This is a genomic window from Trinickia sp. EG282A (genome assembly GCF_040965455.1).
Taxonomy (GTDB): domain Bacteria; phylum Pseudomonadota; class Gammaproteobacteria; order Burkholderiales; family Burkholderiaceae; genus Trinickia; species Trinickia symbiotica.
The window spans coordinates 629736-687406 of the sequence record NZ_JBFRCC010000004.1 but is presented as its reverse complement, the minus strand read 5'-3'; the positions used below and the strand labels follow the sequence as shown (position 1 = coordinate 687406).

The 57671-nt window shown below is 64.2% G+C and carries 50 protein-coding genes and 2 pseudogenes (2 of these 52 cut by a window edge); 35 read left to right on the top strand and 17 right to left on the bottom strand.

The window, feature by feature from the left end; genetic code table 11:
* From AB4Y31_RS22325 to AB4Y31_RS22270, 12 genes are all read left to right on the top strand, one after another.
* On the top strand, positions 1-1135 hold the 3' portion of the coding sequence (locus tag AB4Y31_RS22325; protein ID WP_368675818.1) for an MFS transporter. Its footprint begins 95 nt before the window's first position; 1135 of the gene's 1230 nt are visible here — the last part of the coding sequence; the start codon falls outside the window, past its left edge; the stop codon is at positions 1133-1135.
* Entirely contained in the window at positions 1128-1487 is a 360-nt protein-coding gene (gene speD, locus AB4Y31_RS22320) for an adenosylmethionine decarboxylase (protein WP_368675817.1), read from the top strand. Before AB4Y31_RS22325 ends, speD begins: the two co-directional genes overlap by 8 nt.
* A gap of 1 nt (position 1488) precedes the next feature.
* The gene (locus AB4Y31_RS22315; protein ID WP_368675816.1) at positions 1489-2811 is read left to right on the top strand and encodes a tryptophan--tRNA ligase; all 1323 of its coding nucleotides are present in this window, start codon (positions 1489-1491) and stop codon (positions 2809-2811) included.
* Positions 2812-2952: 141 nt separating this feature from the next.
* Positions 2953-3105 carry a hypothetical protein gene (locus tag AB4Y31_RS22310; protein ID WP_018443994.1) on the top strand — a complete coding sequence of 51 codons (153 nt, stop codon included), beginning with the start codon at positions 2953-2955 and terminating at the stop codon, positions 3103-3105.
* 183 nt (positions 3106-3288) lie between these two features.
* Complete coding sequence (locus tag AB4Y31_RS22305) at positions 3289-4830, top strand: methyl-accepting chemotaxis protein (protein WP_368675955.1); 1542 nt, start codon at positions 3289-3291, stop codon at positions 4828-4830.
* 101 nt (positions 4831-4931) lie between these two features.
* Positions 4932-6668, top strand: a complete 1737-nt coding sequence (locus tag AB4Y31_RS22300) for a peptidoglycan D,D-transpeptidase FtsI family protein (RefSeq protein ID WP_368675815.1) — start codon at positions 4932-4934, stop codon at positions 6666-6668.
* Positions 6669-6922: 254 nt separating this feature from the next.
* The gene (pdhA, locus tag AB4Y31_RS22295) at positions 6923-8014 is read left to right on the top strand and encodes a pyruvate dehydrogenase (acetyl-transferring) E1 component subunit alpha (protein ID WP_368675814.1); all 1092 of its coding nucleotides are present in this window, start codon (positions 6923-6925) and stop codon (positions 8012-8014) included.
* Entirely contained in the window at positions 8007-8990 is a 984-nt protein-coding gene (locus tag AB4Y31_RS22290) for an alpha-ketoacid dehydrogenase subunit beta (RefSeq protein WP_368675813.1), read from the top strand. Before pdhA ends, AB4Y31_RS22290 begins: the two co-directional genes overlap by 8 nt.
* Positions 8987-10126 (top strand): dihydrolipoamide acetyltransferase family protein, encoded by a 1140-nt coding sequence (locus tag AB4Y31_RS22285; protein ID WP_368675812.1) that lies wholly within the window; start codon positions 8987-8989, stop codon positions 10124-10126. Before AB4Y31_RS22290 ends, AB4Y31_RS22285 begins: the two co-directional genes overlap by 4 nt.
* A 121-nt stretch (positions 10127-10247) precedes the next feature.
* A complete protein-coding gene (locus AB4Y31_RS22280; RefSeq protein ID WP_368675811.1) occupies positions 10248-10403 on the top strand; it encodes a DUF3309 family protein in 156 nt (51 codons plus the stop codon).
* Between the two features lie 131 nt (positions 10404-10534).
* Positions 10535-11620 carry a glycosyltransferase family 4 protein gene (locus tag AB4Y31_RS22275; protein WP_368675810.1) on the top strand — a complete coding sequence of 362 codons (1086 nt, stop codon included), beginning with the start codon at positions 10535-10537 and terminating at the stop codon, positions 11618-11620.
* Positions 11621-11630: 10 nt separating this feature from the next.
* A complete protein-coding gene (locus AB4Y31_RS22270) occupies positions 11631-13391 on the top strand; it encodes an HAD-IIB family hydrolase (RefSeq protein ID WP_368675809.1) in 1761 nt (586 codons plus the stop codon).
* Between the two features lie 55 nt (positions 13392-13446).
* On the opposite strand, the gene AB4Y31_RS22265 is transcribed toward AB4Y31_RS22270, so the two are convergent.
* From AB4Y31_RS22265 to AB4Y31_RS22255, 3 genes are all read right to left on the bottom strand, one after another.
* A complete protein-coding gene (locus tag AB4Y31_RS22265; protein WP_368675954.1) occupies positions 13447-14202 on the bottom strand; it encodes a Fic family protein in 756 nt (251 codons plus the stop codon).
* Positions 14203-14386: 184 nt separating this feature from the next.
* The gene (locus tag AB4Y31_RS22260; RefSeq protein WP_368675808.1) at positions 14387-15097 is read right to left on the bottom strand and encodes an MgtC/SapB family protein; all 711 of its coding nucleotides are present in this window, start codon (positions 15095-15097) and stop codon (positions 14387-14389) included.
* 180 nt (positions 15098-15277) lie between these two features.
* The gene (locus AB4Y31_RS22255) at positions 15278-16588 is read right to left on the bottom strand and encodes a UDP-N-acetylglucosamine 1-carboxyvinyltransferase (RefSeq protein ID WP_368675953.1); all 1311 of its coding nucleotides are present in this window, start codon (positions 16586-16588) and stop codon (positions 15278-15280) included.
* Between the two features lie 318 nt (positions 16589-16906).
* Between AB4Y31_RS22255 and AB4Y31_RS22250 the strand changes: the two are divergent.
* The 3 genes and pseudogenes from AB4Y31_RS22250 to AB4Y31_RS22240 form a co-directional block, all read left to right on the top strand.
* Positions 16907-17512, top strand: a pseudogene (locus AB4Y31_RS22250) (HipA domain-containing protein); the annotation flags it as partial.
* A 297-nt stretch (positions 17513-17809) separates the two neighbouring features.
* A complete protein-coding gene (locus tag AB4Y31_RS22245; protein WP_368675807.1) occupies positions 17810-19645 on the top strand; it encodes an assimilatory sulfite reductase (NADPH) flavoprotein subunit in 1836 nt (611 codons plus the stop codon).
* Between the two features lie 101 nt (positions 19646-19746).
* Positions 19747-21486 carry an NADPH-dependent assimilatory sulfite reductase hemoprotein subunit gene (locus AB4Y31_RS22240; protein ID WP_368675806.1) on the top strand — a complete coding sequence of 580 codons (1740 nt, stop codon included), beginning with the start codon at positions 19747-19749 and terminating at the stop codon, positions 21484-21486.
* A gap of 19 nt (positions 21487-21505) precedes the next feature.
* Here AB4Y31_RS22240 and AB4Y31_RS22235 read toward each other — a convergent pair whose 3' ends face one another.
* The 3 genes and pseudogenes from AB4Y31_RS22235 to AB4Y31_RS22225 all read right to left on the bottom strand — a co-directional run.
* The gene (locus tag AB4Y31_RS22235; RefSeq protein WP_368675805.1) at positions 21506-21793 is read right to left on the bottom strand and encodes a helix-turn-helix domain-containing protein; all 288 of its coding nucleotides are present in this window, start codon (positions 21791-21793) and stop codon (positions 21506-21508) included.
* Entirely contained in the window at positions 21780-22079 is a 300-nt protein-coding gene (locus AB4Y31_RS22230; RefSeq protein WP_368675804.1) for a type II toxin-antitoxin system RelE/ParE family toxin, read from the bottom strand. Before AB4Y31_RS22230 ends, AB4Y31_RS22235 begins: the two co-directional genes overlap by 14 nt.
* 453 nt (positions 22080-22532) lie before the next feature.
* Positions 22533-23507, bottom strand: a pseudogene (locus tag AB4Y31_RS22225) (pyridoxamine 5'-phosphate oxidase family protein); the annotation flags it as partial.
* 176 nt (positions 23508-23683) lie between these two features.
* On the opposite strand from AB4Y31_RS22225, the gene AB4Y31_RS22220 reads away from it, so the two are divergent.
* The 3 genes from AB4Y31_RS22220 to AB4Y31_RS22210 all read left to right on the top strand — a co-directional run bounded on the left by AB4Y31_RS22220 (position 23684) and on the right by AB4Y31_RS22210 (position 25601).
* Positions 23684-24586 (top strand): LysR substrate-binding domain-containing protein, encoded by a 903-nt coding sequence (locus tag AB4Y31_RS22220; RefSeq protein WP_368675803.1) that lies wholly within the window; start codon positions 23684-23686, stop codon positions 24584-24586.
* A complete protein-coding gene (locus AB4Y31_RS22215; RefSeq protein ID WP_368675802.1) occupies positions 24583-25176 on the top strand; it encodes a YigZ family protein in 594 nt (197 codons plus the stop codon). Before AB4Y31_RS22220 ends, AB4Y31_RS22215 begins: the two co-directional genes overlap by 4 nt.
* Before the next feature lie 107 nt (positions 25177-25283).
* Entirely contained in the window at positions 25284-25601 is a 318-nt protein-coding gene (locus tag AB4Y31_RS22210; protein WP_368675801.1) for a hypothetical protein, read from the top strand.
* Between the two features lie 27 nt (positions 25602-25628).
* Here the strand turns inward: AB4Y31_RS22210 and egtD are convergent, their stop codons facing one another.
* From egtD to ggt, 6 genes are all read right to left on the bottom strand, one after another.
* Positions 25629-26630, bottom strand: coding sequence for an L-histidine N(alpha)-methyltransferase (egtD, locus tag AB4Y31_RS22205; protein WP_368675952.1), 1002 nt, complete (start codon positions 26628-26630; stop codon positions 25629-25631).
* A 10-nt stretch (positions 26631-26640) separates the two neighbouring features.
* Positions 26641-27882, bottom strand: a complete 1242-nt coding sequence (egtB, locus tag AB4Y31_RS22200; RefSeq protein WP_368675951.1) for an ergothioneine biosynthesis protein EgtB — start codon at positions 27880-27882, stop codon at positions 26641-26643.
* 5 nt (positions 27883-27887) lie between these two features.
* Entirely contained in the window at positions 27888-28775 is an 888-nt protein-coding gene (locus tag AB4Y31_RS22195) for a DUF72 domain-containing protein (RefSeq protein ID WP_368675800.1), read from the bottom strand.
* Positions 28776-28873: 98 nt separating this feature from the next.
* Complete coding sequence (locus tag AB4Y31_RS22190; protein ID WP_107149231.1) at positions 28874-29194, bottom strand: type II toxin-antitoxin system PemK/MazF family toxin; 321 nt, start codon at positions 29192-29194, stop codon at positions 28874-28876.
* On the bottom strand, positions 29188-29436 hold the full coding sequence (locus AB4Y31_RS22185; protein WP_018443969.1) for an antitoxin: 249 nt from the start codon (positions 29434-29436) through the stop codon (positions 29188-29190). The genes AB4Y31_RS22190 and AB4Y31_RS22185 overlap by 7 nt, the downstream gene beginning before the upstream one ends.
* A 262-nt stretch (positions 29437-29698) precedes the next feature.
* Entirely contained in the window at positions 29699-31429 is a 1731-nt protein-coding gene (ggt, locus tag AB4Y31_RS22180) for a gamma-glutamyltransferase (protein ID WP_368675799.1), read from the bottom strand.
* A 159-nt stretch (positions 31430-31588) separates the two neighbouring features.
* Here ggt and AB4Y31_RS22175 point away from each other — a divergent pair, with 159 nt between their 5' ends.
* The 4 genes from AB4Y31_RS22175 to AB4Y31_RS22160 all read left to right on the top strand — a co-directional run bounded on the left by AB4Y31_RS22175 (position 31589) and on the right by AB4Y31_RS22160 (position 39008).
* Positions 31589-32278, top strand: a complete 690-nt coding sequence (locus AB4Y31_RS22175) for a BPSS1780 family membrane protein (RefSeq protein ID WP_368675798.1) — start codon at positions 31589-31591, stop codon at positions 32276-32278.
* A gap of 58 nt (positions 32279-32336) precedes the next feature.
* Complete coding sequence (locus AB4Y31_RS22170; RefSeq protein WP_368675797.1) at positions 32337-36818, top strand: DEAD/DEAH box helicase; 4482 nt, start codon at positions 32337-32339, stop codon at positions 36816-36818.
* Positions 36819-37210: 392 nt separating this feature from the next.
* Positions 37211-38170 carry a chemotaxis protein CheV gene (locus AB4Y31_RS22165; RefSeq protein WP_368675796.1) on the top strand — a complete coding sequence of 320 codons (960 nt, stop codon included), beginning with the start codon at positions 37211-37213 and terminating at the stop codon, positions 38168-38170.
* A 118-nt stretch (positions 38171-38288) separates the two neighbouring features.
* Positions 38289-39008, top strand: coding sequence for a PIG-L deacetylase family protein (locus AB4Y31_RS22160; RefSeq protein ID WP_368675795.1), 720 nt, complete (start codon positions 38289-38291; stop codon positions 39006-39008).
* Here the strand turns inward: AB4Y31_RS22160 and AB4Y31_RS22155 are convergent.
* Entirely contained in the window at positions 38951-39889 is a 939-nt protein-coding gene (locus AB4Y31_RS22155; RefSeq protein ID WP_368675794.1) for a glycosyltransferase family 2 protein, read from the bottom strand. The two genes, AB4Y31_RS22160 and AB4Y31_RS22155, sit on opposite strands and share 58 nt — an antisense overlap.
* Before the next feature lie 326 nt (positions 39890-40215).
* Between AB4Y31_RS22155 and AB4Y31_RS22150 the strand changes: the two genes are divergently transcribed.
* The 8 genes from AB4Y31_RS22150 to AB4Y31_RS22115 all read left to right on the top strand — a co-directional run bounded on the left by AB4Y31_RS22150 (position 40216) and on the right by AB4Y31_RS22115 (position 49384).
* Positions 40216-41520, top strand: coding sequence for a glycosyltransferase family 4 protein (locus tag AB4Y31_RS22150; RefSeq protein ID WP_368675793.1), 1305 nt, complete (start codon positions 40216-40218; stop codon positions 41518-41520).
* An 18-nt stretch (positions 41521-41538) separates the two neighbouring features.
* Complete coding sequence (locus tag AB4Y31_RS22145; protein ID WP_368675792.1) at positions 41539-42168, top strand: D-glycero-alpha-D-manno-heptose-1,7-bisphosphate 7-phosphatase; 630 nt, start codon at positions 41539-41541, stop codon at positions 42166-42168.
* Positions 42165-43379: a glycosyltransferase family 9 protein gene (locus AB4Y31_RS22140; protein WP_368675791.1), complete on the top strand. Its 1215-nt coding sequence runs from the start codon at positions 42165-42167 to the stop codon at positions 43377-43379. Before AB4Y31_RS22145 ends, AB4Y31_RS22140 begins: the two co-directional genes overlap by 4 nt.
* Positions 43380-43398: 19 nt before the next feature.
* Positions 43399-45147, top strand: coding sequence for a carbamoyltransferase (locus tag AB4Y31_RS22135; protein ID WP_368675790.1), 1749 nt, complete (start codon positions 43399-43401; stop codon positions 45145-45147).
* Positions 45148-45272: 125 nt separating this feature from the next.
* On the top strand, positions 45273-46253 hold the full coding sequence (locus AB4Y31_RS22130; RefSeq protein WP_368675950.1) for a glycosyltransferase family 2 protein: 981 nt from the start codon (positions 45273-45275) through the stop codon (positions 46251-46253).
* A gap of 77 nt (positions 46254-46330) precedes the next feature.
* On the top strand, positions 46331-47389 hold the full coding sequence (locus AB4Y31_RS22125) for a glycosyltransferase family 9 protein (protein ID WP_368675949.1): 1059 nt from the start codon (positions 46331-46333) through the stop codon (positions 47387-47389).
* Entirely contained in the window at positions 47379-48332 is a 954-nt protein-coding gene (locus AB4Y31_RS22120; RefSeq protein ID WP_368675789.1) for a glycosyltransferase, read from the top strand. Before AB4Y31_RS22125 ends, AB4Y31_RS22120 begins: the two co-directional genes overlap by 11 nt.
* A 14-nt stretch (positions 48333-48346) precedes the next feature.
* A complete protein-coding gene (locus AB4Y31_RS22115) occupies positions 48347-49384 on the top strand; it encodes a UDP-glucuronic acid decarboxylase family protein (protein ID WP_051090142.1) in 1038 nt (345 codons plus the stop codon).
* Here AB4Y31_RS22115 and AB4Y31_RS22110 read toward each other — a convergent pair.
* Entirely contained in the window at positions 49327-50541 is a 1215-nt protein-coding gene (locus AB4Y31_RS22110) for a zinc-dependent alcohol dehydrogenase (protein ID WP_368675788.1), read from the bottom strand. The two genes, AB4Y31_RS22115 and AB4Y31_RS22110, sit on opposite strands and share 58 nt — an antisense overlap.
* A gap of 164 nt (positions 50542-50705) precedes the next feature.
* On the opposite strand from AB4Y31_RS22110, the gene AB4Y31_RS22105 reads away from it, so the two are divergent.
* From AB4Y31_RS22105 to AB4Y31_RS22095, 3 genes are all read left to right on the top strand, one after another.
* The gene (locus tag AB4Y31_RS22105; protein WP_368675787.1) at positions 50706-51413 is read left to right on the top strand and encodes a succinate dehydrogenase/fumarate reductase iron-sulfur subunit; all 708 of its coding nucleotides are present in this window, start codon (positions 50706-50708) and stop codon (positions 51411-51413) included.
* A 159-nt stretch (positions 51414-51572) separates the two neighbouring features.
* The gene (locus AB4Y31_RS22100) at positions 51573-51827 is read left to right on the top strand and encodes a type II toxin-antitoxin system HicA family toxin (protein WP_368675786.1); all 255 of its coding nucleotides are present in this window, start codon (positions 51573-51575) and stop codon (positions 51825-51827) included.
* Positions 51824-52180 (top strand): type II toxin-antitoxin system HicB family antitoxin, encoded by a 357-nt coding sequence (locus tag AB4Y31_RS22095; protein ID WP_107148855.1) that lies wholly within the window; start codon positions 51824-51826, stop codon positions 52178-52180. Before AB4Y31_RS22100 ends, AB4Y31_RS22095 begins: the two co-directional genes overlap by 4 nt.
* A 15-nt stretch (positions 52181-52195) precedes the next feature.
* Here AB4Y31_RS22095 and AB4Y31_RS22090 read toward each other — a convergent pair whose 3' ends face one another.
* The gene (locus AB4Y31_RS22090) at positions 52196-54880 is read right to left on the bottom strand and encodes an ATP-binding cassette domain-containing protein (RefSeq protein WP_368675785.1); all 2685 of its coding nucleotides are present in this window, start codon (positions 54878-54880) and stop codon (positions 52196-52198) included.
* 26 nt (positions 54881-54906) lie between these two features.
* Positions 54907-55299, bottom strand: coding sequence for a DUF3022 domain-containing protein (locus AB4Y31_RS22085; protein ID WP_368675784.1), 393 nt, complete (start codon positions 55297-55299; stop codon positions 54907-54909).
* A 202-nt stretch (positions 55300-55501) separates the two neighbouring features.
* On the opposite strand from AB4Y31_RS22085, the gene AB4Y31_RS22080 reads away from it, so the two are divergent.
* Both AB4Y31_RS22080 and AB4Y31_RS22075 read left to right on the top strand, forming a co-directional pair.
* Positions 55502-55903: a hypothetical protein gene (locus AB4Y31_RS22080; protein ID WP_368675783.1), complete on the top strand. Its 402-nt coding sequence runs from the start codon at positions 55502-55504 to the stop codon at positions 55901-55903.
* A 70-nt stretch (positions 55904-55973) separates the two neighbouring features.
* A complete protein-coding gene (locus AB4Y31_RS22075; protein ID WP_368675782.1) occupies positions 55974-56399 on the top strand; it encodes a CBS domain-containing protein in 426 nt (141 codons plus the stop codon).
* Between the two features lie 97 nt (positions 56400-56496).
* Here the strand turns inward: AB4Y31_RS22075 and tkt are convergent, their stop codons facing one another.
* On the bottom strand, positions 56497-57671 hold the 3' portion of the coding sequence (gene tkt, locus AB4Y31_RS22070; protein WP_368675781.1) for a transketolase. 919 nt of this gene lie beyond the right edge of the window; only the last 1175 of its 2094 coding nucleotides appear in the window; its start codon lies off the right edge, out of view — the gene reads right to left on this strand; it ends in the stop codon at positions 56497-56499.

The following is a 57671-nucleotide window of genomic DNA, read 5'->3' as shown; positions in this document are numbered from 1 at the left end:
CATTGTGGCCGTCCTCGAAGCGGCGAATAACGACGTCACGCTCGCCGGCCTCGTCTATTTCTTCCGATTCATCCCCTATCTCGTCCTCGGGCCGCTCGGCGGCGCATTGTCGGATCGTGTTTCGCGGCGCGCGCTCATGCTCGGTGCGGACCTCGCGCGCATGTCGATTACGGCCTGTTTTTGCGTCCTGCTGGCGAACGACCGCGCCGGGCTCGCATCGCTCGCCGCCATCGGTATGTCGATGACGTCGTTCAGAACGCTTTTCCAGCCCGCATTCCAAGGGACGATACGGTCGTTAGTGCGCACGGAGCATCTGCCTGCCGCGAACGGCGCCACGCAGTTGGCTGCGGAAATCGGCAGCCTCGTCGGGCCAGCGCTCGGCGGCTTAGCGCTGTCTGCGATAGGCAACGCGGGCTTCGTCCTGGCGCTCGACGCGGCCACTTACCTGCTATCGGCGGCTTGCATTCTGCTAGCCGCGGCAAAACCGGCAAAAACCGACCCCGAAACTCCGTCAGTAGACCTAACCGTTCGCGGCCTCTATGGCGACTTCCTCGGGAATCTGAGAGAAGTCATGATCGCGCGCGATCTGCTCATCACGATCGCCGGCTCGGCGCTATGCATTCTTTTCGTCGGCGCCGCGTTGCGAATATTGCTTCCTTCGATGCTGAAGGGCGCCAGCTACAGCGAGAGCGCGATCGGCTACGCGATGAGCGCCATCGCGTTCGGCGCGATCGTGGGCGCCGCGCTTTGCAGCAAGATTGTCAGCGACTTCAGCACCCGGACGCTGATGCTTTGCTGGTGCGCTTACGGTTTCGCCCTGGCACTGCTGCCCGCGGGCATATCGAGCGCGTCCGTCATCTTCTGCGGGTGCTTCATCCTCGGCAGCTTCGGTGCATTCGTCGACGTGATCTTGCCCACGAATATTCAAAAGCTCTCCACGGGCGGGAACCTCGGCAAGAACTTCAGCCTGTTCTCGACGCTGGCGAACACCGGCGAGGCGTTGTCGGGCGGCTTCGCCGGCGCTTTGACCTCGCATGCTTCGACGAGCTTCAGCATTACGATTATCGGAATCATGGTCGCGTCGATCGCCTATGCGGGCAAACTGACAGCGAAGTCGATGGCAACCCATGTCTGACGGCAGCTACCTCGCATACGGGCGTCATGTCATCGTCGACATCGCGGAAACCCCGGCCGCTATCCTCGACGACATGGACCGGCTCGAGCAGGCGCTCGTCAGCGCCGCCGTCGCCGAAGGCGTCACGGTGCTCGGCACGCTCAAGCATGCGTTCAACCCAAGCGGCGTCACGATTTTGCTTTTGCTCGCCGAATCGCACGTCTCCCTCCATACCTACCCCGAGGAAGGCAAAGCCTTCTTCGATGCATTCACCTGTGGCGCTCGACATGAGCCGCTCAGACTCTTTCGAAGATTCGCGGCGATGACTGCGGTGCGTGGATATAAAATACTGCGCTGCGAACGAGGGGGTTGATATGCAACAAAGAATTCTTACTGGCATCACCACAACGGGCATTCCGCATCTTGGCAACTATGTGGGCGCAATTCGCCCTGCCATTGCGGCAAGCTCGGCTTCGGGCGTCGAATCGTTTTTCTTTCTGGCCGACTATCACGGTCTCATCAAGTGCGACGATCCCGTGCGCCTCTCACGTTCGCGCGTCGAGATCGCCGCGGCATGGCTCGCGTCGGGCCTCGACCCCGAGCGAACCTACTTCTATCGGCAAAGCGACGTCCCCGAAACGCTCGAGCTCTATTGGCTGCTGAGCTGTGTCACCGCCAAGGGGCTCATGAATCGCGCGCACGCCTATAAGGCGGCGACGGACAGCAACGAAGCGGAAGGCGAGGACATCGATGCCGGCGTGACGATGGGTTTGTTTTGCTACCCGATTCTGATGGCCGCCGACATCCTGCTCTTCAACGCGCACAAAGTCCCCGTTGGCCGCGATCAGCTTCAGCACCTGGAAATGACGCGCGATATCGCGCAGCGCTTCAATCAACTGTTCGGCAACGGCAAGGAATTGCTGACGCTGCCCGAGGCCGTCGTCGGCGAACAGGCGGTTCTGCCTGGTCTCGACGGGCGAAAAATGAGCAAGAGCTATGGCAATACGATCCCGCTCTTCGCCGGCGGACGCGATGGGCTCTCGGCCGGCGTCATGAAGATCGTCACCGATTCGAAGCTGCCGGGCGAGCCGAAGGACCCCGATGCGAATCCCATCCTCACGCTCTATTCGGCGTTCGCCGGCGCCGACGAATCCGCGGCATTCCGGGCCGAGCTCGCGAGCGGTCTCGGTTGGGGCGAAGCCAAATCGCGGCTCGTCCAATGCATCGAGCGTGAACTGGCCCCGATGCGCGAACGTTACGACTCGTTGATGGCGGCACCGGCCAAAGTGGAAGAGATTTTGCTGGCCGGGGCGGACAAGGCGCGCGCGCTCGCACGCCCGTTGATGGAAGAACTGCGCGACGCGGTGGGGTTGCGCGGATTTTCGTCGATTGGCGCCGCCGCTCACCCGGCGGCACCGAAGGCGGTCGCAGCGGCATCGTCGAAACCGCCGACGATGCGGCAGTACCGGGAGTCGGACGGCAGCTTTCACTTCAAGCTCGTCTCCAGCGGCGGAACCGTGCTCCTTCACGGTGGTCCCTTCGAGAGCGGAGCGGAAGCCGGCCGCACGATCCGGGCGCTGCGCGAGACGCACGGCCAGTCCGATGAGTTGCCGATGCACGTCCGAATCAACGCGGAATTGGCGGGCGATGAAGTCGAAGCCGGTCTGCAGGCCTGGGTCGACTCATCTGGTGACTGAGCATCGACGGGACGGCGACGGCCGCTCGAGCGACAAGCGCTCAGCGGCTCAGAGCCGTCTCGTTTCCTACCAAGGAATGCCCTATAACTGAGCCAAAGGAGCCCGGTTTCCCGCCAAGCCCTCTATGCCGACGAGGCCGTCATGGACTACTACATGCATACCACGCCCATCCCCGAACCGCTCGCGGACCCGACGCGAGACCCGGAAGGCGAGCCCTTCGTTCCGCCGCCCCCCGGCCATCACAACGACGAGCCACAGCGTCCCGAAGGCCCGCCGGACAAGGACCCGGTCTGATGCGCGGCAAGCCCTAATCCTATACGCATCGCTCCCTCAATCAGGGTTTCCCCCGCTGCGTCGCCAGGCGCGAGGTGTCGATAAGCCGGTCGGGTGCGAGTCGTTTCTCGCATTCTCGACCCAGCCGTCCGGGTCACGAATTGTCAGACGGATCGACTACTCAATGGAAGGCGCATGCAAAAAATGACTTTGAACCAGAAGCTCGGCTCGATGATCGCCGTGCTCTGGATCGGGCTGATTCTCATTGCCGTGGCCGGCGTCTGGCAATACCGCGCGTCGATGCTGAAAGATCGCCGCGAGCAGCTGATGTCGGTGGTGCAATCGGCCATGAGCATCGTCAAGCGCGACTACGAGCTTTCGCAGCAGCATGCGATGAGCGAGGACGATGCGAAGAAGAAGGCGCTCGAAGCAGTGGCCGCCATCCGCTACGGGCAGGACGGCTATCTTTCGATCAACGACTCGAAGCCCGTGATGCTGATGCACCCGATCAAGCCGCAATTGATCGGAAAGGACCTGGCGAACTTCACGGATCCCGCCGGCAACCATCTCTTCATCGATCTCGTGCGCGCGGGAAGCCAGGAAGGCGGCGGCTTCGTCGACTATCTCTGGTCCAAGCCCGGCAGCGAAACGCCCGTTCAAAAGAAATCGTATTCACTGCGCTTCGCGCCGTGGGACTGGGTGCTCGTCACCGGCATGTATATGGACGACGTCAATGCGGAATTCGTCAACGCGATCATCCGCTGGTCTATCGTCACGGGCGTGCTCGGCGTCCTTGCCACTGTGGCGATGGTGCTCGTGCTGCGCAGCGTGCGGCGCGGCCTCGGCGGCGATCTCGAGGTTGCGATCTCCACGGCGCAACGGATTGCCGAGGGCGATCTGACCGCGCATGTGCCCGTCTCGTCCGACGATCACGGCAGTCTCATGCACGCGCTTGCGCAGATGCGCTCGGGTCTCGCCGATGCCGTGTCGCGCGTTCGCATGGGCGCCGAAAACATCAACGTCGGGGCGAGCGAAATCGCCGCCGGCAACATCGACCTGTCGCAACGCACCGAGCAGCAAGCGGCGGCACTCGTCGAGACCGCGTCGAGCATGGACCAAATGACGGCCAATGTGAAGCTGAACGCCGATAGCGCCTCGCAAGCGGCCCATCTCGCCGAGCAAGCGGCCGACGTCGCGACTCGCGGCAGCAGTGTCGTCGACGACGTCGTGCGGACGATGAGCGAGATCACATCGAGTTCGCAGAAGATCGGCGACATCATCGGCGTCATCGACGGCATTGCATTCCAGACCAACATCCTCGCCCTCAATGCAGCCGTCGAAGCGGCGCGCGCCGGCGAGCAAGGCCGCGGGTTCGCCGTAGTCGCCTCGGAAGTGCGCAGCCTCGCGCAACGTTCGGCGACGGCGGCCAAAGAGATCAAGGCACTGATCGAATCGTCGACGAGCACGGTCGATCAAGGGGCGGCGCTCGTTGCCAACGCCGGATCGACGATGGGCGAAATCGTGCAATCGGTGCGACGCGTCAACGAGATTCTCGAAGAAATCAGCCATGCGTCGCGCGAGCAGAGCGCAGGCATCGAGCAGGTCAATCGCGCGGTCGGGGAAATGGACAAAGTGACGCAGCAGAACGCCGCGCTCGTCGAGCAAGCGGCGGCGGCCGCGCAATCGCTGAAAGATCAGGCAGGCGTGCTGCGCGAGGCAATCTCGGGATTCAGATTGCCCGCCTGAATTACAAATTCATTACAATACACCGTCAAACCGACGGTGGCGCGCCATCGTCGAAAGCGCTCATTGCCGCGCCGGGTCTCCCGGTCCAATTCCGCTCCTCGATGCTGGTCAAGAAACGAACGCCACGCCCTTTTGCAGGGCCCGCTAAAAATCCCATCCTCGCGCCACGCATCCCGGCTTGGCGCTCCACGCTCGTCATGGCGGTCATGGGGCTCGCGTTCGGCGTGCTCGCTGCGCGCGCACTATGGGTGCAGATCGTTGCGCACGATTTCCACGTCGCGCAAGGGCAAAAACGTCATCGGAAAACGGTCGAGCTCGATGCGATGCGCGGCCCGATCGTGGACAGACACGGCGCGCTGTTGGCCGTCAGCCTGACAACCTACGAAATCTGGGCCGAACCCAGGCGCATCGAACGTTCGGCTCATGCAGCGCTCGCGCGAGCGCTTGCGCTTCCCGTGCCCGAGCTCGAACGGCGCCTCGCTACCGAGCGTGCGTTCGTCCTGCTCGAGCGCCACGTCGACATGCAGACCGCGAACTCGATCGCCCGCCTCGGACTGGCCGGCGTTACGCACGTCGCTGCGTCGAAGCGCTTTTATCCCGAAGCGGAATCGGTTGCGCACGTCACCGGGTTCACGGATATCGACGATGACGGGCAGGAAGGGATCGAACTCGCCGCGAATGCGATGTTGGGCGGACAGGCGGGAGCACGCGATGTCATTCGCGACCGGCTCGGTCGCATCGTCTCGGAGCTCGCTCCGCCCGTTCCCGCGCGCAATGGCCAAACGGTCCGGCTGACGATCGATCGTCGCGTTCAGCAACTCGCGTACGCACAGCTGCAAGCCGCGCTCGCCCGGCACGGCGCCCAGGCGGGCAGTGCGATCGTCCTCGACGCCCGCAACGGGGAGATCCTGGCTCTCGCCAACGCGCCGAGCTTCGATCCCAACAATCAGGCGAGCCGCAAAGGTCATGCATTGCGCAATCGCGCGCTGACGGATACGGTCGAGCCCGGCTCGACGATCAAGCCGCTCGCGGTGGCGCTCGCACTCGATGCAGGCCTCGTGAAGCCGACGACGCTCGTGGAGACGGCGCCTGGTCATTACACGATCGGCCCAAATACGATTCACGACACGTCGAATCACGGAACGATCACGATCGCGGAGGCGGTGGCGAAGTCGAGCAACGTGGCAATGGCCAAGCTCGCGTTAAATCTGCCGGCCGAGCGGATTTGGAGCAAGTATCGGGAATATGGCATCGGGCAGGCACCTCAATTGCCGTTTCCCGGCCTCGCCGCGGGCAGCATGCGACCGTGGCAGCGCTGGCGGCCGATCGAGCAGGCGACGATGGCATACGGATATGGCCTGTCGATGTCGCTGCTGCAAATCGCCGAAGCGTACACGGCGTTCGCCGGCGACGGCACGCTGCGGCGTGCAAGGCTCATCATCGACGATCAAGACGCCACATCCGATTCCTCGTTCGATAGACAGCAGGCGCGCCCTGCTCCGCGCGTAACGGCGCCCGAAACAGCGGCGGCGATCCGCGAAATGCTCGAGGCGGCGGCCGCGCCCGGGGGAACCGCCGAGGGGGCGCGCATCGAGGGTTATCGCGTCGGCGGCAAAACCGGGACGGCTTGGAAGCACGTGGGCACAGGCTACGAGAAGGGCAAATATCGCTCGCTTTTTGTAGGACTGGCACCGATCGACGCGCCGCGCATCGTGGTTGCGGTCATGATCGACGAGCCTGCGGGCCGCACGTACTACGGCGGCAAGGTGGCCGCCCCCGTCTTCGCTTCGATTGCCGGCGGGACGTTGCAACTGCTCGGCATACCGCCCGACGTGTGACGGTCCGCCCGCCCGGCGCCGATGGTTCGCATCCAGCATCGATGTTTCGTATGCGGCGGCGGCGGCTTGGCTTTCTGCAATGCTCTCCCGCGCACCCTCCGGTTTTGCGCCAACTTGTTTTCACCGCCAAACGTACTAACGTTTTCAATGCGGCCATGAGCCGCACAAGAAGGCGAATGCGGATCGTGCAGCCACAACCCGGCTGACGCCGCGGCGCAAAATCGAAGAAAGACCCGGACCCTGGGACATCGATCATGACGACGGTCGCAACTTTTACGGTCGACCATACGAGCTATCTCGACGCGGCCGGCAACGCAAACAAACCGTTGCCCGAATTCGCGCAAGATGCCGCGACGCTCGTCGGCTTCTACCGCGCAATGGTGCTCACCCGCGCATTCGACACGAAAGCTATTTCGCTGCAGCGCACTGGCAAGCTTGGCACGTTTGCATCGGCACTCGGGCAAGAAGCCATCGGAGTAGGCGTCGCGGCGGCGATGCGGCCGGACGACGTTCTTTTCCCCTCGTATCGGGACCATGCCGCGCAATTGCTGCGGGGCGTCACGATGGGCGAAAGTCTCCTTTATTGGGGCGGCGACGAGCGCGGCAGCAATTTCAGCCGCGCCCGCTACGACTTTCCGAACTGCGTGCCGATCGGCACCCAGGTCTGCCACGCCGCCGGCGCGGCCTATGCGTTCCGGCTGCGCGGCGAGCCCCGCGTAGCGGTGACCATCTTCGGCGATGGCGGTACGTCGAAAGGGGATTTCTACGAAGCGATGAACATGGCGGGCGTCTGGCGCGCGCCGCTCGTCCTCGTCGTGAATAACAATCAATGGGCGATTTCGGTGCCGCGCGCCAAGCAAACCGCCGCGGCAACGCTCGCGCAAAAGGCCATCGCGGCGGGCGTCGAAGGGTGCCAAGTGGACGGCAATGACGTCGTTGCGGTGCACGATGCACTCCTTCGCGCCCTGGACAAGGCTCGCCGCGGCGACGGGCCGACGCTCGTCGAAGCGCTCAGCTATAGGCTCGGCGACCATACGACGGCTGATGACGCATCGCGCTACCGCGACCCCGAGATCGTCCAGCATCAATGGGAAAGCGAGCCCATCGCGCGCTTGCGCAAGTACCTGCTGAATATCGGGGCATGGGATAAGGCGCGGGAAGAAGCGCTGGCAAAGGTTGCGGGCGAGCAGGTCGAAGCCGCCGTTCAGGAGTACTTATCAGTTGCCTCGCCTGACGCGTCCGCGATGTTCGCGCATCTTTATGCGGCGCTGCCGCATGCACTCGAGGAGCAACTTGCAACGGCCGAGCATTTCGCACCCGAGAACGGGGAGCAGCGACATGGCTGATCTGAATCTCGTCGAAGCCGTCAATACTGCGCTCGCCTATGAGCTCGAGCACGACGATTCGGTCGTACTGCTAGGCGAAGATATCGGCACGAACGGCGGCGTCTTCCGCGCGACGGTCGGACTGCAGGCGCGTTTCGGCGAAGCGCGCGTCGTCGATACTCCGCTCGCCGAAACGGCGATCGCAGGCACCGCGGTCGGCATGGCGGCGATGGGCCTGCGCCCGATCGTCGAGATTCAGTTCGCGGGCTTCGTCTATCCGACGATCGATCATGTGCTCAATCACGCGTCGCGCTTGCGTCACCGAACACGCGGGCGCCTCGCGTGCCCGCTCGTTATCCGCACCCCTTGCGGTGCGGGTATCCACGCGCCGGAGCACCATTCTGAAAGCCCCGAAGCATTGTTCGCGCATATTCCCGGACTGCGCGTGGTCATGCCTTCGTCCCCCGAGCGCGCCTATGGCTTGCTGCTCGCGGCCATCCGCGATCCCGATCCCGTCATCTTCCTCGAACCGACGCGGCTCTATCGCCTTTTCAAGCAGTCGGTCGAAGACAACGGCGTCGCGTTGCCGCTCGATACATGCTTCGTCGCGCGCGAGGGAGATGACGTTACGCTCGTGAGCTGGGGCGCCATGCTTCAGGAAGTGCAAGAGGCCGCCGATGAGCTGGCCGCCGACGGCGTCTCGGCCGAAATCGTCGACGTGGCCACGTTGAAGCCGCTCGATATGGAGACGATCCTCGCCTCGGTCGCGAAAACGGGGCGCTGCGTCATCGTTCATGAAGCGCCGCGCACCTGTGGTGTCGGCGCGGAAATTGCCGCGACGCTCGCGGAACGAGGCCTGTATTCGCTGCTCGCGCCGATCGAACGCGTCACCGGCTACGACGTCGTCGTACCGCTTCCCCGGCTCGAACGGCAATACATGCCCAGCGTCGAGCGGATCTTGAACGCGGTCAGAAAAACGCTCGAGGCATCGTCATGAAGATGTTCAAGCTGCCCGATCTGGGCGAAGGCCTGCAAGAAGCCGAGATCATCGAATGGCACGTCGACGAAGGTGACGAAGTCAAAGCCGATCAGCCGTTGCTTTCAGTCGAAACGGCAAAGGCCATCGTCGAGATACCCTCTCCGCAAGCGGGACGCATCGCAAAGCGCTTTGGCAAGAAAGGCGACATCGTCCATCTCGGCGCCGCCCTCGTCGGCTTCGAAGGAGCCGATAGCGACGACGCGGGCACCGTTGTCGGCCGAATGCCCGAGGCACCGGGAACGGCGCGTGCCGCACGCGAGAGGCACGCACCGGCGCCTCGCGTCTACGGCGGGCTCTCGGGTGTGGGAACCGGCTCGACCTCGATCAAAGCGACGCCCGCGGTGCGCGCACTCGCGCGCAAACTCGACATCGATCTCGCCATGGTGACACCGTCCGGGATGGATGGCATCGTGACGTCGGCCGACGTTCAGCGCACGGCGAAGTTGCTCTCCGAGCTCGGACCGCCCGAAGAGCTGCGCGGCGTGCGACGTGCGATGGCGCAGAACATGGGCCGCGCGCAAAGCGAAGTGGCCGCTGCAACGGTCATCGATGACGCCGACATTCATGCCTGGAAGCCGAACACCGACGTGACGATCCGGTTGATCCGCGCACTCGTGGCGGGCTGCCGCGCGGAGCCGGGGCTCAATGCGTGGTTCGATGGGCGGGCAGCGCGGCGTCACGTGCTTTCGAAGATCGACGTCGGCATTGCCGTGGATTTGCCCGACGGCCTCTTCGTACCGGTGCTGCGCGATGTCGCGCATCGCGATGCCGCCGATCTGCGTGCGGGACTCGATCGGATGCGCGCGGACGTGAAGGCGCGCAAGATTCCACCGGAGGAGTTGCGCGGCGCCACCATCACCTTATCGAACTTCGGCATGATTGCCGGGAAGTACGCGGCGCCGATCGTCGTGCCGCCGACGGTAGCCATCCTCGGCGCGGGGCGCATGCACGACGAAGTTGTGGCCAGCGAAGGCGAGGCTGCCGTTCATCGCGTGCTGCCGCTCAGCTTGACGTTCGACCATCGCGTCGTGACGGGCGGAGAGGCCGCCCGATTTTTGGCGGCCGTCATCGTGGATTTACAGCAGGCACTGTAAAACGGGAGCACGAACCGCGCTGAATCCCCGGTCGGTAGATCGCCCGGCACATGAATTGCGGACGATGGGGGTGCGTCGCGGCTACCGCCGTGCCCCATTTCCTCATTCGTGAGAGGGCGATATGTTAGGAACCATTCTTATCATCGTGCTGATCCTTCTGCTGATCGGCGCCTTCCCAGCCTGGCCTTACAGCCGCGGGTGGGGCTACGGGCCGACCGGCGGGCTGGGCATCATCGTCATCATTGTCATTGTGCTAGTCCTTTTGGGGCGAATCTAGCCGGACATCACTACCGCTTTCGTCCGTGCCGCCGAGAGTCGATCTCGTTGCCGGCACGGACGTTGCACGTCGTTTCGCACATTACCCTGCCGTTCAGGCAAGGGATTCTCTGGATCAACACGGAATGCGAAATGCGAATCGCGCAAGTGGCAACGCTCTATGAAAGCGTCCCTCCACGCGCTTATGGGGGAATAGAACGCGTCGTTTCCTGGCTGACGGAGGCCCTCGTCGAACGCGGCCACGATGTCACGCTGTTCGCGAGCGGCGGCTCGACAACGCGCGCGCGTCTTGTCGAAGCGTGCCCGAGCGCGCTGCGTTTCGTCGAAGAAACGGCCGACCCGCAAGCCTTCCACTTTGCGATGCTCGAACGCGTAGTGCGAATGTCGAGCGAGTTCGATCTCGTCCATTTTCATACGGACTATCAGGGGTTTCCATTCGCGCGCCGATTGGCTTGCCCGCATCTCACGACGCTGCATTGGCGGCTCGACATACCAGGCCTCCCTGAGCTCTACCGCGAATTCTCCGACCTTCCGCTCGTCTCGATCTCGCACTCGCAGCGCGCGCCGCTGCCCTGGGTCAATTGGATCGGCACGGTCTGTCACGGCCTGCCCGACAGCCAAATGCCCTTTTCCGCGGAAGGCGGCGACTACCTTGCGTTTCTCGGCAGAATCGCGCCGACCAAGCGGCCCGATCTCGCCATCGAGATTGCCGAGCGCTCGGGCATACCGATCAAAATTGCGGCCAAGATCGACAACGGCGATCGCTGGTATTACGACGGCAGCATCGAGCCGCTCTTTCATGATCCGCTCGTCGAGTATCGAGGAGAGCTCGGCGACGATGAAAAGGGCGACTTTCTCGCGCACGCGCGCGCCCTGCTGTTTCCGGTCGACTGGCCCGAGCCTTTCGGGCTCGTGATGATCGAGGCGCTAGCCTGCGGCACGCCCGTCATTGCATTTCGGCGCGGCTCGGTGCCCGAAATCGTCGAGGACGGCTTGACCGGATTCGTCGTCGACGACGTCGAGGGCGCGGTACGCGCGATCGAACGTCTGGACGAGCTGAGCCGCGCGGCCTGTCGTGCCGCATTCGAGCGACGCTTTACCGTGTCTCGAATGACGGACGATTATCTGGCGCTCTACGGTGAGCTCTTACGGGAAGCCGGCAATCGCTCCGCCATGACGTCGCCGCGCGAAAGCGGGATGGCCACCGACGATCGATAAGGAGTCCGAAATGCGCTTCGTTGCGCTTGCAACCGACTACGACAACACGCTGGCATCGAATGGCCGGGTGGCTGAATCGACTTGGCCAGTGCTCGAGCGGCTGCGGCAATCCGGCCGTCAACTCGTGCTTGTGAGCGGCCGCGAACTCGGCGATCTGCGTACTATCTGTCCGCGCCTCGATCTATTCTCGCGTGTGGTGGCGGAAAACGGCGGCGTGCTTTATCGGCCCGATAGCGGCGAGAAACGCCTCCTCGCACCGCCTCCGCCCGACGCATTCATTCGTGCGCTGCACGAACGCGGCCTGCACGAGTTCAGCGTCAGCGAAACGCTCGTCGCCACGATGAAACCCTACGATCGCATCGCCTTGGATGCCATCCGCGAGCTGGGCCTGGATCTTCACGTCGTCTTCAACGGCGATGCCGTCATGGTGCTCGCGCCGGGCGTCACGAAGGCGAGCGGTCTCGCAGCAGCGCTCGACGAGCTCGGCCTCTCTCCGCTGAACGTCGTCGGCGTCGGCGATGCCGAGAACGACCATCCGTTGCTCGATGCTTGCGGCTTTTCCGCCGCCGTTGCCAATGCCCTGCCGATGCTCAAAGCGCACGCCGATATGGTCACGACGGGCGCGGCCGGCCGCGGCGTGGAAGAGCTCGTCGCCGCGCTGCTCGAGGACGATCTCGCCTCGCGCGCATCGCGCATCGATCGCTCGCGGGTGGTGCTCGGTCAACGGGCCGATGGCGGCGAGGCGGCGTCCATCAGCCTCGATGCCTACGGCACGATCGCGCTCCTGGCGGGGCCGTCCGGCGGCGGCAAATCGACCGTCACTGCTGCGCTGCTCGAGCGGCTCACCACGGCCGGCTATCAAGCCTGCATCTTCGATCCCGAGGGCGACTACGACAATGAAGGTAGTCTGGTTTCGCTCGGCGATGCGCATACTCCGCCCCCGATGGATAGCGCGCTGCATTTGTTGGCGCGGCCCGGTCAACACGTCGCCGTCAACCTGCTGCGCGTGCCGCTCATTGAGCGTCCACGCTACTGCGCCGCGCTGCTCTCGCGCCTGCAGGAATTGCGGGTACGAACGGGCCGTCCGCATTGGCTCGTTTTCGAAGAAGCCCATCAACTTTTCCCGGCGGATTGGGGCATGGCGGCACAATCGCTGCCCATCGCGCTCGAAACCGCGCTCGCCGTCACCGTGCACCCCGACCAGATCGCGCAGCCTTTCTTGCGGCAAGTCAACATGGCGCTCGTCACCGGCAACAAACCCAGCGCAACCGTGGCCGCGTTCGCGAGCACGCTCGGCAAACCCGTCCCTCGGCTGCCGCTCGAATCCGATTCGCTCGAGCGCGGACAACTGCTGGTCTGGGAAACGCAAATGCCGGCCAGCGAACCGTACTTGGTCAGCGTGGAGCCTGGAACGACGCAACGCAGACGCCATCATCGCAAATATGCCGAGGGACTCTTGATCCCCGAGCGCAGCTTTTACTTCCGCGGTCCGGAGGGCAGGCTCAATCTGCGTGCGCACAATCTCGTGCTTTTTCTGGAAATTGCCGACGGCGTCGATTCCGATACATGGCGCTATCACCTGCAACGCGGCGATTATTCGCGCTGGTTCGGTGACGTCATCGGCGACGATGAACTCGCACGCGAAGCGCAAGCCATCGAGTCAGAGCGCGGACTTTCGGTCGACGAAACGCGTGGGCGCATCCGCGCCGCGATCGAGCGCCGCTATACGCAGCCGGAGAATCCTTCGCTGCCGCCCCTGCGGGCGGGTTAGTCGCGACGGTGCGCTTCAACACAGCCAGCGCCCGCGAGGAGGCGTGGCGACGGCTCTACGCGCCTCCAGAACGCGATGCATTGCCGAGGCCGAGCACGCTGAGGTATGTCTCCAGCGAACGCTGCACCGCGCTTGCGACGAGTTCGGTGATGCCGTCGAAATTGCCCCCGACACACGCCTCGTCCAAAGAATCGTAATAGGCGAGCCGATCTTCCTTGCGGATGATGGCGGGCGGATAGCCGGATTTCATCAACTCGAAATTGAGAAGCAGCCGGGCGGTACGTCCGTCCCCGTCCACGAAGGGATGAATCTTCACAAAGCGCATATGGAGCTGCGCGGCGCGCTCGATAGGCTGCAAAGTCTTCGCGGCCTGATCCCATTCGATTAATTGCTGCATTTCTTGCGGCAAATGCAGGAAGTCCGGCGGCGTCGTGCTTGCGCCGGAAATGACGACGTTCTCGCGGCGGTATGCGCCCGCTTCGTGATCGTCGATTCCTTTGAGCACGAGCCGATGGATATTCCTGATCATCCATTCTGAAAGCGATTCGCCTTGCGAAACGATTTCCTCGACATAGAGGATCGCGTCGCCGTGATTGGTGGCTTCGAAATGCTCACGGAGCGACTTGCCTCCGACCGTAATACCTTCCAGGACGACCTTGGTTTCTCTGAGCGTCAGCGTGTTCCCTTCGATCGCATTCGAATGGTAAGTCCATTCCAATGCGAGCTTTTCGCGCAACGAGGCAACGGTATGGGGTGGCAACGGGCGTGCCGCGTCGAGCCGCGCCCTGTCGGCGTCGACTGCTTCCAGCAACGCTTCAAGCTGAATTGTCATTGCATTCCTGCGCTACCGTTGGCTTGTGTCGATCAATCGCTGCCTGCGCGGCGCGAGGACTTGCCCGAGCGACTTTTGCAGCGATAAATTGAATTGCAGCCGATTATATCGCCGCAGCGCACCCAGCCCACCCAGGTGCTCCTGCGAAGAGTCAACGTCGCCCCTAATCGACGATCTCCCACTGGACAGTATTCGCACCGGCGCGCTGCGCTGCTTCGGTAAATGCTGGGGCCTTCGCGTAGATATCCGTTTGCTCGCGCCACTGGACCAGAAAGCGCGTCTCGCAAACTGCCTCACCGCGTTTCCATTCCGCGTGGCGTGCGCTGATTCGACATCCGATGCGCTCGAATTCGTCGGCAAGACGCTGCTGAAAATTGCTCTCGCCCGTATATTCAACCGTCAGCCACGCGGTCTTGCGCCGCTCCAGCCGGTCTTCGACGTACCGCAACCCCCACAGCACCGCGACACCGATCACCGTTGCGCTGACGGCCAGCCGATACTGCCCACCGCCGATACACAGGCCGACGACTGTCACGAACCAGAGCGTCGCCGCGGTCGTGACGCCAGTCACGAGCCCGTCTTTGCGCAGCACGGCACCTCCGCCGATGAAGCCCATCCCGGTCAGAATGCCGAGCGGCAAGCGCATCAGGTCGAGCGTGGCGAACGAGTCCGGCCGCTTGCCCGCTTGCTCGAGCAACGCATTGACTTGGAGCATCGAAATGCAAGCGGCCAGGCAGACAAGCAGCGTCGTGCGCAACCCGGCAGCTTTACCCGACTCGCTGCGGTTCAGGCCGAAGATGGCGCCCGCGACGAGCGCGCCAGCAAGCCGCGCCAAGGCGGCAGGCCAATCGAGCGTAAGCGGCATCGCATCCATCGAGTCAAAAGCCTCATCATCGAACGGACTCAACAGATACAAGCAAGCCGCACGCCTGCTCAGGGTCGAATGGATAAACCGTCGATCACTCGCATCGACCCCGAGAACGCGATCAAGGTCAAGGCAGCGATATCGCGGTCGCAAGCACACGCGCTCGCGATAATAGCGGCCGCCTGGCATTCAGTCGGTGCTCGTCCACTCGACCTTCGCGCCCACCGAGCGCAAGTTCTCGACGAACCGCGGGTGCGCTCGACGGATCGGCAAGGCGTTCTTGATGACGGATTGCCCTTCGATACTCGCCGCGACCATGAAAAGCGCGATGGCGACGCGAATGATGTAAGGACTCTCGACCCTTGCAGGGCTCAGGCGAATGCCGCCGAACGTGATCAGCCGATGAGGGTCCGACAGGAACACATGTGCTCCGAATTTCGATAGCTCGACGGACCAGCCCATCGCGCCGTCATAGACCTTGTTCCAGAACATCGCGCTGCCTTCGGCGCGCACGCCGAGCGCGATGAAGATCGGCAGCAGATCGACGGGCAAGTAGGGCCACGGCGCAGCTTCGATCTTGGTCAAAATATTCGGCGTGAAAGGCTGGCGCACGCGCAGCGGACCTTCTCGCACCGCTCGCGACCATCCGTCTTGGTGAACGATGTCGATGCCGAACTTCGCGAATGTCCGATCGATGAGCGGGAACTGCTCGGGCGCGCCATTCTTGACGGCGATATCCCCGCCCGTGATCGCGCCCAAGGCCAGGAACGTCGCGATCTCGTGGAAATCCTCGCTGAAACGGAATTCGCCGCCGCCAAGCTCGCCGAGCTTATGCCCACCCTCGATCCGCAGTCGCGACGTGCCGATCCCTTCGATGGGCACGCCGAGCATCTCGATGAAGCGGCAGAACTCCTGCACGTGCGGCTCGGAGGCCGCGTTGACGAGCGTCGATACGCCCGACGCGGACGCCGCGCACAAGACGAAGTTTTCGGTCGTCGTCACCGATGCGTAATCGAGCCAGTGATCGTTGGCGGTCAAGCGCTTCACGCTTCGCACGATCAACGAATCGGTCGTGCGCTCGATACGCGCGCCGAATCGCTCGAACACTTCGACGTGCGGATCGATCTCGCGCACACCGAGCGTGCAGCCCTTCACGTCGTTCTCGAGCCGGGCCACGCCGAAGCGCGCAAGCAGCGGAGGGACGAGCATGATCGACGAGCGCATCTCCTCGGGCAAGCGATGAATCGCGGGATCGAACGATGTCGCGTGATGATGGAGCTCGAGGACGCCCGTCGAAAAATCCATCGACACTTCGCTTCCCAGCGTGCGAAAGATATCGAGGATTTTCTTGACATCGGTGATCTCGGGCACGCCGACGAGGCGCAACGGCGCGTCGGTCAAAAGCGTGGCGCAGAGAATCGGAAGAACGGCGTTCTTGTTGGCGGACGGCACAATCTCGCCGCGAAGCGGCAAGCCGCCGTGAACGATGAGGTCGGACATATTCGGGGACAGGGCGGGGGTGAAAAAGCCAGGAATGTCAAGGCGCATATCATGCCATCGACGGCGCCGCGATGTTTCGAAATCAATATGCGGGCCTTCCCGAGTATCGATGCGGCGTCATCCGACGCGCACCCGTACCAGATGCCGATCGCATCGGCAAGACGATCTCGCCACCGCGCCCCGTTTTTGCTCGGGCGACATCGCACGAAAGCTTGCGCGTTTTCCGTCAGGTACTTGCGCTAACTATGCGGGAGTTATTCACAGGTTTGCCAACAAAATCTGGGGATAACCCGCCGCTTGCCGTTGCTGACGGAGCGGAAGTATTCGCCCTCGACCGAACGCGTCCTGAATGCGACGCGAGCCTACCTGACAAACGCGGATCAGCGCAAACAACTCGAGCAACTGGGCTGGCTGCTGTTGACTAACTTCGTCGTCCGCAACGCGGATTGCCACTCGAAAAACATCGCGCTTCTCTACACCTCATACGATGATGTCGCCTTTACGCCGGCCTATAACATCGTCACAACGCAGGCCTATCCCCGATTTGCTTCCAATCCGCCAGGTCTCTCCATCGATGGTCGCAAGACATGGGCACCCGGCAAAACCCTCGAAAGGTTTTTTAACGCCCGCCTCGGTATCACCCCGAGGAAATATCACGAAATGGTCGAGCAACTGTGCGACTCGGCCGTCGCCGTGGCGCAGGAAATCATCGAAGCCGCGAAGAATGAGACGCAATGGCGTTGGATTGCAAAGCAAATGCTGCACGCCTGGAATGAAGGCATGGCTTCGCTGCGCAGTACCAAGCAAGCAGCGCGCTTCAGGAGCTTGAGCTCGGCCATCGAAGCCGCTGGGTTCTCTGGCCCTGAGCCAGCGGATAGTTTGAAGCAGGTAATCGGTCGCTCGGCATTGCTGGCGCCATCCCGCGAGAATCGATATGGCAGCTCGCTGCCGCGCGCAGCAACCCGCGCCAGGCGGACCGATGCAAAGCTCAATAGCGCTTGTTCGCGTTATACAAGATTTCGCTTCAACCCCAATATCCGGCTGAAGCGGACAAATAACTAAAGGTCATTAATATATGCAAACGCATAATGCGTTTGCATATTATCGCGGATCAAGAGAAAATCACTAGACGCGTAATACGCATCGCGCCGATACCTCCAGGCGAATGCCCCAAAAGGTCGGGATCGGCGTGACGCACTCTAATCTGCATCGACGGAAGAAATGACCGTTTCCGAATTCAAAGGGCCTGATCTCACCGACACGCAGTGGGAGCATGTCAAAGCCCTCGTCTCATCGCTGGATTCCAAGCAGTTGCTCTGGATCAGCGGTTTTCTGGCAGGCTTCGAACAGGCGTCCTCAGCCAAAGCCGCGCCGACGCCCTCCACGGCACAAGGTAAATCAGGTGCCGGGCCAACCCGGCGGCTGACCGTGCTTTACGGCAGTGAAACAGGCAACAGCCGCACGCTCGCCAAAACGCTCGCGGAGCGCGCGGCGCAACGCGGTCTGGCCGTGTCGCTTCACGACATGGTCGATTACAAGCCGCGTCAACTGAAGGACGAGCAGGACGTCCTAATCGTAGCGAGCACATATGGCGAAGGAGATCCGCCGCAAACAGCGGCCGATTTCTTCGAGTTTATCGAGGGTCGGAAGGCGCCTAAGCTGCCTACCGTTCGTTTCGGCGTGCTCGCGATCGGCGATTCGAGCTACGAGCGCTATTGCGAGGCAGGCAAGCGTCTCGATCGCCGTTTCGAAGAACTCGGCGCTCAACGCCTCGCGCCAAGAGTCGATTGCGACGTCGACTATGAAGAGGCAGCGAATGCCTGGATTGACGATGTCCTCGACATCCTCGCTAAGACGGCGGCAGCAGGTGATAGCACGACGAGCACGGCCTCGCGGCTGTCTTCCGTGGCTGCAACGCCGACGCCCGCGATCGATAAGCACAACCCGCACCCCGCGCGCGTCATCGAGAACATCGTGCTCTCGGGGCGCGGCTCGTCCAAGGAAACACGACACATCGAGCTTTCGCTCGAAGGCTCAGGTATTCACTTCGAGCCCGGCGATGCGTTGGGCCTGGTACCGACCAACGATCCCGCGCTCGTCGAAGGGTTGCTGTGCACGCTCAAGCTCGACGCGTCGACGACCGTCGACATTAAGGGCAAACAAGCTGCGCTTGGCGAGGCGGTTGCTTCCCATTTCGAAATCACTACGCTGACGCCGCGATTCCTCGATCGTTGGGCGGAACTTTCCGGTGCGCAAACGCTGCGGAACCTGGCGGCGAGCGGCCACGTCGACGAACGCGCGGCCTACCTAAGCGGCCATCACATTATCGATGTAATCCGGCAGTTCCCCGTCGAGGGACTCGATGCCGCGACCTTCGCCGGGATGCTCCGGCCGCTGCAGCCGCGGCTCTATTCGATCGCATCGAGCCTGGCCGCCGCGCCCGAGGAGGTCCATTTGACCGTCGCGACGGTGCGCTATGAGCTGCACGGTGAGCGCCGCGCGGGCGTAGCATCGGGTCAGTTGTCGGACCGGGTCGCGCTCGATGCGAAGCTGCCCGTCTACGTGCATAGGAATCCTAACTTTCGTCTGCCTGGCGACGATGTCCCGATCATCATGATCGGCGCCGGCACGGGCGTCGCGCCGTTTCGTGCCTTCATGCAAGAGCGCGAGGCGCGCGGCGCGAATGGGCGGTCGTGGCTTTTCTTCGGCGATCGTCACTTCCGCACCGATTTTCTCTATCAGACCGAGTGGCAGAGGCTGCTCAAGGACAAGCTGCTGACGCGGATGGACGTCGCGTTTTCGCGCGATCGTCGCTCCGACGGCGAGGCGAAAGCCTACGTCCAGCATCGTTTGAAGGCGCATGCACGCGATGTTTTTGCATGGCTCGAGGAAGGCGCCCATCTCTACGTCTGCGGCGATGCGAAGCGGCTCGCGCCTGACGTCCATCGGACGCTCGCCGAGATCGTCGCCAAGGAAGGCGGCTTCGGCCCGGAGGCCACGCAGGACTATCTGCACAAGCTGCAACGCGAACGGCGCTACCAGCGCGACGTCTATTGACGACGCGAAGCCTCTGGGTCTTTGCCTTCGCAGGAGAGGCCCCCGCCCCCCAGCGCGGATGAATGCTTGGGGCGGCCCAGCACCATCCAAAGAGGATTCAAATGAGCGAAACCCATCCTCGGCCAGATCGCAGCCGCGATCTGTCACAGCCCGTCGAGCGATTGAGCGCCGACGAACGGCTCAAAGCGGGAAGCGACCAGCTGCGCGGCACGATTCGGGAAGGACTGGCGGATCCGCTGACCGGAGCGGTTTCGGCGAACGACGCGAAGCTGCTCAAATTTCACGGCATGTATCTGCAGGACGATCGCGACGTACGCGACGAGCGTCGGCGGCAGAAACTGGAGCCGGCGTTTCAATTCATGATCCGTGTCCGAATGCCGGGAGGCGTCTGCACGAGCGAGCAATGGCTCAAGCTCGACGAACTCGCACGCGCCCACGGAAACGCGACGCTACGGCTGACGACTCGACAAACGGTCCAGTTTCACTGGGTGCTCAAGAACGATCTGCGCCCGCTCATTCAAGCTCTGAATGAAGTGCGGCTCGACACGATTTCGGCATGCGGCGACGATGCGCGCGGCGTCATGTGCTCGGTCAATCCGCATCTATCCACGCTGCACGCCACTGTGTACGACCTCGCGCATCGCGCGAGCGATCGCGCGATTCCGCGCATGCGCGCCTATCGCGAGATCTGGTATGGCGAAGCACGTGAACGTGAGCCCGTCGAAGCGCCCGAGGAGCCGTTTTACGGCAAGACGTACATGCCGCGCAAGTTCAAGATCGGCTTTGCGATTCCACCCGTCAACGATATCGACGTCTATACGCAGGATCTCGGATTCATCGCGATTGCGGAGAACGGCGAATTGACGGGTTTCAACGTCGCGATCGGCGGCGGCATGGGACGTAGCGATCAATCGACGGCGACCTATCCGCGGCTCGCCGACGTGATCGGCTTCGTGACACCCGAGAAGGTGCTCGAGACCTGCGATGCGGTGATGAGTGTGCAGCGCGACTACGGCGATCGCTTGGAACGCGCGCACGCGCGTTTCAAATACACGATCGACGATCTCGGCCTCGATTGGGTCAAGGCGGAAATCGAACGTCGGCTCGGGTTCACGCTCGCCCCCGCGCGTCCCTATAGGTTCACCTCGAACGGCGATACGCTCGGTTGGCAAACGGGCGACGACGGAGCCCATCATTTGACGCTTTTCGTCGAGAACGGCCGCCTGCACAACCAGCCGGACCGCCCGTTGCTGGACGGCTTGCGCGAAATCGCCCGGGTTCACGACGATACGTTCCGCCTCACGCCGAACCAGAACATCACGATCGCGCGCGTCTCGGATGCAAACCGGGAGCGCATCGAGCAATTGGCGCGCGACTATCGCCTGCTCGCACCTGACTGGGGCAGCGCGCTGAGAGTGAATTCGATGGCCTGCGTCGCGCTGCCGACGTGCGGTCTTGCGATGGCGGAAAGCGAACGCTATCTGCCGTCGCTTATCGCCCGTATCGAGGCGCTGCTCGAGCGGCATCGACTCTCCGACGTTCCGATCACCGTCCGCATGAGCGGCTGCCCGAACGGCTGCTCGCGGCCGTATGTCGCCGAAATCGGTCTTTCCGGGCGGGCACCGGGCAAGTACAACCTTTACCTCGGCGGCGGCTTTCACGGGGAGCGGCTCGCCCGCATGCACCTCGAGAACATCGGCGAAGAGGGAATACTCGATACGCTCGACAAGACGCTCGGCCACTTCGCGCGTGAACGGCACGAAGGCGAGCATTTCGGCGACTTCGTCGTGCGCGCGGGTTACGTGGAAGCCGTCACCTCGGGGCGTGACTTCAACCGTTAGCGATCTGCCGCTCGAAGGCTTAGATGAGCGAAATGACGAGCCGCTTTCCACACGCGGCTGCGTACTTTCGCAAAGTGTCAACTGACGGAGAGTGCTTGCCGGATGCAAGCGCACGTTCCAGGCGCGTCACCGCTGGCGCCTTCGTGCCCATGCGCTCGGCAACCTGCGCTTGGCTCAGGCCCGCTGCCCGCCGAGCAGCCAGCATATCGTCGAGCAAAGCAAAATCCTCCCGGTTGAGCCGATCATATTCGGCACGTACCGTCGGATCGGCGAGAGCGCGTTCCCTCAGCGCTTTATACGTTCCCATTTCGAACCTCTTGCAATTTCTTCCGGGCAACATTCAGTTCGCCGCGTGGTGTCTTCTGCGTCTTCTTCGTGAAGCAATGGAGCATCACAATACGTCGACCGATCACGGCACAGTAGAACACTCTGGCGATCCCCTCGGCCCCTTTCAATCTCAACTCGAATAGCCCGTCACCCATTCCCTTCGTGTGGGGCTCCCCCAAATTCGGCCCATGCTCTTCCATCCGATCAGCCAGTGCGACGAACCTCGCAAGCAATGTCTTTGGAAGGGCCTCGATGCTAGCTTCCATCTTCGCGTCGTAGAAATCGATTCGGTATGCCATAAGCCCAAAGTTATAATAACAAATTTGTTAGTTCTTAGCAACTGCTTCTCCAGCGCACGATGCGCAAATGCAGAACTTGGGAGACCGTCGCGATCTGCACCTTGGCGAAGCGCTGGGGGCAAGGATTCCATAGCTAGCGAGGAGCAGTCGGCCAGCGACAAAAAAACAGCCGAATGCCCGAGGAGCGCAGTATTGCGCACCTTTTCGCGAGCCGCTGTTGGAACCGAGATCGCAAGGCGAGGCTAAACAAGAGAGTTGGCGAGTCGCTGAAGGATCGAGCGGGTCAAGACCGAGTGACCGGACGGTTCATCTCTTAACGTCGGCAATACCGCGGCAATACAGGTCGTTCTACGTCGAGCCAGTCAGCTGCTTTTTCTCGCTTTGCTTGCCTCACCCGCGGGCCGCTTTGCCGACTTCGGACGCAGCTTGGGACGCGAACTGTGGCGCATACTGCACCTCGGACCAACGGAAGGGGAACACGCCTCGGCTATTCCTCACTTCGCGGATATGGAATCGAACCAGCCGCTGGGCCCCCGCGAATTCGCTCAACTCAGGGCCGTTCCAGACGATTTCCGCCTCTGAGGCGACATAGAGCAGATCGCCGCTTTCGAAGTCGATGAAGAGGAGCCCGGCTCGGGGCTCGACGAGCAAGTTGCCGATCGTGTTGAAGAGCCGGTTGCCGCTGAAGTCGGGCGTCGTCAATGTCACCGCGTCATCGACGCGAACGAATCCAGGCAACCCGCCGCGATGCGATACGTCCACTCCGCGCGCGTGCCCTGCTCTTTCGGCCAGATTGGCGCTAGCAATGAAGAACGTGTCGGCGCGACCGATCAAGGCACGGTCGGCATCGCTCAATTGCTGAGCCCGCGAATGCTCGACCGCCGCGCCTTCTTCGGGCCGCGACACACGCATCGGCGTGCGGCTTTGAATGTACTTCGGGCAATTGCCGAAGCTTTGGCTGACCGTCAAAGCGAGCGTATCCGCTTCGATTGTCGTGATGATGCCGTTGATCCGATTGCGCCGCCGCGTCTCGAGCTGAATACCGAGTCCGCCAACCATCGAGCCGCGTCGCCAAATGCCCGCGAGCGGATCGCCGGGCAGTGCCCCGCCGTCGATGCGTAGGGTCCATGCGTCCGGCGACGAAACAAAGCCGGGCTCACCCATACGGAGCATCGACCACGGTTGCCCCTCTGCATCGACGCCGCCGATCACCATGAACGGCAACTGCGCGTAGAACTCGCGATGCTGATCCGGCATGTAGTCGCGAATGCCGCGGCGTCCGATCGACGCCGCAACGCTTAGGACTCCTGCCCGTTCCTGCGCGGCAAGCTCGCCCTCGTGAAACGGCAGTTGAGCACCCGACCAGCCGGGTGCAACGGTAGGCGCCTCGGTCATCGTCATCTCCATTCCGCCAAAGGGTCACTGAGCACGCAACGGTTCGCTCCAACAATAGATCGACCGCAATCCGTCATCGTCCTCGGCGACCGACAGCTGCAGCCTATCGCGTGCAAACTGTCAGCGGAAGACGGATAATCACAAAAACACAATCCTCTTTGAACGGACAATCCAAGATGGCGGACGTGCGGGACGTGAATCTGAATCGGCTCGGCATTTATGCGGCCGTCGTCGAAGCGGGCTCGCTGACCGCCGCGGCCGAAAGACTCGGACTTGCGAAGACGGTGGTGAGCACGCACATGCAGCGGCTCGAAGCCGAGGTGGGCGCGAGCCTCTTGATTCGCACGACGCGCAGACTCAACGTCACTGAAGCGGGACGGCGCTTTTACGAGGCGGCGCGCGAAATCTTGCGCGCCGCCGAGGAAGCGTTGGCGGACGTGGCCGGCGATGGTGGACTGCTGCGCGGCACGTTGCGCGTCACGGCGCCGATCGATTTCGGCCAGCTCGTCGTCGCCCCCGCGATCGTCGCCCTGAGGCGTATGCATCCGGAGCTCGATGTCGAGCTCATCTGCAACGATCGCTATATGGATCTCGTCGCGGAAAACATCGATGTCGCGATCCGTCTCGGCCGGCTCGCCGATTCGACCTATCGAACAGTGAAGATCGGCAGCTACGCGAAGTGGGTCGTGGCCGCGCCGGAATTCGTCGCCAAGTATGGCGAGCCGCGCGACCCGGCAGACCTTGCCTCGATGCCTTACGTTGCCGTCTCGATTTTGCCGCACCCGTTCTCGTTCGAGCTTCAGAACACGCGTGGCACGAAAAAAACGGTGAAGTGCGGCCGCAGCGGGTTCCTCGCGAATACGGCGACGGCCTGCCGCGCGGCAACGCTCGCGGGCGGCGGGTTCGGCGTGCTGACCGATTTCTCGGTGGCCGGCGATGTTGCGGCCGGCGCGCTCGTGCGTCTGCTGCCACGCTGGGTCGCGCCGGAGTCCGACATTCGCGCCGTATTCCCGCCGACGAACCGCGTACCGGCCAAGGCACTCGCGCTGGTCGATCTGCTGAGGCCGCAATCGTCATGACCTATACGTTGGCGGCGACCTCGGTTTTCGAAGTCGAAATCCGCAAAAGCCGCTTCATCGCCTACGCGATCCCGGTCGCCGACCGCGATGCGTCGATGCGGGCGCTGCAGCGGCTGCGCCATGAGCATCCGACCGCAACCCATGTTTGCTGGGCACTGCTCGCAGGCGGCCAGTCGGGCATGTCCGATGACGGGGAGCCGTCAGGAACGGCGGGCAGGCCCATTCTCGAAGTGCTGCGTCACCACGACCTCGACGGTGTGCTTGGGGCCGTCGTGCGTTACTACGGCGGCGTCAAGCTCGGCGCCGGCGGCCTCGTGCGTGCCTACACCGATGCGATAGCGAGCGCCCTTCAGCGGGCCGAGCGCACCGAACGGATCGCGCAAGCGCGCCTCGTCGTGGAGGTCGGTTTCGCAGACGAAGCAAGGGTGCGGCGTTGGATGGATCAGGAACACGTCTCCCTCGTCAGTACTGCTTACGATGTCGGTGTGCGACTCGAAATGGAACTTCCCGCGACCGCGCTCGATGCGGCCCGCGCCGCATTGATCGACCTGACGCTCGGCAAAGCGACGTTTCCTGAAACCCTCTCGTAATCTTGCGTTACCGATCTCGCACGGCGTTTTCACATGTGTCCGGGCCGCGCTCCTAGACTAAGGCCGTGGTCAACTGAAACGCACGCATCGTGCAAGGAGTCACGCAAATGAACAAGAAGCTCATTGGAGGGTTCATCGGTCTCGTGGTACTCGGTGTTTCCACGGCGGCCTCGGCGCATGTCGATCTCGCCGTGGGCATCGGCGTGCCCGTCGGCGTGGCCCCGGTACCGGTCTATACAGGTCCCGCGCCCGTTTATGCGGCGCCTGCCGCACCTGCCTACGTCGAGCCAGCACCGTACGCGGTCGGCTACTGGCGAGGCGACGACTGGCGCGAACGCGAATGGCGCCGTCACGAATGGCGTGAGCGTCAGTGGCGCGAACACGAATGGCGCGAACACGAGTGGCGTGAGCGCCGCGGCTGGTAACGGCGACGCGGATCGATCAGGCCGAGTTCAACCGGCGGACGGGCTCTCCAACCAATGCACGCTGAAGAGCCTCGCCTCGTCGGTCCATACGGGGCCCGGCACGAATCCTGCCGAAACCGCCAGCGCACGGAAGCCTTCGATGGTGAACTTGTATGAGTTCTCCGTATGAAGGCTGCCGCCTTCTTCGAAAGCGAATTCTCTTCCGGCCAGACGCACCGTTTGCGCACAAAGACTGAGCAGGTGCATCTCCACTCGCTGCTTTACCGGCTCGTAAAACGCGTAGTGCGCGAACTTCTTCACGTCGAAGTCAGCGCCCAGTTCATCGTTCGCCCGCCTAAGCAAGTTCAGGTTGAACGCCGCCGTCACGCCTTGGGCATCGTTATACGCACGGTGCAGCGTCTGCGGCTCCTTCACGAGATCGACACCCACGAGCAGCCCGCCACCGCGCAGCAAGCGCGCGGCGAGGCGCAGGAACGCCGCGGCTTCGTCAGGATCGAAATTGCCGATCGTCGAGCCCGGAAAAAAACCGACGCGGCGCTGCGACGACGCTTCGAGGCTCGCTGCGAGACCGGCCAGTTGTTCCTCTTTCATGTAATCGGCCGCGACCGGCTGCACCGAAAGCTGCGGGTAGTCGGCGTGCAGTTTCCGCGCGGCGCTCTCGAGATGCTCGGCGGAGATATCGACGGGAAAGTAGCGCCGCGGCGCGTCGCGCGGAACGAACGCATCGAGCAGCAGCCGTATCTTCGCGAGCGATCCCGCGCCGAATTCGACGATGTCCGCGCGAGGCCCCATGCATTGCGCGATGTCATGCGCATGGCTCGTCAGAATTCCCCACTCGGTCCGCGTGGGGTAGTACTCGGGCAATTCACAGATCCTGTCGAAGAGCGCAGAGCCCGCCGCATCGTAAAAGTATTTCGGCGCAATGCTGCGCGGCGTTTTCGATAAGGCGGCGACAAGATCGCGCGCGAACTCGGCCGCGGCCGCGCCTTTTCGAAGAGGACTGCCAACGAATTCGGCCGCACCGGCCAAACCCGTTGCTTCAGATGTCTCGTACAAGGCGTACTCCCGAAAATTGCCAGCGCGCCGCCGGCGGAAAGAAGTTGCGGTAGCTAGGACGCGTGTGCCCCGGCGGCGTCGCCAAGCTGCCGCCGCGCAAGACGAGTTGCCCGACCATGAACTTGCCGTTGTATTCCGCCGCTACGCCCGGCAACGGCCGAAAACCCGGATAGGGATCGTATGACGAGCGCGTCCATTGCCAAACGTGGCCCGTCATCTGCGTAATGCCCGGCGCCTCGAAAGCGGCCTCCCATTCGAATTCGGTCGGCAACCGGGCACCGGCCCACTCGGCGTAGGCCGCGGCCTCGTAAAAACTCAGTTGCGAAACGGGCGCGCGCGGGTTCATCGGCTCGAGGCCGTCGAGGCCGAATACAAGCCAGCCCGAAGGGTCGTTCTCGCAGTTGCCATCGTCGATGCCACGCCAATAAAGAGGCGCGGCAAGACGCTCGCGCTGAACCATCGCCCAGCCGTCCGATAGCCAGAGCTCGGGCCGCCGGTACCCCCCATCGGCAATGAACGCGGCATAGTCCCCGCAGGTGACGAGGCGGTGGGCGATTTCATACGGTCGCAGCAACGTCTCATGGCGCGGCAGCTCGTTGTCGAAGCAAAACCCCTGCTCCGCGTGTCCAATGCCGACGATGCCGCCGGGCTGGCGCAGCCATTCGATCGGCTGCGCTACGGCTTGCGTCGTCGCCATCTTCGATGAATGCGGGCCTCGCGGCCGCTCGCGCGACTCGGCGCGATAGGCGGGCATCAGTGAATTGCACGAGAACGCGTGCAGGATGTCGGTCAGGATCAGCTCCTGATGCTGCTCTTCATGATGCAGGCCGAGCGTCACGATCGGCTCGATCCGGTCGAACGTGTCCCGATCGGCCATTTCGATGAGCGCCATCACCGCCGCGTCGACATGGCGCCGGTATGCATGGACTTCGTCGAGCGACGGCCTTGTCAGCAACCCTCGTTGCGCGCGCTCATGACGCGGACCCAATGCTTCGTAGTACGAATTGAACAGAAACGGAAAATGGTCGTGGAAGAGAACGTAGCCGGGCGCGTGAGGAACGAGCAACACCGTCTCGAAGAACCATGTCGTGTGTGCGAGATGCCACTTCGTCGGGCTCGCATCGGGCATCGATTGCACCTGTTGGTCTTCGGGCGACAGAGAGCTCGCGAGCTCGACGCTCCGCTTGCGCACTTTACGAAACGCCTGCAGCAGTTCGGACACCATCCGTGTCATCGGCTTGCTCCTGTCTGCTCCGCCGCTATCCAGCGCTTGAGCCGCTGGGCATCGAACGGGGCTTCCACTTTTTGGTCGTTGTCGAAGTAGCAAAAGACGTCGCGTTCCTCGCGGCGCACAGGCGAAGGCGAGAGGCGAACGGCGTCGGCCGGTTCGTCGCCTCGCGCCCAGATCGCAATCCGTTTGGCCCATCGTTTGAGCGCGCGATCCGAGTACGCGCCGCTATAAAGCGTCTCGGTGCCGTGCAGGCGCATGTAGATGAAATCCGACGTGACGTCTTCGGCATAGGGCCATCCTGCCACAGAATCGGAAACGACGAGCGCAACACGATAACGCCGCAACATGTCCGCGAATTCGGGCGTTTGAAAGCTCGAGTGCCTGACTTCGACCGCGTGCCGGATTTGGCCATTGCCGCTCGCGTCGAACCAGGCGCGTTTGACGCGCGCGTCGTGTTGCGACGCCAGGGCAACGGCCTCTTGCACCGTTCGAGGCAGCAAATCGAGAAAGCGTTCCAGCCGCGTCACATCGAAGGGGAAATTCGGCGGAAACTGCCAGAGAAACGGGCCCAGCTTTTCGTCGAGCGCGAGAACGCCCGAGGCGAAAAAATTCGCGATGGCGGGCCTCGCCGCCTCGTCGCGAAAACGCAGCATGTGCGTCAGGAATCGAGGCCCCTTGACCCCGAACACGAAACCGTCAGGCGTTTCTTCATGCCATGAGCGGTAGCTGTCGATCGTTTGCAGCGAGTAATGCGAGCCGTTGATTTCGATCGTGTCCACGGCCCGCGATGCGAACGAAAGCTCGCTGGCGTGCCGGAGTCCCTTCGGGTAGAACACACCGCGCCAACCCTCGTAGCGCCAGCCGGAAATGCCGATAAGGATAGCCATTTGTTCGTCGCACCCCTCTTTCGCGGTGACTGCGCGTTGCAGCAAGGGCTATTCCCGGCTCGGCGAGGCCGCGCGCTCTCAAAACGGCGCGCTCGCCGTCATTCCGCGAAGACTTCCTGCAGCGTATGCAACGTATCGGCCAATGTTCTGTCGACGATCGCCCCAGCCCTCTTCACCAATCGAATCTTGTCGACCGTTCGGATCTGGTCCAGAAGAATGAGCCCCCGCTTTCTCTCGAACGTCACGGGTACACGAAACGGCGCGGGGCGGCTTTTCGTCGTCATAGGCGCAACGATGACCGTGCGCAAATGCTCATGCAGCTCGGGCGGAGAGACGACGACGCACGGCCGCGTCTTCTGAATCTCGCTGCCAAGCGTGGGGTCGAGCGCGACGAGCCACACCTCGCCCCGGACTACCACGACCACTCCGCGTCTTCGCCGTTGCCGAACTCGCCCATCACGAGCGCATCATCGCCGGCGGCCGCGAGACGCTTGCTTGCGTCCGCCCAGCCTTCACGTGCCTTCTTCAGCGGACGTCGAATCACCAGTGCATCGCCCTCGATTTCCATTTCCACCTCATGTTCGAACCCAAGCTGAGCCAGGATCGGCTTGGGGATCAGTATTCCTTGCGAGTTGCCCATTCTGCGAATCGTCGTCTTCATGGCAATATGTAAGCACAAAGTTATACCATCTCGGGAAGATGGTCAACACAATGTTATTACATATCCGTTCGGATAGCACGATGCCGATGCTGAAATCATCACGGCGCCGCAGACTGGAAGCAGACAGTAACCAACTGAGACCGACCCGGGCAATTCGGCCGTTCGGCATAGGAGGCGGGTGGGGGCAGGCGACTCGGGGCGCCGGGGCGGGCCTGCCTGCGGATATCGACGGCAGGCCCGCATGCTGCGACCGGACCGCTGGCTACTGGACGATCCTCGTCACGCCGCGGCCGCGCGGATCGGCCGCCGCGGTCGGCGTATCGCCGTCGATCTCGATCGCCTGGATGTCGCCGTTGAAGCCCTGCTTCTGCAGCACATACCCCATCGACTGCAACTGCTGAGCCAGCTCGCCCTCGATCGGCTTGTAGGGCTCCCAGAAGATGGTGTTCGGCGGCAGCAGCTGATGGTGGAAGCGCATGGCGGCCACCGCATCGGCCAACGGCATCTTGAAGTCATAGACGTTGCTGATCACCTGAAAGATCGACGTGAAGATGCGGGAGCCACCCGGCGTGCCGATCACGAGCGATACCTTGCCGTCCTTGGTCAGAATCGTCGGCGCCATCGACGAAAGCGGGCGTTTTTTCGGCGCGATCGCATTCGCATCGCTGCCGACGACGCCGAACATGTTCGGCACGCCCGGCTTTGCCGAAAAATCGTCCATCTCGTCGTTGAGCAGCACCCCGGTGCCCTCCGCCACGACGCCCGAGCCGAAATACCCGTTGATCGTATAGGTGTTCGAGACGGCATTGCCCCATTTGTCGACGACCGAGAAATGCGTGGTCTCCGCCTTCTCCGGCATCGACGTACCGAGCCCCGGCTGAATGCTCTTGGTATCCGAGGGCTTGTTCGGATCGACGTCCGCCGCGCGCTTGGCGAGATACGCGTCGTCGATCAGCTGCGCGACGGGCACCTTGTAGAAATCCGGATCGCCGAGGTACTGCGCACGATCGGCGAACACGCGCTTCTCGATCTCGGCGACGAGATGGATGTACTTGGCCGAATTCAGCGGAACGTTGGCGAAATCGTTGGCGAGATCCGCCTTCATCTTCAGCATCTGCACGAGGTGAACGCCGCCCGAGCTCGGAGGCGGCGCCGTGATCACGCGAAAGCCGTTCCAATTCGCCTCGACGGGCTGCCGCCAGACCGCCTTATATTCATGCAAGTCGCGCTCGGTGATGAGTCCCCCGTCCGCCTTCATCGTGGCGGCGATGAGTTTCGCCGTTTCGCCTTCGTAGAACCCTTTCGCCCCCTGGTTGGCAATGCGCGTGAGCGTGGCGGCAAGCTCGGGCTGCTTGAAGGTCACGCCGTTGTTCAGGCCTCCGAAATATTTGCCGAAGTTCGTCTTGTCGCCGAAGTCCTTCGCGGCTTCGTCGCGGCGCTGCTGCAGCTGCTCGTCGACCTCGAAGCCATCGCGCGCGTAATGGATCGCCGGGGCCAGCACCTGCTTCCATTTCAGCCGGCCGAAACGCTTTTGCGCTTCCCACATGCCCTCGACGGTTCCCGGCACGCCCACGGCGCGCGCGCCGACCAGACTCATCCCCTTGATGACGTTGCCGTCCTTGTCGAGATACATGTCCTTCGTCGCGGCAAGCGGGGCCCGCTCTCGATAATCGAGGAAGTACGGCTTGCCGTTCACATAGAGCGTCATGAATCCGCCGCCGCCGAGAGTGCCCGCTTCAGGGTACGTGACGGCGAGCGTGAACGCGATCGCGACGGCGGCGTCGACGGCATTGCCGCCCTCCTTGAAAATACGCTCGGCCGCATCGGCGCTGAACTTGTCGGCAACCGCCAGCGCGGATGCCGTCAATACAGGTTTTGCCGCATTGGTCTTCGCAACGGCGGGCGTGCTTTCGAGAAAGCCGATCGATATCGTTGCTAATGCAACGATCGCCGATGCAGCCGCGGCCGACTTGATCCCGACTGTTGAACTCATCGAATCTCCTCCTTCGTCGACAAAATGACCTGACGGCGCTTATACCATGCAGAAATGGTTTGCGAAACGCGGTTTGAGGGCGCAACGCTCCGTTCGACGATAATGGCAGAGACGAATCGCGTTCATAGTCCGACAATTTCGTAAGGAATGCTTTCCCATATGCAGATGCGCACGGTTCCCGCCGAACACGGATCGCAGTGGATCGCAAGCGCCTGGTCGCTCTTTCGCATGCGGCCAGCCGTATGGATCGCGCTCGGCGTCATCGATCTCGCCGTCACGGTTGCGCTCGGCGCGATCCCGTTTGCCTCGGACCTGGTGTCAGTCTTCACCGTGCTGTGGGCCGGCGGAATGACGGCTGCGGCGCAAGGCTGCGCGGCGACGGGGAATGTCAAGATTGCCGACGTCTTCGACGCCATCCGCAAAAATTTCCAGCCGCTCTTCGCGGCCGGCCTCGTTGCGCTGTTCGCATCGCTTCTCTGCGATTTTGCGGGCACTCGTGTGTCGGCTGGGCTGCATCTGCTCATCAGTGCCGATCCCGCCGCGAAGGCGGGCGCCGCGCCGTGGTTCGCCGCACTGCTTTATGTCGTAGCCGCTTTCGGCAGCGCAATGGCGCTCTGGCTCGCGCCGTCGTTGGTCGTGCTGCACGGCGCCGCGCCGGACGCCGCGTTGAAGGCGAGTTTTCTCGCAATCTGCCGCAATCCGTGGTCGACACTCGTCTATGGCGCCTTCGTGGCGGGATTGCTGCTCGCGGCCCTGGTGACACTCGGTATCGCGCTCCTCGTCGTGGCTCCGCTTATCTATCTGTCGACGTACACGGCGTCGCGCGATATGTTTATTGAGCGGTCCTGACGAATTCGTCGATTCGTCGCCATTGAGAAATCGATCGAACGCCCCCAGATCGCCTCAAATGAACGCCCCCGATAGTCCCGTCGCCGATGCCGCCGTGCCGGCGCTGGCCGATTTCCACCCCGCGGTGGCGGCCTGGTTCCAGGCAACGTTCGATACGCCGACGGACGCGCAATGCCGCGCGTGGCCCCATATTCGCCGCGCCGTGTCCACGCTCGTCGCCGCGCCGACCGGCTCGGGCAAGACGCTCACCGCATTCCTTTGGGCCATCGACGAGCTCGTGCGCGAGGGTCTTGCTCGCGGCGGCTCGTTGCCCGACCAAACGCTCGTCGTCTACGTGTCGCCGCTGAAGGCGCTCTCGAACGACATCCACGCGAACCTGGAGCGGCCGCTCTCGGGAATCGCGCAAGAGCTCGCGCGGCAAGGCCTGCCGCGTGTCGATATTCGCACGGCCGTCCGTACCGGCGATACGACCCAGCAAGAGCGCAACGCGCTCAAGAAGCGCCCGCCGCACATCCTCGTGACGACGCCGGAGTCGCTCTACGTGCTGCTCTCGTCGGACTCCGGGCGCCGCATGCTCTCGACGACGCGAACGGTCATCGTCGACGAAATCCATGCGATCGCCGACAGCAAGCGCGGCAGTCACCTCGCTCTGTCGCTCGAGCGGCTGGACGCGCTCTGCCGGCGACGCCTGCCGCGCATCGGCCTTTCCGCAACGCAAAAGCCGATCGAAGCCGTGGCTCGCTTTCTCGTCGGCGTGGGAGACCATGCCCAATGCGCGATCGTCGACGTCGGCCACGATCGCCCGCGCGATCTCGCGCTCGAGCTGCCGCCCGTTCCGCTCGAAGCGGTGATGGCCAACGAGGTCTGGAAGCGAGTCTACGACCGTCTCGCCGAACTCGTCTCGGCCCATGCAACGACGCTCGTCTTCGTGAATACGCGTCGCATGGCCGAGCGGGCTGCGCGCCATTTGACCGAACGGCTCGGCAAGGACGCCGTCGCGGCCCATCACGGCAGCATGGCGAAGGAGCATCGGCTCGATGCAGAGCAGCGCCTGAAGCGCGGTGCGCTGCGCGTGCTGATTGCGACGGCATCGCTCGAGCTCGGCATCGATATCGGCGATGTCGATCTCGTCTGTCAGCTGGGCTCGCCGCGCGCGATCGCGCCGTTTCTGCAGCGCGTCGGACGTTCCGGGCACCATGTCGGCGGCATGCCGAAGGGGCGCCTTTTTCCGACCTCGCGCGACGATCTCATCGAGTGCGCGGCACTGATCGACTGCACGCGGCGCGGAGAACTCGACGCGCTGCTGATTCCGCGCGCGCCGCTCGACGTGCTCGCGCAGCAGATCGTCGCGGAAGTCGCCTGCGAGGAATGGAGCGAAGACGCGCTCTTCGATTGCGTGCGCCGCGCCGCGCCTTACGCCGAGCTCACGCGCGAACGCTACGACGCCGTGCTGCGCATGCTGGCGGAAGGCTATACGAGCCGGCACGGCCCGCGCGGCGCGTACGTGCACCGCGACATCGTGACGGGCACGCTGCGCGGCCGGCGCGGCAGCAAGCTCACGGCGGCAACGTCGGGCGGCACCATTCCCGACAACGCGGACTACTCGGTGTTGCTGGAGCCGCAAGGCATTCAAATCGGCACCGTGAACGAGGACTTCGCCGTCGAAAGCCTGGCCGGCGATGTTTTCCAGCTTGGCAACAGCGCTTATCGGATCCTGCGCGTCGAGACGGGGCGCGTGCGTGTCGTCGATGCCGCGGGCGAGGCGCCGAATATTCCTTTCTGGCTCGGCGAAGCGCCGGGCCGCAGCAACGAGCTCTCGGCCGCCGTCTCGCGACTGCGCGCGCGCGTCGACGAGTTGATCGGCAGTCCTTACGATAGTCGCGACGAGGCCGTACGTAAAACCGTCCGCGGGGCATCGGAGGCGGTGCTCGATCGAGCGGTCGCCGCGCTGACGAGCGAGCTGGGGCTCGAGGACAACGCCGTCCGCCAGATCGTCGACTATCTCGCACGCGCACGCGCGGCGCTCAGTGTGCTGCCGACGCAGGACAGGCTCGTCATGGAGCGCTTCTTCGACGAATCGGGCGGCATGCAGCTCGTCATTCACTCGCCCTTCGGCAGCCGCGTCAACCGCGCGTGGGGACTGGCGCTGCGCAAGCGCTTTTGCCGCACGTTCAATTTCGAGCTACAGGCGGCGGCGACCGAAGACGCCATCGTGCTCTCGCTCACGGGCGGCCATAGCTTCGCGCTCGACGAAGTCTGGCGCTACCTGCATTCGAACACGGCCGAGCACGTGCTTATCCAGGCGCTGCTCGATGCGCCGCTCTTCAACGTGCGGTGGCGCTGGAACGCGACCACGTCGCTTGCGTTGCCTCGCTTCACCGGCGGACGCAAAACGGCGCCTCAACTGCAACGGATGAAGAGCGAGGACCTGCTCGCCGCGGTGTTCCCGGACCAGGTCGCCTGCCTCGAAAACATCGTCGGCGAGCGCGAGTTGCCGCGACATCCGCTCGTCGATCAGACGGTCGATGACTGTTTGCACGAAGCGATGGATTGCGACGGCTGGCTCGCATTGTTGCGCAGGATCGAACGCGGCGACATCGAGCTCGCCACGCGCGAGCTGCCCGCGCCATCGCCGCTCGCGGCCGAGATACTCAATGCGCGGCCTTACGCATTCCTCGACGATGCACCGCTCGAAGAGCGGCGCACGCAGGCCGTGCTGGCCCGACGGTTTCAGGAACCGGACAGTGCGGACGATCTCGGCGCGCTCGATGCCGATGCGATCGCCAGCGTGCGCGACGAAGCCTGGCCGCAGGCGCGCAATGCGGACGAGATGCACGAAGCGCTGATGGGGCTCGGCTGCATTGCCGAAAAGGAAGCGCGCAACGACGCCGATTGGGTTGCATGGCTCGGCGCATTGGCGCATGCGGGGCGCGCGACGCGCATGCAAGTGGCCGAGGACGACGCGCTATGGCTGCCGATCGAGCGGCTCACCTGCCTGCGTGCCGTTTATCCGGACGCGGTCTACGAGCCGCATCTTCATGCGCCCGACAGCGTGCCCGACACATGGACTCAGGAAAGCGCCGCCGTCGAAATCGTGCGCGCGCGCCTGACGGCGACAGGGCCATCGACGGTCGCGGCGATCGCGCGCCCGCTTGCGCTGCCCGCATCCACGGTGGCCGCGGCACTCGTCACGCTCGAGGGCGAAGGCTATGCGATGCGCGGACGCTTCACGCCTGGTGCGGCCCAAGAAGAATGGTGCGAGCGTCATCTTCTCGCGCGCATCCATCGCTATACGATCAGGCGCTTGCGGCGCGAGATCGAACCGGTCGAGCGCGTCGACTTCATGCGGTTTCTGTTCGAGTGGCAGCGCGTCGCGCCGCAAGCGCGCGGCATGGGTCGCGACGCGCTGGCGGCGACGATCGCGCAGCTCGAAGGCTTCGCCGCAGCGGCCGCCGCCTGGGAGGAAGAGATTCTTCCGGCGCGGATACGCGACTACACGGGCATGTCGCTCGACGAGCTTTGCCGATCGGGCAAGCTCGTATGGGTACGGCTCGTGGACGGCAATCACGGATCGAGCTCGCCTGTGCGCGCCACGCCGATCGCGCTGCTACCGCGCCGCGAGTTGCCTACCTGGCACAGCCTCGCCTCGACGCCGAGCGCCGATACGCTCTCGGCGCGCGCTCGCGGCGTCTTCGACGCGCTGACCAGGCACGGCGCCATGTTCTTCGACGAGCTCTTGCATGAAACCAAGATGCTGCCGATCGAGCTCGAGAATGCACTCGGCGAGCTCGTCGCCGCGGGACTCGCAAATGCGGACAGCTTTGCCGGGCTGCGGGCATTGCTGAAACCCGCGGCGGCGCGTCAGCGTGCGTCGCGCGTCAGCGCGCGCCGGGGCCGCCACTTCGCGCAGCATGGCGCCTTCATCGGCGGAATGGACGATGCAGGACGCTGGGCGCTCACGCGGCGCGTGGCGGCCCATGATCATCCCGACGCGGCTGCCTCGGCGTCAGGCAGCAGCCGCGACGATGCGCGCGATCGAGGCCCGAGCGCGGAGCCGCGATCGCGAACGGCGTCGGTCACACCGCCCGAGCTCGCCGAGCACGTCGCCATGACGCTGCTCAGACGCTACGGCGTCGTCTGCTGGCAATTGCTCGAGCGCGAAGCATCGTGGCTACCGCGCTGGCGCGACTTGCTGCGCGTGCTCCAGCGGCTGGAAGCACGCGGTCAAGTGCGCGGCGGACGATTCGTCAACGGACTGTCCGGCGAGCAGTTCGCGCTCCCGGAAGCGATCGCGTTGTTGCGCGACGTGCGCAAGCGCGATCGGAACTCAGAGATGGTCTGCCTGAGCGGCGCCGATCCGCTCAATCTCGTCGGCACCATTTTGCCGGGAGAAAAGGTCCCGGCGCTCATGGGCAACCGCGTTGTGTATCGTGACGGCACGCCTGTCGCGAGACTCGTATCGGGCAAATTCGATTACGCGGTGGAGCTTACGCCGCAGGAAAAGGAAAAAGCGCATGCGCAGCTCGTGCGGCGTGCATGAACGGCATGAGAAAAATCTCGATTTCATTTTCGCTTAAGCCTATCGGGATGCTTCTCCCCTATACTGCAATTGCCGCATGAAGCGGTCTTTTTCATCATATCTCTTTGAACGCGCGGCTTCGTCCGCGCTTTTTTTGCGCCAGCGCGCCGATGAAGCGCGAAACCTGGCGGTGCCGAGGCGCACAGGCTGCCCACTATTCCACTTGCCGGCCCGACCGGATCCTTCCAGACAACTGGACCGTACCTCTAAGTAGAAGTACGCAGCGCTATCAACTTTCCCCGCAAGCCGCCGTTATCAAGCATTACCCCCTTTGCCGGAACACCGTTTTTCACCGGCTTCGAGAAGCGGCGCAACCCGCAAAGGCATCGGGCGCAACCCGGAGGAATTCTTCGATGGCCGCAGACCACCACTCGATCGACGAGCGCACCAACCTGACGAGTTCGAACAAGTTCGAGCTCCTCCTTTTCCGGCTCGGCGCGGCGCCAGGCAACGACGACTCGCACGAGCTTTACGGCATCAACGTCTTCAAGATCCGCGAAATCATGACGATGCCGTCGATCACCCCAATCGCCGGCTCATCCGAGCACGTGCTCGGCGCCGTCGACATACGCGGGCAGATCATTCCTGTCATCGACCTGCCAAAGCTGATGGGGTGCAATCCCACGCGCGGGCTCAACATTCTGCTCGTCACGGAGTTTGCCCGCTCCACGCAAGCGTTCGCCGTCGAGGAAGTCGACGATATCGTCCGCCTCGAATGGAATCAGGTGCTCTCGGCCGAGTCCTCGGCCGGCGGAAGCACGGTTACGAGCATCGCGCGGATCGACGGCAACACCGGCGATTCGCGGCTTGCGCTCGTCGTCGACGTGGAGCAGGTGCTGCGAGACGTGTTCCCGGCTCAACACCCGAGCGTCGACCCGGCTGAAGTGGGGAGCACGCTGACGGTGAAGCGCGGCGCCAAGATTCTCGCCGCGGACGATTCGGGTTTCGCGCGCAAGCTGATCGAACAGAGCCTCACCGCCCTCGGCACGGAATACGTCATGACAAAGACGGGGCAGGAGGCGTGGGACACGCTCGATCGCATCGCGCGCGAAGCGCAGCAGGAAGGCCTGCGCACGCGCGACAAGATCGCGCTTGTGCTGACCGACCTTGAAATGCCCGAAATGGACGGCTTTATGCTGACGCGTCTCATCAAAGGCGACGAGCGCACGCGCGACATCCCGGTCATCATCCATTCTTCGCTGACCGGGACGGCCAACGAAACGCACGTCAAGAACGCCGGTGCGACGGGCTACGTGGCGAAGTTTCAGGCGGGCGACCTGGCTTCCGCCATCCGGCAGGCGCTGGCCGGCTGACCGGTTAGACACGGCTCAGCCACACACGGGGGCGTGGGCCGCACGCGGCCCCGGGCATCGCATTTGCGCGCCGAGGGAGGCATCGGGCTCTCGCGAGCCGTTCGCACACTCGGTCATCATGGTTTCGTCCACGCTATTTGTCGTCTCGCCGCATTTCGACGATGCGGCTTTCGGTTGCGGCGCCGCGCTCGCAACCCATCCCCGATCCATCGTCTGCACCGTATTCGCCGGCGCCCCCACCATGCCGCTTTCAACGTCCTGGGACCGCCGCGCGGGATTTCTTCACTCGGACGCCGCATTGCGAGCGCGCCAGCGCGAGGACGATCGCGCACTCGATATGCTCGACGCGCAGCCGCGCCGCCTTCCGTTCCTCGACTCCCAGTATGGGGCTCCGCCATCGTGCGATGCCGTTGCACGCGCACTCGACGACGCGTGGAAATCCTGTGGTCGTCCCACTGTCCTTGCGCCCCTCGGCCTTTATCATTCGGACCACACGCTCGCTTCGGACGCTTGTTGCGCGCTGTTCGTTCAAGACGCGATGCCGGATATCCTCCTTTACGAGGACGCCCTATATCGGCGCATGCGGCATGTGGCGGAAGAAAGGCGCGAAGCGCTGGCGCGGCGCGGCCTGCGGCTCGAGCTCGCAACCGCCGGACCGCTCCTCGACGCGCAGCGCAATGCACGGGCCGCCACCCGGAAATGGCGTAGCGTGCGGGCGTATCGCAGTCAACTGCGCGCGCTCGACGATGCACACCCGAACGACCTCGTCGAACCCGAGCGCTACTGGCGACTCTCGTTCGACGGAAAGGCAGGGCGGCTTCGCTGTACCCGCCGGTAATGCCGTCGAAAAGCCACGTCTCGCTCCGCGTCGCGCACTTGCCGCCGCATACGGATGACGCGAGCAGAGACGACGCGCCGCCGCCGGATAGCCCAAAGCAGATCGCGCAGCAGCGAAGGCACATGACGGGCCAGGCTACGTTCGCGCATCAGCGCGGCGAAAGCCCTCCATGTCGCCGCGAACGCCTCCGCAAACGGCAAGCGCAGCCAGGCGATCAGTGCAGCATTGCGTGCGAGCATGCGCTGTCGTAGCGACGCATCACGCGACGGCGAGGGCCAATGCGTGGTTACGACGGAATCGCAATAGACGATCGCGTGGCCCGCCTCCATCACGTCGAGCGCGACGAGCTCTTCTTCTCCGCCAATAAAAAGACGCGGCTCGTAACCGCCGATTTCGCGAAAGAGCGCGGTTCGAAACACGCACGCGCCGGCCATGTAGCCGATCAACGAGGGACCCGGCAAACCCTCGCTCACGAGCGGACTGGCGCTCATGCGCGAGCAGGTCGGATCGATCCATCGCTCGTCTCCCACGAGCACTTTCCCCGAAAGCACGGCAACCCGGGCGGCGGCGTCGAGCACGCGCACCGCTTCCGCCAATGAGCCGGGCTCCCAGCTCGTGTCGTCGTCGCTGAACGCGACGTAGTCCGTCGTCACCCGCATCACGGCGCGATTGCGCCCCGCCGCCCCGAGGTTCCCGCCGCATGCGATGGTGACGACGTCCGGAAAGCGGCGCTCGAGCTCCGCGACGGTCGAATCGTCTGAACCGTTGTCCGCGACGATGACAGGCGGCTTCTCAGGAAGCGACAGCAACCGCTCGATGGTGCGCGTGACCTCACGCACACGGTTGTGCGTCAGCACCACTACCGATATTCGCGCATTCATCGATTCTGCCTCGCTGGGGTCGGTCAATATCGCCCGGTACGTCAGCAAAAAGCAATCCCATGCGCGCAGCGCTTCAGCAGCGCCTCAGTTGGACGGTGCAGCGTAATTACATTCTCCCTGTAAGAGCCGCTCAAGCCCGCGCCACCGAGTAAAGATCACAGAAGCGTTGCGCGGGCGTTGCAGCGGTTATGCAGCTTTGACCGGTCCGCGAAGCGATGGGCACACGATGTGCTCGAACAGTGCGTACGGCTCGCCATCCCCTTGATCCGCGAGGGCCTCCCGGCAAGCTTCCCGGGGCCGGCAAGCTCCAAAACTAAGGACACCTTATGAAAATCGCACTGGTCAGCGAACACGCGTCGCCGCTCGCCGTCGCGGGCGGCGTCGATAGCGGCGGACAGAACATCTATGTGGCGAATATTGCCCGTCAGTTGCGCCGCGCGGGGCATCAGGTCGACGTGTTCACCCGGCGCGATCGCGCGCTGCTGCCCGCCATCTCCGATATGGACGGGGTGCGCGTCGTTCATGTGCCCGCCGGGCCGCCGATGCAGATGCCGAAAGAAGCGTTGCTGCCCTATATGCCCGAGTTCGCCGATTTCCTGCTGGGATTTTGCCGGCGGGAGCGCAGGCGGTACGACGTCATGCACGCCAACTTCTTCATGTCGGGCCTTGCGGCGCTAAAGGCGAAAGAGACGCTCGGCATTCCGCTCGTGATGACGTTTCACGCGCTCGGCAAGGTACGCCGGATTCATCAAGGCGCCGACGACGGCTTCCCGGACGAGCGATTCAGCATCGAGGAGCGGCTCGTGCGCGAAGCCGACGCGATCATCGCCGAGTGTCCTCAGGACGAGCTCGATCTGCGCGAGCACTATGCGCCCGATCCCAATCGCATTCGTATCGTGCCTTGCGGCTTCGATACATCCGAGTTCTCGCCCGCTGACCGCGCGGACTGCCGCGCCGCGCTCGGCTGGCCGCGCGACCGGTTCACCGTCCTGCAGCTCGGGCGTATCGTGCCGCGCAAGGGGATCGACAACGTCGTGCGTGCACTCGCCGTCTTGCGCACGCGTATGGGCATCGACGCTCATCTTTACGTAGTCGGCGGCAATGCCGACATACCCAACGAAATCGCCACACCCGAAATCGCGCGCCTGCGCGGGGTTGCGGCCGGCTGCGGCGCCGACGCGCATGTGACGTTCGTCGGTCGACGCGGGCGCGCCCAACTGCGCAACTATTACGGGGCGGCCGACGTCTTCGTCACGACGCCCTGGTACGAACCGTTCGGCATCACACCGATCGAGGCGATGGCTTGCGCGCGGCCCGTCGTCGGTGCTGATGTCGGAGGCATTCGCTACAGCGTCGTCGATGGCCAAACGGGCTTTCTCGTCCCGCCGCGCGACCCCGAGGCGCTCGCCGAACGGCTCGCGCGCCTGGCGCACGACCCGGAGCTCGCCGAGCGCATGGGCGCGGCCGGCCTGGAACGCGCGCGCGAGCATTTCACCTGGAGCGGCGTAGCGGAACAGCTCGAAGCGGTTTATCGACAACTCGCGCGCGTCCCCGCGGAACCGACATCCGATGCGCGACCGGCCAAGCGTGTCAGAGTCTCCGCCGCACGTTCAGCGGCCCAACGCGCCTGAAATCGATCGACTTTCCCGATGCTCGAACCGGCTGTGTTCTTCGACAAGGACGGTACATTGCTCGACGATGTGCCGTACAACGTCGATCCGACGTTGATGCACTTCGCGCCCGGCGTGCCCGAGGCGCTGTCGCTGCTCGGCGCGCAAGGCTTCGCGCTTTTCGTCGTCAGCAATCAGAGCGGCGTCGCGCTCGGACGGTTTCCTTTCGAAGCGCTCGCCGACATGGAATCGCACCTGCGCGCCATGTTCGCGGCATGCGGTGTTGGCTTGAGGGCCGCCTTGTGGTGCCCGCACCATCCCAAGGGTGTCGTCCCGCGCTATGCCGTTAAATGCCATTGCCGCAAGCCCGCGCCGGGACTCATCATGCGCGCGGCGCGCGAGCATCCGCTCGATATGCGAAGGAGCTGGTTCGTCGGCGACATTCTCGACGATGTCGAAGCGGGCTCGCGCGCCGGCTGCCGCACCATTCTGATCGACAACGGCAACGAGACCGAATGGCGCGACGGACCGCTGCGCAGGCCGACGCTGCGCGTGCCCGATGTCTATCGGGCGGCGCTCGCGATCGTCGAAGCGACGGCAGGTGCGGCGCCTCGGGATGCGGCACCGGCGACGTCGGTACGGGCGAGCCTGGCGGAGGATCGTCGATGAACGGGGTCCCTTTCACCATCACGCCCATGCTCGCGCATGCAAGCGTGCGTGAATCGGCGGTAAAGCGTTGGGGCGCCGACGTCAAGCGCATCCTCTGCGTGCGGCTGGATCGGATCGGCGACGTCCTGATGACGACGCCGGCGATACATGCGTTGCGCGCGTCCATGCCAGACCGGCACATCACATTGCTCACGTCGAAAGTCGGAGCGAGCCTCGCGCCGTTTCTCGAGGACGTCGACGAAGTCATTCCCTATGACGCGCCGTGGCACGGCCTCTCGCCCGATCCCGATCCATCGGCCGATATCGATATGGTCCGCGCCTTGCGCGAGCGGCGCTTCGACGCCGCCGTCATTTTCACGGTCTACAGTCAGAATCCGCTGCCCGCCGCGATGCTCTGCTATCTCGCCGGCATTCCGCGACGGCTGGCGCATTGCCGCGAAAACCCCTACCACCTGTTGACGGACTGGATCTGCGAGACGGAACCGAGCGAAGGCGTGCGCCACGAGGCGCAGCGGCAACTCGAACTCGTCGCGAATGTCGGCGCGGTCTGCAGCGATACGCGCATGCACTTCAAGGTCGATACGCGCTCCAGGCGCAAGCTCACCAGGCAGCTCATCGCCCATGGGCTGCGCCCGCACGATCCGTGGTTCCTGATCCATCCGGGCGCAAGCGCCGCATCGCGCCGCTATCCGCCCGAGCGATTCGGCGAAGTCGCCGCGCGTCTCGCCCGGCTCACGTCGCTACCGATTCTGCTCGCGGGAGACGAAGCGGAACGCGGGCTCATCCGCGAAGTCATCGAACGAGCCGGCCCGAGTTGGCGATCGCGACTTCACGACCTCGCCGGGCAGCTCGACCTCGGCGAACTCGGCGCGCTCATCGAGCGCACGCGCGTGCTCATCGCCAACAATAGCGGCCCCGTACATCTTGCCTCGGCGCTCGGCACGCCCGTCGTCGATCTCTATGCCTTGACGAATCCGCAGCATACGCCTTGGCAGACCGAGCAGCGCGTGCTGTTCCGCGATGTCGATTGTCGCTGGTGCTATCGCAGCGTTTGCCCCAAGGGTCACCACGCCTGCCTGCTCGGCGTGCCGGCGGCCGAAGTCGCCGCGGCCGCGCTGGAGCTCGCCGCCAAGCAAGGCCTCGTCTTCGACTCCGCCGATGCCGTACCGAGCGCGGCGGCGAGCCATGCCGCCTTGCAACTGTCCGACTGACAAGTGAGGAGTGCTGAACATGTATACCCTCGGAATCAACGCCGTCTATCACGATAGCGCCGCCACGCTCGTGCGCGATGGCGTCGTGATCGCGGCAGCCGAAGACGAGCGGTTCACGCACGTCAAGCACGCGAAGCGGCCCGTGCCGTTCTCGACCTGGCAACTGCCGTTCGATGCGATCGACTACTGCCTCAAAGAGGCCGGCATTACGCTCGCCGACGTGGACCATGTTGCCTATTCGTACGATCCCGCGCTGCTGGCGACGATGCCGGCGCCGGGACGCGCGACGATCGCGTTGCCGCTGGAGCCCGGCCTGCAACCGATGAGCGATCCGTCGGCGTCGCCTTGGGACCCGCTCTTCGTGAGCTACATCGTCAATGCGCGGGCGCAACTCATCGACGGCGCGCCGCATCATCTGAAGAAGCGATTTCGAGCGAACGGAAGCGGACATCGCTTCGCGTGGCACTACGTCGAGCACCATCTGGCGCACGAGGCGAGCGCTTTTCTCGCCGCTCCGTGCGGCGATACGGCCGTGCTGACGATGGATGGCCGCGGCGAAGGCGTGACGACCAGCCTCGGGCAGTTCGTGGCCGGCGAGTACAAGCGGATCAAGCAGGTCGAGCTGCCGCATTCGCTCGGCCTCCTCTACGAAGCCGTGACGGACTGGCTCGGCTTCCTGCACTCGTGCGACGAGTACAAGGTGATGGCGCTCGCGGCTTTCGGCCAACCGGTCTATGCCGACGTGTTTCGCGAGATCGTGCGCTATCGCGGCGACGGCAGCTACTTTGTCGACGAGCCGCGGCTCGTCGAACGGTTCGGCACACCGCGCGAACGCGGCGGTCCGCTCGAGCAACGGCATTACGACATCGCAAGCTCATTACAAACCGTGCTCGAGGAAACCGTGCTGCAGCTCGCCGAATGGCTGCACGCGCGCACGAATTTGCGTCGGCTTTGCATGGCCGGCGGCGTCGCGCTCAACTGCGTCATGAATGCTCGCCTTCGCGATGAAGGGCCGTTCGAGGACGTCTGGGTGCAGCCGGCGGCGGGCGATGCGGGCACTGCCCTCGGCGCCGCGCTCTGGATCGACTGGCGCGAGCGCGGCAGAGCCGGCAGCACGCCGACGCGCCGCTGGACGATGGATCATGCCTACCTGGGGCCGGGCTATTCGGACGCCGAGATCGAGCGGTTTCTGCGCTGGTCCAAGGTGCGATTCAAGCGTCTCGCCGATGTCGCGGGCGAAACGGCGGATCTGCTCGCGGCAGGCAACGTCATCGGCTGGTACCAGGGGCGTACCGAGTTCGGCCCGCGCGCGCTCGGCGCCCGCTCGATTCTCGCGTCGCCGATCGACCCGGGCATGCAGGCCAAGCTCAACGAGATCAAGGACCGCGAAGATTTTCGCCCCGTCGCTCCTGTCGTCATGGAAGAGCACGTCGCGGACTGGTTCGTAGGCGGCCGCAAGGCGCCGTTCATGCTCTTCATCTTCGACGTGCGGCCCGAGCGGGCAGAGCGTATTCCCGCCGTGCGGCATGTCGACGGCACGGCGCGCGTGCAGACGATCAACCGGCAGCAGCATCCGCTCTACTACGATCTGCTCGCCGCTTTCCTTGCGCGCACCGGCGTGCCGATTCTCGTGAACACCTCGTTCAATACGCGCGGCGAGCCGATGGTCAATTCGCCGCGCGATGCGCTCGAGTCGTTCTGGACATCGCCGCTCGACGCACTCGTCATCGGCCCGTTTCTCGTCACGAAAGAGGAGGCAGCCGCGTGAGCTTATACAATCTCCGACCCGCCGCTCGGGCCGCTGAAACCGCCGGGTCCTCGGAAACTTCCGAAGCCGTGAGGCTCGCCGCGCCGGCTGCCGTCGTATCGCCCACCCTCGCGCCGGAGCGCGGGATCGCAAGCCTCGCTGTCTCGGTCGTCGTGCCGACGTGGCAACGGCCGCAGTTGCTCGAGCGCTGCCTCAATGCGCTCGCCGCACAAACGCTCGCGCCCGAGCGTTACGAGATCATCGTCTGCGACGACGGTCCCGACGACGAGACGCGCCTTTTGGTCCACCGCTTCGCGAATGCGCATCGCCAACACGGGCTGACGATCAGATATCTCGCGATCAAAGCGACCCAAGGCCCGGCGGCCGCCCGCAACGCGGGCTGGCACCACGCGCACGCGCCCATCATTGCCTTCACGGACGACGACACGATCCCCGATGCGCGGTGGCTGGAAGCCGGACTCGCGGCGATCGACGACGACACGGCCGCGGCCGCGGGCGCGATCGTCGTGCCGATTCCGGACCCGCCCACCGATTACGAGGCCGACGCGAGCGGCCTCGAGCGGGCCGAATTCGCGACGGCCAACGCGTTCGTCAGGCGTGCGGCGCTCCATACGGTCGGCGGATTCGACGAACGGTTCACGTCCGCCTGGCGCGAGGATTCGGACCTTCAGTTCTCGCTGATGCGAGCCGGCGGCCGCATCGTGCGCGCGCCCGACGCGATCGTCGCGCATCCGGTCAGGCCCGCGCGCTGGGGCATCAGTCTGTCGCAGCAGAAGAAGAGCCGCTTCGAGGCGCTTCTTTATTACAAACACCGCCGACTCTACAAACACCGCATCGCGCGCAAGCCGCCGCTCGACTACTACGCGACGGCAATCGCAGCGCTCGTCGCCGCGATCGGCGCGGCCTACGGCGCGATTCCGATCGCCGCGGCGAGTGCGCTCGTCTGGTTCGCGTTGACCGCGCACTTCTTCGCGCGGCGCATACGCGGCCGCAGCCGCGACTGGCGCCATATCGCCGAGATGGCCGTCACGTCGGTACTGATTCCGTTTCTTTCCATCTATTGGCGCATCCGTGGCGCCATCCACTATCGGACATGGTTCCTTTGATCGACAGTCCCCCCGTCGCGCCCGGCCAACGGCCGCCTCGTCGCATCGCGGTGTTCCGCGCGCTGCAGCTCGGCGACATGCTCTGCGCCGTGCCCGCGCTGCGAGCGCTGCGAGCCGCGTGGCCACGCGCGCGCATCACGCTGATCGGCTTGCCGTGGGCGGTGAGCTTCGTCGAGCGATTTGCGCCGCTCGTCGACGACCTCGCCGTCTTTCCCGGCGCGCTCGGCTTTCCCGAGCAGCCCGAGACGGACGAAGGCTTGCCTCGCTTTTTCGCGGCGATGCGCGAGCGCCACTTCGATCTCGCCATTCAGATGCACGGCAGCGGCGGCCCGGCGAACGCCATCGTCAGGCAGCTCGGCGCCCGCGCCTGCGCGGGATTTCTGCAGCCGCACGAAGCGCCGCAGCCGCGCTTCATTCTCTGGCCCGACGTGCTGCCGGAGCCCCGGCGCTATCTCGCGCTCGTGCGTGCGCTCGGCCTGCCAGCGTCCAGCGACGCGCTGACGTTTCCGCTCAGGCCTGGCGATCGCGACGAGTATGCGGCGCTCGAAGCACGGCACGGCATCGAGCCCGAAAGGCTCGTGCTGCTGCATCCCGGCGCACAATTGCCGTCCCGCCGCTGGCCTCCCGCCCGCTTCGCGGAAGTGGCCGACGCACTGTCCGCGCGGGGATGGCAAATCGCGATCACGGGTACTTCGAGCGAGACGCCGATCACGAGCGCCGTGCTCGGCGCGATGGCCGCACCCGCGCTCCATCTGGCCGGCGCGACGTCGCTCGGCGGACTTGCGGCGCTCGTGGAGCGCGCGCAGCTCGTGGTCTGCAACGATACAGGCATCTCTCACGTCGCGGCGGCGCTGCGCACCCCGAGCGCCGTCGTCGCGTTGGGCAGCGACACGCGCCGCTGGGCCCCGCTCAATCGCGAGCGACACCGGATCGTGGCGGACTATCCGCTGTGTCGGCCGTGCTCGTTCCGCGATTGCCCGTATGGCCATCCGTGCGCGCTCAACGTCGGCGTCGAGCGGGTAGTAGACGCGGCGCTGGCTCAGCTCTCTCGCTACTCGCGCGCGCGCGCGGCGGCGCCGGGCGTTCTGCATTCGCGCGGCGCGCGACGCGCGACGGAGGGTCGCCATGCGACCTGATCGGCGCCTGCGCATTTTGACCTGGCACGTGCACGGCAATTACCTCTACTACCTCACGCAGGCGCCGCACGACTTCTGGCTCGTCACGCGGCCCGGCAACCCGGCCGGACATGTGGGAAAGACGGGCGTGCTGCCCTGGGGCGACAACGTCCACGAGGTCGACGCGGCAGAGGTGGCCGGCCGCTCGTTCGACCTGGTCCTGTACCAGCACAGAGATCATTGGGAAAACGATCGCCTGTCCGTGCTTTCGGATGAGCAGCGCCGCCTGCCGCGCATCTATCTCGAACACGATCCGCCGCAATGCAATCCGTTTTGCGAGCGGCACTGGGTCGACGATCCGCAAACGCGCCTCGTGCACGTGACGCATTTCAATCGCCTCATGTGGGATTGCGGCGATACGCCGACATCCGTGATCGAGCACGGCGTTCTCGTGCCCGAAGGCGTCGGCTACACGGGCGAGCTCGAGCGCGGCATCGTCGTCGTCAACAACCTTGCAAGCAGAGGCCGGCGCCTCGGCGCCGACGTCTATGAGACGGTCCGCCGGCAAGTGCCGCTCGATCTGGTCGGAATGAATGCCGAGCAGGCCGGCGGGCTCGGCGAGATCGGCAACCTCGATCTGGCCGCCTTCACGGCTCGCTATCGGTTCTTCTTCAATCCGATTCGCTGGACGAGCCTCGGCCTCGCTGTCGTCGAGGCGATGACGATCGGCATGCCGATCGTGGGTCTCGCGACGACCGAGCTCGCGACGGTCGTCAAAAACGGCGAGAACGGATACATCGCGACGGACGTCGACGCGCTCATATCGACGATGCATGGGCTCATCGGCGACGCCGCCGAGGCTCGGCGGCTCGGCGCCGGCGCCCGCCGCACCGCGCTCGAGCGGTTTTCGATCGGGCGCTTCGTCGACGACTGGTGTCGCGTCCTGGACGAAACGGCTGGATGAAGGGAGAAACGAACATGCGGGAATTCGATCGAAAGCGCATCCTCGTGACGGGCGGTGCGGGGTTTCTCGGCTCGCATCTGTGCGAGCGGCTCGTCGAAGCGGGTCACGACGTGCTGTGCGTCGATAACTTTTTCACCGGCACTCGAGAAAATGTCGCGCACCTGATCCCACGCAGCAATTTCGAGCTGATGCGGCACGACGTGACGTTTCCGCTCTATGTCGAAGTCGACGAAATCTACAACCTCGCCTGCCCCGCGTCGCCGGTCCATTACCAGTACGACCCCGTCCGCACGACGAAGACGAGTGTGCACGGTGCGATCAACATGCTTGGGCTCGCGAAGCGCCTGCGCGCGAAGATTTTCCAGGCATCGACGAGCGAAGTCTACGGCGACGCGCGCGTGCATCCGCAAAAGGAAGACTACTGGGGCCACGTCAATCCGATCGGCCCGCGCTCATGCTACGACGAAGGCAAGCGCTGCGCGGAGACGCTCTTCGCCGATTACCGGCGGCAATACGGTCTCGAGATACGGATCGCGCGGATCTTCAATACTTACGGGCCGCGCATGCATCCGGCGGATGGCCGCGTCGTCTCGAACTTCATGGTTCAGGCGCTGTCCGGCGAACCGTTGACCGTCTACGGCGATGGCTCGCAAACGCGCTCGCTTTGCTATGTCGACGACATGATCGACGGATTCGTCGCTCTCATGGATGCGCCGGACGGCACCTGCGATCCCGTGAATCTCGGCAATCCGCACGAGATCACGATGCTCGAACTCGCAGAGCGCATCGCGCGCGCGACGGGCTCCGCCAGCCCGATCACATTCCGGCCGCTGCCGATCGACGATCCCTGGCATCGCCGTCCCGACATTTCATCCGCCCGCGCGCTGATCGGTTGGGAGCCCCGAACCGCGCTCGACGAAGGCCTCGCCGCAACGGCCGGCTATTTCCGCGCACAGCTCGCGCACGCGCGCCATGACGGCCGCGGCGCGCCGCCTCACGGCTCGAGCTTGACTTTCATCCAGCCTGGCTCGCGCGCGTCGAAGGCCTTGTAAGCCTCGATCGCGTCGGCGATCGGCTCGCGTTGCGTGAGGATGCCGATCGGATCGACCGTGCCATTGCGCACGAGTTCGACGAGGTGCGGCGTGATCGCGCGATGGTTGCAGTTTCCCATCCGTATATCGAGGTTGCGGTTCATCGCCTCGCCGATCGGGAAGCTCGTCATGCTTGGCGGATAGACGCCGATGATGCCGATCGTGCCGGCCTTCGCAACGGCTTTGATGGACCACTGCAACGCTTGCGACGGTCCGCTGCCGGGCCTCCATCGGCCGTCTTGGTTCTCGGCGCCGGACGCGCGCTGCGGTGCAACTTGCTCGAGCTCGGCGTCGAAAGACTGGCCGTCATGACCGTTCACGGCCGGGCCGCGCTGCGCGCGCTCGGCGTCCACGCCGACCGCATCGATGACGCGATCGACACCGATACCGCCAGTGAGCTCGCGAATTGCCTCCACTGGGTCTTCGCGATCGAAGTCGATCGGGTCGGCGCCTTGCACGCGCGCCATGGCCAGGCGGGATTCGAGCCGGTCGACGGCGAAAATGCGGCCGGCGCCCATCAGCTTCGCGCTGGCAATTGCGAACTGACCGACCGGCCCCGCGCCGAAGACCGCGACGGTATCGCCGACGCGCACGTTAGCGAGCTGCGCGCCGAACCAGCCCGTCGGAAAGATATCGGACATCAGAATCGCGCGGTCGTCGTCGATTTCGTCGGGCAAACGAATAAGGCTCGCGTTCGCGAGCGGCGTGCGCGCGTATTGCGCCTGCAAGCCGTTGAAAGGACCGCTCGGCGCCGGCCCACCGAAAAACGCCGTGCCCGCGAGCCGCCCGTTCGGGTTCGCGTTGTCGCATTGCGCCGTGTAGCCGGAGCGGCAATACGCGCAATAACCGCACGAAATCGTCGACGGTATGAGCACGCGGTCGCCGTTTGCAAAATTGCGCACCTTCGCGCCCACCGCCTCGACGATGCCGACACCTTCGTGACCGAGGATCGTGCCCGGCTTCATGCCCGCGAGCGTGCCGCGCACCATGTGCAGATCCGTGCCGCAAATCGCGCTCGAGGTGAGGCGTACGACGGCGTCGGTGGGCGCTTCGATCGTCGGATCGGGCACCGTATCGAGGCGAATGTCGCCGAGCCCGTGAAATACCACTGCCTTCATGTTCGCTCTCCGTCAGAGTTGCGTTCGAAACAGGAAGCGAAGCAAGCAAGGGGGAGTCCCGCTCTGCGCACACAGCATGCGAGCATTGCAGCCGCGCGGGATGGGCACGGGCAATGCGTGTCGCAACCGCATCCGCAAACCGATACCCTCGTTGGAGCCCAGATATGAGCGACGCGCGTTCGATCGACATCTTCCGCTACGACCCCGACCGCGACGCCGGGCCCCATATGCAGCGTTACGAGATCGAGTTGCGGCCCGAGGACCGCATGCTATTGGACGTTCTCGGGCGCATTAAGGCGCTCGACGAAAGCATCGCCTATCGCCGTTCGTGCCGCGAAGGCATTTGCGGCTCCGACGCCATGAACATCAACGGCAAGAACGGTCTCGCATGCCTCACGAACATGAAGGAGCTCCCGCAGCTCATCGTGCTGCGCCCCCTGCCCGGTCTGCCGGTGGTTCGCGATCTCATCGTGGACATGACGGACTTCTTTCGCCAGTACCACTCGATCAAGCCGTACCTCATCAACGACGAGCAGCCGCCCGAGCGCGAGCGGCTGCAAACGCCGGAGGAGCGCGACCAGCTCGACGGTCTCTATGAGTGCATTCTTTGCGCTTGTTGCTCGAGCTCGTGTCCATCGTACTGGTGGAACCCCGACAAGTTCGTCGGCCCGGCCGGGCTGCTTCAGGCGTATCGGTTCATCGTCGATTCGCGCGACCAGGCCACGGCCGAAAGGCTCGACAACCTGGAGGATCCCTATCGGCTCTTTCGCTGCCGAACGATCATGAACTGCGCCGACGTCTGCCCGAAAGGGCTGAATCCGGCCGCTGCGATCGGTCATATCCGATCGATGCTGGCACGGCGCTCACTCTGAGCCGCGCGGGCAACCCGCGGACAACGTTCCCCCACCCCGGCCGGGGCGACCTTGTCGCCCCGACTTTTTTTAGCCAAACAGCCGACTGCCCGTTGATTGCACTTTTCGATAGCATCAAACGCATTCGTTTGATATCATCTTTCGCTATCGCAGGTGCCGATGAACAGCAAGCATGTCAAAACCCTCAGTGCGATATTCGCCAGGCCCACGCCCGTCAGCATCGTTTTCGGGGACATCGAGGCGCTTGTCGTCGCGCTCGGCGGGCAAGCCAGGGAAGGCGCCGGTTCGCGCGTCGCATTCGAACTATGGGGCACGTGCAAATACATGCACCGGCCGCATCCCTCAAAAGAGGCGAAGCGGTACCAGGTCGAGGTCCTGCGAACGTGGTTCAGCGAATTAGGAGTCAAGCCGTGATGAATGTCATGAGTTACAAGGGATACCTCGCGCGCATCGAATACGATCCGCGCGACAACATTTTCGTCGGGCACGTGTTGGGCATCGCCGACGGCATCAGCTTTCACGGCGATACGGTCGACGAGCTGACCGCCGAGTTCCACACGGCTGTCGATCACTATCTGGACGATTGCGCACGGACGGGGCGCTCGCCGCAAAAGCCCGCTTCAGGCAAGCTCATGCTGCGCATCCGCCCGGAGGTTCATGCGGCCGTGGGCATCGCGGCGGCGGCCGCGGGAAAAAGCATCAATCAATGGGTGGACGAGGTGCTCGAGCGCGCATCGGCAAGCTGCCGGATGGCGCTCGCGGTCTGAGCCGAGCGTCGGTGCTCAGGCGGGCACCGCCAATCGGCGTATTTGGTCGGCGAGCGCATCGATCTGCACGGGCTTGACGAGATGCGCCTCGAATCCGGCGCGCTCGGTCCGCGCCCGCGTCGCGCCATCGGCATGACCGGTCAGCGCGATGGCCGGCAGCGCGGGCACCGCGCGCCGACGCGCCACCGCGCGGATGCGCTCGAGCACGTCGCAGCCGTCTTCTTCGCCGAGCGCGATATCGCAGACCACGACGCCCGGCCACTGCGCCGGCATCGTACGCTCGAGTTGATCGACCGCATCGGTGCCCGACGCGGCGAGCGCCACGCGCGCCCCATGTGACGCGAGCGCCGCCTCCAGGGCATCGCGCGCCTCCTCATCGTCATCGATCGCGAGAACCGAGATGCCCTCGAGCATCGATGCGGCAGCCGAAGGCCGGGCGGCAGCGGAGTACCCGTCGACGGGCAGGGCAGCCCTTCTCTCGCCCGGCATCGCTGCAGCGCCCACCGGAACGACGGGTACGAGCGGCAGCGCCGCGACGTAGGCGACGCGTCCGTCGACCGGGGACGGCATGAACGTCCCGCCGGCCGCACTGAGCACTGCCTCGGCAGCGGCCGCTTGCTCGTCCGTCAGTTCGGCCGGCTCGTCGTGCGCGCCGAGCACGACGAGCCAGGCGCCGTTTTCGCTGCGCTGCGCGCGCAGCTCAACGCGTTGCCCGTAGGCCGCATGCTCGATTTCATTCGAAGCGAGCATCGCGACAACCCGCTCGATCTCGTCCGTCTCACCGGTGACGGGCAGTTCCGGATCGGCGACATTCGTGCGAAACGCGACACCACGCGTGGCGGCAACACGAGCGACGCGCGCGGCAATCGCCGAGGCCAGGTCCCCGATCGTCCGCGGCTGCGCGGCGAGCCTGCGCTGCGTATGCTCGAGCTCGCCTTGCTCGCGCTGAAGCGCCCACATCCGCGCGTAGACGCCATGCGGGCGAGCGATGAGCTCGTCGTGCGTGCCTTGCTCGACGATGCGCCCGTGCTCCATGACGAGGATGCGGTCGGCATCGACGACCGTCGACAGACGATGCGCGATCACGATCGATGTGCGCCCTTGCGCGAGCCGACGAAACTCCGTCTGGATTGCGCGCTCCGAGCGCGTATCGAGCGCCGAAGTCGCTTCGTCGAATACGATGATCGGCGGGTCTTTCAGGAAGGCGCGGGCAATGGCGATACGTTGGCGCTCGCCGCCCGACAGGCGCAGGCCGCGCTCGCCTACGCGCGTGTCGTAGTGATCGGGCAAGCGCTCGATGAATGCGTCGAGCTGCGCGGCGCGCGCCGCGCGCACGATGTCGGCGCGCGTCGCCCGGACGCGTCCGTAGCCGATGTTGTAGGCGATGGTCTCGTTGAAGAGCACGGTGTCCTGCGGCACGATGCCGATCGCTTCGCGCAGTGTTCGCCGCGTGACTTGGCGGAGGTCCTGGCCGTCGATCGATATCGTTCCTCGCGACGGCGCATAGAGACGAAAGAGAAGCCGCACCAGCGTCGATTTGCCGGAACCGCTGCCGCCCACCACGGCAATCGTGTGCCCGGCCGATGCGCGAAAGCTGATGTCGTGCAGCACTTGCCGCGCCGGGTCATAGCCGAAATCGACGTGCTCGAACACGATCTCCCCGGCCGCGACGACGAGATCGCGCGCGCCCGGCTCGTCGCGATCCTCGTCCCCGATCCCGCCGCCCGCTTCGCCGTAGCGCTCCCCGGCCAGCACCGAAAACATGCGCTCGACGTTCACTAGCGCATCGTTGGTTTCACGGAAAACGAAGCCGAGCGTATTGAGCGGCATGCAGACCTGCACGATGTACGCATTGACGAGAACCAGATCGCCCACGCTCATGCGCGCCGCCGCGACGTGTTGCACCGCGAGCAGCATCGTCGCCGCAATGCCCAAGCAGACGATTGCGCTCTGCCCGACATGGAGCGTCGTCAGCGCGCGTTGGTTGCGCAGCCGCGCGATGACCCAATGCGCGAGTACATTGCGATAGCGCTCCGCCTCGATCTCCTCGGCCGCGAAGTACTTGACGGTGTCGTAATTGAGCATGCTATCCACGAGCCGGCTGTCGGCCGCCGATTCGAGGCGATTGACCTCTCGCTGGACGACCATTCGACGGCGCGTGAACACCACGGTGTAAATCGCATAGCAAACGAGCGTCGCCCCAATGATCCAGGTGAACTCGATCGTCAGATGGAGCGCGATGATGGCGATGACCGTGCCAATTTCAATGAGCGCGGGAAGGATCGTGAAGAGCCCGACGCCGAGCAGATAACCAATGCCGTCGGTGCCCTTTTGCACGTCGCGCACGATTGAGCCGGTCTCGCGCTTGGCGTGAAACCTTGCGCCGAGTCGATGAAGGCGCGCGAAGGTGCGTTCCGCGAGCGCGGCGACCGTGTGCTGCGTAACGGTGCTGAACACGACGTCTCGCGCCTCGCCGAGCGCATCGCCGAAAAAGCGCAGCAAAACGTAGGCGAGCACGAGGAAGATCGGGATCAGCAGATAAGGCGCCGGGTGCGCGAGATCGTCGACGATCGAGCGCAGCGCGAGCGGTACTGTCACGCCCGCGAGTTTCGACGCGATCATCAATACCGTCGCGCCCAGCGTTTCTTTCCGGTAGCGCCAGACGGCTTGCCAAAGGTCCGCCGCGATGCGCCGCTGCACGCTTGCGCGTGCGCGCCGCTCCAACCTCACGTCGCCAGCCCTTTAGCCGCCGTATCGACGGCGGAAACGCTCACGCCCACCATGAGATTGCACTCGGCGAGATCTTCCCCGCCCTCGCGCGTACGCTCTCGCCACGCGTCCTCCGCCATTGCTCGCAGCGACTCTCTCACGCGTAGTCTGGAAGCGCCGTCGAGCGCGCAGTATCGCCCGAGCACATCGGGCTCGAGCACGAGGTTCAACGCGCAGCGCGAATCGAGGATGCTGAGATCGGCGGCCGAGGCGACCCAGGAAACCTGGATCGTTACGACGTCCTCTGAATCGGTGACATGCGTGATCTTCGTCGAGGGAAAAGGGAAACTTTTAGACAGTGCTTGTTCGATTTCCATAAGGCCTTGGTGGGGATCGAGTGCGACGGTCATGGCGTGCTCCTTTTCGTGCCGCGCGGCGGCGCGCCGGCGTGCAGGCCGCGAGCGGGGCAAGATGATACTAAGTTTCGCAATCGCTATACCCGGGGGCGAAGCGACGCACAAAGAGCCGTTTGCGGCACAGCCTTTGCGGAATTTCGTATGCGTGCGGAATCAATGCAACGCGCATAAGGCAACCATTTATAGGAGGACCCCCATGAAAGCCACGATGAAGACTCTGCTTGCTTCGGCACTGACGATCGCATGCGCAACCGGCGTTTACGCGCAGGCGGCCGGCGGCGCGGGCGGCGGCGCCGGCGCGGGCGGTACTGGTGCGGGCGGCGGCACGAGCGCGACCGGCGGCAACGGCACCGGCGGCGGTGCGGGTGCCACGGGCGGCTATGGCGCCACTCCCGGCGGCAATACGCTGAACCAGCCCCAGATGCGCGGCAACGGCAACACAGGTGGTTACGGCACCCCGGGCCGGACCGGCGGCGCGATGGGCAACCGTAGCGACATGAACGGAACGGGCACCAGCGGCAACACGAACGTCCAGCCGGGCTACAACAATCCGAACGACAACCCGCAAAATCAGCCCGATTATCAGCATCGCCAGTGACGGGAGGCCGCCCCGGAGCGGGGTCTCCGCTCCGGGGCGCCACGTATTTCAACCAGCAAGGAGGCACAACATGACGAGAGTCGCGGAGGTCATGACACGCAACGCGGCGACGCTCGCACCCAATGAAACCGTGCGCGAGGCCGCGCGCATGATGGACGAAATGAACGTCGGCGCTCTGCCCGTGTGCGACGGGAAGAGGCTGATCGGGATGGTTACTGATCGCGATATCGTCGTTCGGGCGGTGTCGGCGGGAATGGATCTCAATTCACCGGTCGATAGAATCGCCAGCAAGCCCGTTGCCTGGTGCTTCGAGAACGACGACGTCGAGGCTGTGCAGAACAAGATGGCCGATCAGCAGATCAGGCGCGTGCCTGTCGTCGACGACACGAAACAACTCGTCGGCATCATCTCGCTCGGCGACCTTGCCACGCATCAAGACGGCAATATGTCGTCGACGCTAGGGTCGATATCGTCGCCGTCCGAGCCCGACCGCTAAGCCTCAAGGCCTGGCCGCCAGGCTTCTGACAGGGATCGCCGGGCGGCTCGGCGCATCGCCGCTGCCGTCGCGCAGCGGCGGCGGCGCCATCACCGCATCAATCTCCTCCGGGCAGCCCTCGCGTCGCGATAGTGCGCGCGATTTGCTGCTTCGCCGCCTCGTAGACACACTCGGGCGTGAAGCCGAATTTGCCTTGCAAATCGCGTATCGGCGCCGACGCGCCGAACGTGTGCATCACGATTTTTGCGCCCGTTCGCCCAACGTAGCGATCCCAGCCGAGCGTGGCCGCCTGCTCGACGGCGACGCGTGCGTCGATTTCCGGCGGCAGCACCGAATCTTTGTAGCCGTCGTCCTGCCGCTCGAAGATGTCCCAGGATGGCATCGATACGACGCGCGCGCCAATGCCCTCGCCCTTCAATCGCTCATAGACCTCCACGCAAATCGCCACTTCGCTGCCCGTGGCGAGCAGCAACACTTGCGGGGCCCGGCCGTCGTCCGGATCGGCCACGACATATGCGCCCCGCCGCACGCCCTCGGCCGCCGCATAACGTTGACGATCGAGCGTGGGCAACGGCTGGCGCGACAAGACGAGGGCGGACGGACGGCGCGCGTTGTTCAATGCAATGCGCCAGGCCTCGATCACCTCGTTCGCGTCGGCAGGCCTCAGCACGGTCAGGCCAGGCACGGCGCGCAAGGTCGCGAGCTGCTCGACGGGCTGGTGCGTCGGACCGTCCTCGCCGAGACCGATCGAGTCGTGCGTGAACACGTAGATGACGGGTACTTCCATGATGGCTGCCAGTCGGATCGGCGGCTTCATGTAATCGCTGAAGATGAGAAAGGTAGCCGCGAACGGACGCAAGTTGGAAAGCGCGAGACCGTTGGCGACGGCGCCCATCGCATGCTCGCGCACCCCGAAATGCAGATTGCGTCCGGCGCGGTTGTCGTGCTCGAAGCTGCCGGCGCCTTCGAATTCGAGCAACGTCTTCGTGGAAGGCGCCAGGTCCGCCGCTCCGCCGACGATCCATGGCACGCGTGCCGCGATCCCGTTGAGCACCTTGCCCGAAGAGGCGCGAGTGGCAACACCCTTCGCGTCCGGCTCGAAAACAGGGATGTCCGCATCCCACCCCTCGGGCAGCGTATGCGATTCGATCAGCGCCAGCTCGCGCGCGAGTTCGGGGTAGCGTCCTTCGTACTCCTCACGTTTCGCCTCCCAATCGCGGCGAGCCTGCGCGCCGCGCGCACCGATTCCCTCGGCAAACCGTCCTGGCACTT

Excerpts from the sequence above, each read along its gene's own strand:
- AB4Y31_RS22080 (WP_368675783.1), top strand. The coding sequence starts at position 55,502 with ATGAAAGCCACGATGAAGACTCTGCTTGCTTCGGCACTGACGATCGCA.
- AB4Y31_RS22275 (WP_368675810.1), top strand. The coding sequence starts at position 10,535 with ATGCGAATCGCGCAAGTGGCAACGCTCTATGAAAGCGTCCCTCCACGC.
- AB4Y31_RS22235 (WP_368675805.1), bottom strand. The coding sequence starts at position 21,793 with ATGGGAACGTATAAAGCGCTGAGGGAACGCGCTCTCGCCGATCCGACG.
- AB4Y31_RS22150 (WP_368675793.1), top strand. The coding sequence starts at position 40,216 with ATGAAAATCGCACTGGTCAGCGAACACGCGTCGCCGCTCGCCGTCGCG.
- AB4Y31_RS22290 (WP_368675813.1), top strand. The coding sequence starts at position 8,007 with ATGGCTGATCTGAATCTCGTCGAAGCCGTCAATACTGCGCTCGCCTAT.
- AB4Y31_RS22125 (WP_368675949.1), top strand. The coding sequence starts at position 46,331 with ATGCTCTGCGCCGTGCCCGCGCTGCGAGCGCTGCGAGCCGCGTGGCCA.
- AB4Y31_RS22115 (WP_051090142.1), top strand. The coding sequence starts at position 48,347 with ATGCGGGAATTCGATCGAAAGCGCATCCTCGTGACGGGCGGTGCGGGG.
- AB4Y31_RS22210 (WP_368675801.1), top strand. The coding sequence starts at position 25,284 with ATGAACAAGAAGCTCATTGGAGGGTTCATCGGTCTCGTGGTACTCGGT.
- AB4Y31_RS22075 (WP_368675782.1), top strand. The coding sequence starts at position 55,974 with ATGACGAGAGTCGCGGAGGTCATGACACGCAACGCGGCGACGCTCGCA.
- AB4Y31_RS22085 (WP_368675784.1), bottom strand. The coding sequence starts at position 55,299 with ATGACCGTCGCACTCGATCCCCACCAAGGCCTTATGGAAATCGAACAA.
- AB4Y31_RS22185 (WP_018443969.1), bottom strand. The coding sequence starts at position 29,436 with ATGAAGACGACGATTCGCAGAATGGGCAACTCGCAAGGAATACTGATC.
- AB4Y31_RS22120 (WP_368675789.1), top strand. The coding sequence starts at position 47,379 with ATGCGACCTGATCGGCGCCTGCGCATTTTGACCTGGCACGTGCACGGC.
- AB4Y31_RS22165 (WP_368675796.1), top strand. The coding sequence starts at position 37,211 with ATGGCCGCAGACCACCACTCGATCGACGAGCGCACCAACCTGACGAGT.
- AB4Y31_RS22170 (WP_368675797.1), top strand. The coding sequence starts at position 32,337 with ATGAACGCCCCCGATAGTCCCGTCGCCGATGCCGCCGTGCCGGCGCTG.
- ggt (WP_368675799.1), bottom strand. The coding sequence starts at position 31,429 with ATGAGTTCAACAGTCGGGATCAAGTCGGCCGCGGCTGCATCGGCGATC.
- AB4Y31_RS22285 (WP_368675812.1), top strand. The coding sequence starts at position 8,987 with ATGAAGATGTTCAAGCTGCCCGATCTGGGCGAAGGCCTGCAAGAAGCC.
- AB4Y31_RS22100 (WP_368675786.1), top strand. The coding sequence starts at position 51,573 with ATGAACAGCAAGCATGTCAAAACCCTCAGTGCGATATTCGCCAGGCCC.
- AB4Y31_RS22315 (WP_368675816.1), top strand. The coding sequence starts at position 1,489 with ATGCAACAAAGAATTCTTACTGGCATCACCACAACGGGCATTCCGCAT.
- speD (WP_368675817.1), top strand. The coding sequence starts at position 1,128 with ATGTCTGACGGCAGCTACCTCGCATACGGGCGTCATGTCATCGTCGAC.
- AB4Y31_RS22280 (WP_368675811.1), top strand. The coding sequence starts at position 10,248 with ATGTTAGGAACCATTCTTATCATCGTGCTGATCCTTCTGCTGATCGGC.
- egtB (WP_368675951.1), bottom strand. The coding sequence starts at position 27,882 with ATGGTGTCCGAACTGCTGCAGGCGTTTCGTAAAGTGCGCAAGCGGAGC.
- AB4Y31_RS22220 (WP_368675803.1), top strand. The coding sequence starts at position 23,684 with ATGGCGGACGTGCGGGACGTGAATCTGAATCGGCTCGGCATTTATGCG.
- AB4Y31_RS22245 (WP_368675807.1), top strand. The coding sequence starts at position 17,810 with ATGACCGTTTCCGAATTCAAAGGGCCTGATCTCACCGACACGCAGTGG.
- AB4Y31_RS22135 (WP_368675790.1), top strand. The coding sequence starts at position 43,399 with ATGTATACCCTCGGAATCAACGCCGTCTATCACGATAGCGCCGCCACG.
- AB4Y31_RS22175 (WP_368675798.1), top strand. The coding sequence starts at position 31,589 with ATGCAGATGCGCACGGTTCCCGCCGAACACGGATCGCAGTGGATCGCA.
- AB4Y31_RS22305 (WP_368675955.1), top strand. The coding sequence starts at position 3,289 with ATGACTTTGAACCAGAAGCTCGGCTCGATGATCGCCGTGCTCTGGATC.
- AB4Y31_RS22255 (WP_368675953.1), bottom strand. The coding sequence starts at position 16,588 with ATGTCCGACCTCATCGTTCACGGCGGCTTGCCGCTTCGCGGCGAGATT.
- AB4Y31_RS22310 (WP_018443994.1), top strand. The coding sequence starts at position 2,953 with ATGGACTACTACATGCATACCACGCCCATCCCCGAACCGCTCGCGGAC.
- AB4Y31_RS22140 (WP_368675791.1), top strand. The coding sequence starts at position 42,165 with ATGAACGGGGTCCCTTTCACCATCACGCCCATGCTCGCGCATGCAAGC.
- AB4Y31_RS22270 (WP_368675809.1), top strand. The coding sequence starts at position 11,631 with ATGCGCTTCGTTGCGCTTGCAACCGACTACGACAACACGCTGGCATCG.
- AB4Y31_RS22160 (WP_368675795.1), top strand. The coding sequence starts at position 38,289 with ATGGTTTCGTCCACGCTATTTGTCGTCTCGCCGCATTTCGACGATGCG.
- AB4Y31_RS22110 (WP_368675788.1), bottom strand. The coding sequence starts at position 50,541 with ATGAAGGCAGTGGTATTTCACGGGCTCGGCGACATTCGCCTCGATACG.
- AB4Y31_RS22215 (WP_368675802.1), top strand. The coding sequence starts at position 24,583 with ATGACCTATACGTTGGCGGCGACCTCGGTTTTCGAAGTCGAAATCCGC.
- AB4Y31_RS22155 (WP_368675794.1), bottom strand. The coding sequence starts at position 39,889 with ATGAATGCGCGAATATCGGTAGTGGTGCTGACGCACAACCGTGTGCGT.
- AB4Y31_RS22195 (WP_368675800.1), bottom strand. The coding sequence starts at position 28,775 with ATGGCTATCCTTATCGGCATTTCCGGCTGGCGCTACGAGGGTTGGCGC.
- AB4Y31_RS22260 (WP_368675808.1), bottom strand. The coding sequence starts at position 15,097 with ATGGATGCGATGCCGCTTACGCTCGATTGGCCTGCCGCCTTGGCGCGG.
- AB4Y31_RS22145 (WP_368675792.1), top strand. The coding sequence starts at position 41,539 with ATGCTCGAACCGGCTGTGTTCTTCGACAAGGACGGTACATTGCTCGAC.
- AB4Y31_RS22300 (WP_368675815.1), top strand. The coding sequence starts at position 4,932 with ATGCTGGTCAAGAAACGAACGCCACGCCCTTTTGCAGGGCCCGCTAAA.
- AB4Y31_RS22105 (WP_368675787.1), top strand. The coding sequence starts at position 50,706 with ATGAGCGACGCGCGTTCGATCGACATCTTCCGCTACGACCCCGACCGC.
- AB4Y31_RS22240 (WP_368675806.1), top strand. The coding sequence starts at position 19,747 with ATGAGCGAAACCCATCCTCGGCCAGATCGCAGCCGCGATCTGTCACAG.
- pdhA (WP_368675814.1), top strand. The coding sequence starts at position 6,923 with ATGACGACGGTCGCAACTTTTACGGTCGACCATACGAGCTATCTCGAC.
- AB4Y31_RS22230 (WP_368675804.1), bottom strand. The coding sequence starts at position 22,079 with ATGGAAGCTAGCATCGAGGCCCTTCCAAAGACATTGCTTGCGAGGTTC.